Annotated in this window: 52 protein-coding genes (2 of these 52 cut by a window edge); 30 read left to right on the top strand and 22 right to left on the bottom strand. The window is 69.1% G+C overall.

Going from position 1 to position 56,501, the window contains the following annotated elements; translation table 11 throughout:
* The 4 genes from ACSG06_RS11970 to lipA form a co-directional block, all read right to left on the bottom strand.
* On the bottom strand, positions 1-1,302 hold the 5' portion of the coding sequence (locus ACSG06_RS11970; RefSeq protein ID WP_440990514.1) for a dihydrolipoamide acetyltransferase family protein. It extends 249 nt beyond the left edge of the window; 1,302 of the gene's 1,551 nt are visible here — the first part of the coding sequence; the start codon lies at positions 1,300-1,302; its stop codon lies beyond the left edge, outside the window.
* Position 1,303: 1 nt separating this feature from the next.
* A complete protein-coding gene (locus ACSG06_RS11965; protein ID WP_440990513.1) occupies positions 1,304-2,311 on the bottom strand; it encodes an alpha-ketoacid dehydrogenase subunit beta in 1,008 nt (335 codons plus the stop codon).
* Between the two features lie 3 nt (positions 2,312-2,314).
* Positions 2,315-3,424: a pyruvate dehydrogenase (acetyl-transferring) E1 component subunit alpha gene (gene pdhA / locus ACSG06_RS11960; protein ID WP_440990512.1), complete on the bottom strand. Its 1,110-nt coding sequence runs from the start codon at positions 3,422-3,424 to the stop codon at positions 2,315-2,317.
* A gap of 639 nt (positions 3,425-4,063) precedes the next feature.
* Positions 4,064-5,008 carry a lipoyl synthase gene (lipA, locus tag ACSG06_RS11955; protein ID WP_440990511.1) on the bottom strand — a complete coding sequence of 315 codons (945 nt, stop codon included), beginning with the start codon at positions 5,006-5,008 and terminating at the stop codon, positions 4,064-4,066.
* 154 nt (positions 5,009-5,162) lie between these two features.
* Between lipA and ACSG06_RS11950 the strand changes: the two genes are divergently transcribed.
* Positions 5,163-6,587, top strand: a complete 1,425-nt coding sequence (locus ACSG06_RS11950; RefSeq protein WP_440990510.1) for an MATE family efflux transporter — start codon at positions 5,163-5,165, stop codon at positions 6,585-6,587.
* A 24-nt stretch (positions 6,588-6,611) separates the two neighbouring features.
* Here the strand turns inward: ACSG06_RS11950 and ACSG06_RS11945 are convergent, their stop codons facing one another.
* A complete protein-coding gene (locus tag ACSG06_RS11945; RefSeq protein WP_440990509.1) occupies positions 6,612-7,292 on the bottom strand; it encodes an IS6 family transposase in 681 nt (226 codons plus the stop codon).
* Positions 7,293-7,428: 136 nt separating this feature from the next.
* Between ACSG06_RS11945 and ACSG06_RS11940 the strand changes: the two genes are divergently transcribed.
* The 3 genes from ACSG06_RS11940 (at position 7,429) to ACSG06_RS11930 (ending at position 10,675) form a co-directional block, all read left to right on the top strand.
* Positions 7,429-7,683, top strand: coding sequence for a hypothetical protein (locus tag ACSG06_RS11940; RefSeq protein WP_440990508.1), 255 nt, complete (start codon positions 7,429-7,431; stop codon positions 7,681-7,683).
* Positions 7,684-7,766: 83 nt separating this feature from the next.
* A complete protein-coding gene (locus tag ACSG06_RS11935) occupies positions 7,767-10,112 on the top strand; it encodes a DEAD/DEAH box helicase (protein ID WP_440990507.1) in 2,346 nt (781 codons plus the stop codon).
* Positions 10,113-10,180: 68 nt separating this feature from the next.
* The gene (locus tag ACSG06_RS11930; protein ID WP_440990506.1) at positions 10,181-10,675 is read left to right on the top strand and encodes a hypothetical protein; all 495 of its coding nucleotides are present in this window, start codon (positions 10,181-10,183) and stop codon (positions 10,673-10,675) included.
* Here ACSG06_RS11930 and ACSG06_RS11925 read toward each other — a convergent pair.
* Positions 10,672-11,334: an HAD family hydrolase gene (locus ACSG06_RS11925; RefSeq protein ID WP_440990505.1), complete on the bottom strand. Its 663-nt coding sequence runs from the start codon at positions 11,332-11,334 to the stop codon at positions 10,672-10,674. The genes ACSG06_RS11930 and ACSG06_RS11925 overlap by 4 nt on opposite strands.
* 148 nt (positions 11,335-11,482) lie before the next feature.
* Here ACSG06_RS11925 and ACSG06_RS11920 point away from each other — a divergent pair, with 148 nt between their 5' ends.
* The 4 genes from ACSG06_RS11920 (at position 11,483) to endA (ending at position 14,452) form a co-directional block, all read left to right on the top strand.
* Entirely contained in the window at positions 11,483-11,932 is a 450-nt protein-coding gene (locus ACSG06_RS11920) for an RDD family protein (protein ID WP_440990504.1), read from the top strand.
* 104 nt (positions 11,933-12,036) lie between these two features.
* Complete coding sequence (locus ACSG06_RS11915) at positions 12,037-12,486, top strand: RDD family protein (RefSeq protein WP_440990503.1); 450 nt, start codon at positions 12,037-12,039, stop codon at positions 12,484-12,486.
* Positions 12,487-12,539: 53 nt separating this feature from the next.
* Positions 12,540-13,295, top strand: coding sequence for a topoisomerase DNA-binding C4 zinc finger domain-containing protein (locus tag ACSG06_RS11910; protein ID WP_440990502.1), 756 nt, complete (start codon positions 12,540-12,542; stop codon positions 13,293-13,295).
* A 122-nt stretch (positions 13,296-13,417) separates the two neighbouring features.
* Entirely contained in the window at positions 13,418-14,452 is a 1,035-nt protein-coding gene (gene endA / locus ACSG06_RS11905; RefSeq protein WP_440990501.1) for a tRNA-intron lyase, read from the top strand.
* A 1-nt stretch (position 14,453) separates the two neighbouring features.
* Here endA and ACSG06_RS11900 read toward each other — a convergent pair whose 3' ends face one another.
* The 3 genes from ACSG06_RS11900 to ACSG06_RS11890 form a co-directional block, all read right to left on the bottom strand.
* Positions 14,454-15,800, bottom strand: a complete 1,347-nt coding sequence (locus ACSG06_RS11900) for an MFS transporter (RefSeq protein WP_440990500.1) — start codon at positions 15,798-15,800, stop codon at positions 14,454-14,456.
* Between the two features lie 96 nt (positions 15,801-15,896).
* Entirely contained in the window at positions 15,897-16,811 is a 915-nt protein-coding gene (locus ACSG06_RS11895; protein WP_440990499.1) for a DUF7351 domain-containing protein, read from the bottom strand.
* A gap of 64 nt (positions 16,812-16,875) precedes the next feature.
* The gene (locus tag ACSG06_RS11890; protein WP_440990498.1) at positions 16,876-18,099 is read right to left on the bottom strand and encodes a tryptophan--tRNA ligase; all 1,224 of its coding nucleotides are present in this window, start codon (positions 18,097-18,099) and stop codon (positions 16,876-16,878) included.
* 245 nt (positions 18,100-18,344) lie between these two features.
* Between ACSG06_RS11890 and ACSG06_RS11885 the strand changes: the two genes are divergently transcribed.
* Both ACSG06_RS11885 and ACSG06_RS11880 read left to right on the top strand, forming a co-directional pair.
* Positions 18,345-20,741 carry a DUF7282 domain-containing protein gene (locus ACSG06_RS11885; protein WP_440990497.1) on the top strand — a complete coding sequence of 799 codons (2,397 nt, stop codon included), beginning with the start codon at positions 18,345-18,347 and terminating at the stop codon, positions 20,739-20,741.
* Positions 20,742-20,801: 60 nt separating this feature from the next.
* On the top strand, positions 20,802-22,298 hold the full coding sequence (locus tag ACSG06_RS11880; protein WP_440990496.1) for a DUF7282 domain-containing protein: 1,497 nt from the start codon (positions 20,802-20,804) through the stop codon (positions 22,296-22,298).
* Here the strand turns inward: ACSG06_RS11880 and rio1 are convergent, their stop codons facing one another.
* Entirely contained in the window at positions 22,299-23,183 is an 885-nt protein-coding gene (gene rio1 / locus ACSG06_RS11875; protein WP_440990495.1) for a serine/threonine-protein kinase Rio1, read from the bottom strand.
* A gap of 56 nt (positions 23,184-23,239) precedes the next feature.
* Positions 23,240-23,527: a translation initiation factor eIF-1A gene (eif1A, locus tag ACSG06_RS11870; RefSeq protein ID WP_257299479.1), complete on the bottom strand. Its 288-nt coding sequence runs from the start codon at positions 23,525-23,527 to the stop codon at positions 23,240-23,242.
* 99 nt (positions 23,528-23,626) lie between these two features.
* Here eif1A and ACSG06_RS11865 point away from each other — a divergent pair, with 99 nt between their 5' ends.
* Positions 23,627-23,860, top strand: coding sequence for a DUF7470 family protein (locus tag ACSG06_RS11865; RefSeq protein ID WP_440990494.1), 234 nt, complete (start codon positions 23,627-23,629; stop codon positions 23,858-23,860).
* Positions 23,861-24,262: 402 nt separating this feature from the next.
* On the opposite strand, the gene ACSG06_RS11860 is transcribed toward ACSG06_RS11865, so the two are convergent.
* Positions 24,263-26,248 (bottom strand): DUF460 domain-containing protein, encoded by a 1,986-nt coding sequence (locus ACSG06_RS11860; protein WP_440990493.1) that lies wholly within the window; start codon positions 26,246-26,248, stop codon positions 24,263-24,265.
* 100 nt (positions 26,249-26,348) lie between these two features.
* Here ACSG06_RS11860 and ACSG06_RS11855 point away from each other — a divergent pair, with 100 nt between their 5' ends.
* Together ACSG06_RS11855 and ACSG06_RS11850 are read left to right on the top strand one after the other, a co-directional pair.
* A complete protein-coding gene (locus tag ACSG06_RS11855) occupies positions 26,349-26,756 on the top strand; it encodes a DUF2178 domain-containing protein (protein ID WP_440990492.1) in 408 nt (135 codons plus the stop codon).
* Positions 26,753-26,947, top strand: a complete 195-nt coding sequence (locus tag ACSG06_RS11850; RefSeq protein ID WP_440991428.1) for a helix-turn-helix transcriptional regulator — start codon at positions 26,753-26,755, stop codon at positions 26,945-26,947. Before ACSG06_RS11855 ends, ACSG06_RS11850 begins: the two co-directional genes overlap by 4 nt.
* A gap of 22 nt (positions 26,948-26,969) precedes the next feature.
* Here the strand turns inward: ACSG06_RS11850 and ACSG06_RS11845 are convergent, their stop codons facing one another.
* Complete coding sequence (locus ACSG06_RS11845) at positions 26,970-27,842, bottom strand: PhzF family phenazine biosynthesis protein (RefSeq protein WP_440990491.1); 873 nt, start codon at positions 27,840-27,842, stop codon at positions 26,970-26,972.
* A 72-nt stretch (positions 27,843-27,914) separates the two neighbouring features.
* Positions 27,915-28,844 carry a ribonuclease Z gene (gene rnz / locus ACSG06_RS11840; protein WP_440990490.1) on the bottom strand — a complete coding sequence of 310 codons (930 nt, stop codon included), beginning with the start codon at positions 28,842-28,844 and terminating at the stop codon, positions 27,915-27,917.
* 162 nt (positions 28,845-29,006) lie between these two features.
* Here rnz and ACSG06_RS11835 point away from each other — a divergent pair, with 162 nt between their 5' ends.
* The 5 genes from ACSG06_RS11835 to ACSG06_RS11815 all read left to right on the top strand — a co-directional run bounded on the left by ACSG06_RS11835 (position 29,007) and on the right by ACSG06_RS11815 (position 36,422).
* Entirely contained in the window at positions 29,007-30,227 is a 1,221-nt protein-coding gene (locus ACSG06_RS11835) for a DUF4382 domain-containing protein (RefSeq protein ID WP_440990489.1), read from the top strand.
* A gap of 401 nt (positions 30,228-30,628) precedes the next feature.
* Complete coding sequence (locus tag ACSG06_RS11830) at positions 30,629-33,892, top strand: S8 family serine peptidase (RefSeq protein ID WP_440990488.1); 3,264 nt, start codon at positions 30,629-30,631, stop codon at positions 33,890-33,892.
* Between the two features lie 152 nt (positions 33,893-34,044).
* On the top strand, positions 34,045-34,761 hold the full coding sequence (locus tag ACSG06_RS11825; protein WP_440990487.1) for a cohesin domain-containing protein: 717 nt from the start codon (positions 34,045-34,047) through the stop codon (positions 34,759-34,761).
* Positions 34,762-34,803: 42 nt separating this feature from the next.
* Positions 34,804-35,811 (top strand): AAA family ATPase, encoded by a 1,008-nt coding sequence (locus ACSG06_RS11820; RefSeq protein WP_440990486.1) that lies wholly within the window; start codon positions 34,804-34,806, stop codon positions 35,809-35,811.
* 170 nt (positions 35,812-35,981) lie between these two features.
* Positions 35,982-36,422 carry an acyl-CoA thioesterase gene (locus ACSG06_RS11815; protein ID WP_440990485.1) on the top strand — a complete coding sequence of 147 codons (441 nt, stop codon included), beginning with the start codon at positions 35,982-35,984 and terminating at the stop codon, positions 36,420-36,422.
* Here ACSG06_RS11815 and ACSG06_RS11810 read toward each other — a convergent pair.
* On the bottom strand, positions 36,419-37,471 hold the full coding sequence (locus tag ACSG06_RS11810) for a methyltransferase domain-containing protein (protein WP_440990484.1): 1,053 nt from the start codon (positions 37,469-37,471) through the stop codon (positions 36,419-36,421). The two genes, ACSG06_RS11815 and ACSG06_RS11810, sit on opposite strands and share 4 nt — an antisense overlap.
* Positions 37,472-37,699: 228 nt before the next feature.
* On the opposite strand from ACSG06_RS11810, the gene ACSG06_RS11805 reads away from it, so the two are divergent.
* From ACSG06_RS11805 to ACSG06_RS11790, 4 genes are all read left to right on the top strand, one after another.
* Entirely contained in the window at positions 37,700-38,260 is a 561-nt protein-coding gene (locus ACSG06_RS11805) for a TATA-box-binding protein (RefSeq protein ID WP_089731057.1), read from the top strand.
* 81 nt (positions 38,261-38,341) lie between these two features.
* Positions 38,342-40,204 carry a sensor histidine kinase gene (locus ACSG06_RS11800; protein WP_440990483.1) on the top strand — a complete coding sequence of 621 codons (1,863 nt, stop codon included), beginning with the start codon at positions 38,342-38,344 and terminating at the stop codon, positions 40,202-40,204.
* Between the two features lie 70 nt (positions 40,205-40,274).
* Entirely contained in the window at positions 40,275-40,652 is a 378-nt protein-coding gene (locus tag ACSG06_RS11795; RefSeq protein ID WP_440990482.1) for a DUF7473 family protein, read from the top strand.
* Between the two features lie 57 nt (positions 40,653-40,709).
* On the top strand, positions 40,710-41,024 hold the full coding sequence (locus tag ACSG06_RS11790) for a hypothetical protein (RefSeq protein ID WP_440990481.1): 315 nt from the start codon (positions 40,710-40,712) through the stop codon (positions 41,022-41,024).
* A gap of 25 nt (positions 41,025-41,049) precedes the next feature.
* Here ACSG06_RS11790 and hisG read toward each other — a convergent pair whose 3' ends face one another.
* Together hisG and ACSG06_RS11780 are read right to left on the bottom strand one after the other, a co-directional pair.
* Positions 41,050-41,895, bottom strand: coding sequence for an ATP phosphoribosyltransferase (hisG, locus tag ACSG06_RS11785; protein WP_440990480.1), 846 nt, complete (start codon positions 41,893-41,895; stop codon positions 41,050-41,052).
* Between the two features lie 79 nt (positions 41,896-41,974).
* On the bottom strand, positions 41,975-42,745 hold the full coding sequence (locus ACSG06_RS11780) for a stage II sporulation protein M (RefSeq protein WP_440990479.1): 771 nt from the start codon (positions 42,743-42,745) through the stop codon (positions 41,975-41,977).
* 88 nt (positions 42,746-42,833) lie between these two features.
* On the opposite strand from ACSG06_RS11780, the gene ACSG06_RS11775 reads away from it, so the two are divergent.
* Both ACSG06_RS11775 and ACSG06_RS11770 read left to right on the top strand, forming a co-directional pair.
* Positions 42,834-44,120: an amidohydrolase gene (locus tag ACSG06_RS11775; RefSeq protein WP_440990478.1), complete on the top strand. Its 1,287-nt coding sequence runs from the start codon at positions 42,834-42,836 to the stop codon at positions 44,118-44,120.
* A gap of 77 nt (positions 44,121-44,197) precedes the next feature.
* A complete protein-coding gene (locus ACSG06_RS11770; protein ID WP_440990477.1) occupies positions 44,198-44,497 on the top strand; it encodes a DUF7979 domain-containing protein in 300 nt (99 codons plus the stop codon).
* Positions 44,498-44,568: 71 nt separating this feature from the next.
* Here ACSG06_RS11770 and ACSG06_RS11765 read toward each other — a convergent pair whose 3' ends face one another.
* On the bottom strand, positions 44,569-45,552 hold the full coding sequence (locus ACSG06_RS11765) for an archaellin/type IV pilin N-terminal domain-containing protein (RefSeq protein ID WP_440990476.1): 984 nt from the start codon (positions 45,550-45,552) through the stop codon (positions 44,569-44,571).
* Between the two features lie 216 nt (positions 45,553-45,768).
* Between ACSG06_RS11765 and ACSG06_RS11760 the strand changes: the two genes are divergently transcribed.
* Positions 45,769-46,446, top strand: coding sequence for a hypothetical protein (locus ACSG06_RS11760; protein WP_440990475.1), 678 nt, complete (start codon positions 45,769-45,771; stop codon positions 46,444-46,446).
* A 96-nt stretch (positions 46,447-46,542) separates the two neighbouring features.
* Here the strand turns inward: ACSG06_RS11760 and ACSG06_RS11755 are convergent, their stop codons facing one another.
* The 3 genes from ACSG06_RS11755 to ACSG06_RS11745 form a co-directional block, all read right to left on the bottom strand.
* Entirely contained in the window at positions 46,543-47,265 is a 723-nt protein-coding gene (locus ACSG06_RS11755) for an aspartate/glutamate racemase family protein (RefSeq protein ID WP_440990474.1), read from the bottom strand.
* Positions 47,266-47,370: 105 nt separating this feature from the next.
* Positions 47,371-48,084: a helix-turn-helix domain-containing protein gene (locus ACSG06_RS11750; protein ID WP_440990473.1), complete on the bottom strand. Its 714-nt coding sequence runs from the start codon at positions 48,082-48,084 to the stop codon at positions 47,371-47,373.
* Positions 48,085-48,162: 78 nt separating this feature from the next.
* Positions 48,163-50,139, bottom strand: coding sequence for an ATP-binding protein (locus tag ACSG06_RS11745; protein WP_440990472.1), 1,977 nt, complete (start codon positions 50,137-50,139; stop codon positions 48,163-48,165).
* Between the two features lie 163 nt (positions 50,140-50,302).
* Here ACSG06_RS11745 and ACSG06_RS11740 point away from each other — a divergent pair, with 163 nt between their 5' ends.
* The 3 genes from ACSG06_RS11740 (at position 50,303) to hjc (ending at position 54,941) form a co-directional block, all read left to right on the top strand.
* Complete coding sequence (locus tag ACSG06_RS11740) at positions 50,303-51,586, top strand: adenosylhomocysteinase (protein ID WP_440990471.1); 1,284 nt, start codon at positions 50,303-50,305, stop codon at positions 51,584-51,586.
* 158 nt (positions 51,587-51,744) lie between these two features.
* Positions 51,745-54,456 carry a coiled-coil domain-containing protein gene (locus tag ACSG06_RS11735; RefSeq protein ID WP_440990470.1) on the top strand — a complete coding sequence of 904 codons (2,712 nt, stop codon included), beginning with the start codon at positions 51,745-51,747 and terminating at the stop codon, positions 54,454-54,456.
* Between the two features lie 59 nt (positions 54,457-54,515).
* Positions 54,516-54,941, top strand: a complete 426-nt coding sequence (gene hjc, locus ACSG06_RS11730) for a Holliday junction resolvase Hjc (protein WP_440990469.1) — start codon at positions 54,516-54,518, stop codon at positions 54,939-54,941.
* A 123-nt stretch (positions 54,942-55,064) separates the two neighbouring features.
* Here hjc and ACSG06_RS11725 read toward each other — a convergent pair whose 3' ends face one another.
* Positions 55,065-55,682: an SWIM zinc finger family protein gene (locus tag ACSG06_RS11725; RefSeq protein ID WP_440990468.1), complete on the bottom strand. Its 618-nt coding sequence runs from the start codon at positions 55,680-55,682 to the stop codon at positions 55,065-55,067.
* 197 nt (positions 55,683-55,879) lie between these two features.
* Here ACSG06_RS11725 and ACSG06_RS11720 point away from each other — a divergent pair, with 197 nt between their 5' ends.
* Positions 55,880-56,224: a DUF7471 family protein gene (locus ACSG06_RS11720; protein ID WP_440990467.1), complete on the top strand. Its 345-nt coding sequence runs from the start codon at positions 55,880-55,882 to the stop codon at positions 56,222-56,224.
* Positions 56,221-56,501: the 5' portion of a winged helix-turn-helix transcriptional regulator gene (locus ACSG06_RS11715; protein WP_440990466.1), read on the top strand. 232 nt of this gene lie beyond the right edge of the window; the window shows 281 of its 513 coding nt (coding positions 1-281); it begins with the start codon at positions 56,221-56,223; the stop codon falls past the right edge of the window. The genes ACSG06_RS11720 and ACSG06_RS11715 overlap by 4 nt, the downstream gene beginning before the upstream one ends.

The raw sequence follows: 56,501 nt of genomic DNA, 5'->3' as shown, positions 1-56,501 counted from the left end.
GCCGATGTTCGTGATGGTGAACGTGCCGCCGCGCATCTCCTCCAGGGCGATCGAGCGCTCCCGTGCCTTCGAGACGAGCTCGTTCATCTCGGAGGAGAGCTGGAGCAGGCCCTTCCGGTCGACCTGTTTGACGACGGGGACCATCAGGCCCACGTCGGTCGCGGTCGCGACGCCGATGTTGAAGTAGTGCTTCTTGACGATCTCGTCGTTCTCCTCGTCGAGCGAGGAGTTGACGATGGGGAACTCCTTCAGTGCCGCCACACACGCCTTCATCACGAACGGCATGTAGGTGAGCTTGATGTCCTTCTCGGCGGCGTGGGGCTTGAGCTCCTGTCGGGCCTCGACGAGCGCGGTCACGTCGACCTCGTCGTGGTGGGTGACGTGCGGGGCGGTGTACTTCGACTCCGCCATCGCGTCGGCGATGGTCTGGCGGACGCCACGGAACGGCTCGCGCGTCTCGCGCTGCTGGGGTTCGCCCATCGGCTCGCCGGCGGCCATGGCCTGCGCGTCGGCCTCCTGTGCCTGCTTCTGTGCCTGTGCGTACTCGCGGACGGCCTCGGGCGTGACGAACGCCTCGCCGTCTTTCGTCTCGTCGGACGGGACGGCGTTCAGGTCGACACCCTCGTCCTCGGCGAGTTTCCGGGTTGCGGGCGCGGCGAGCGTCTTCTCGCGGTTCGCGGCCTCGACCTGCTGCGGAGCGGCCGTCGTCGTCGCCGAACCGCCGGAAGCACCCGCATCGGCCGGTTCCTCGGTGGACTCGGCCTCGGCGGTCGCCGGCTCGGGCTCCGCTTCCTCGTCGCCCTCGGCGTGGGCGCGCACGTCGGCGTCGGTGACGCGGCCGGAGGGACCGGTGCCCTCGACCGCGCTGATGTCGACCCCGAGCTCGCGGGCGAGCTTGCGGGCGCTCGGCGGCGCGAACACCCGACCCGAGGGTGTCTCGACCTCCTCCGTGTCGCCTGCGTCGGCAGCGGTCGTCTCGGCCTCGGCGGCGTCGGCCTCCGCCTCGGCGGACGCCTCGCTCTCGCCCGCACCGGACGGCGTCGTGTCGTCGAGGTCGTCCTCGCCCTCGACGTTGTACACCATGATGACGTCGCCGACGGGGACCATCTCGCCCTCCTCGGCGAGCAGCTCCTTCACCGTGCCGTTGTACGGCGAGGGGACGTCGACCGCGGCCTTGTCCGTCTCGACCTTCGCGACCGGCTGGTCCTCCGTGACGGTGTCGCCGGGTTCGACGAGCCACTCGAGCAGTTCGCCCTCCGCGACACCCTCGCCGACGTCGGGAAGCTTGAATTCCTTGGGCATATCAGAAGTTCACCGCGTCGCGGATACCCTTCTTGATGCGCGCCGGCTCGGGGAGGTAGTAGTCCTCCAGCGCGTAGAGCGGGAACGGCGTGTCGAAGCCGGTGATGCGCTCGACCGGTGCCTCCTGGTACAGCAGCGCCTCCTCCTGGATGATGGAGGCGATCTCGCCGCCGAGGCCGCCGGACTTCGGGGCCTCGTGGACGACCGCGGCGCGGCCGGTCTTCTTGAACGACTCGACGATGGTCTCCTCGTCGAGCGGCGAGATGGAGCGGATGTCGACGACCTCGACGTCGATGCCGTCCTCCTCGGCGAGCTCCTCGGCGGCCTCCATCGTCGGCCGGGACATCGCGCCCCAGGTGAACACCGAGATGTCGGTGCCCTCGCGCCGCACAGCGGCCTCGCCGAGCGGGACCTCGTAGTCGTCCGTCGGGACCTCGTCGCGGAACGCGCGGTAGATGAGCTTCGGCTCGAGGAAGACGACCGGGTCCGGGTCGCGGATGGCCGAGATGAGCATGCCCTTCGCGTCGTAGGGCGTGCTCGGGATCTGGACCTTGAGGCCGGGCTGGTGGGCGAACATCGCCTCCGTGGACTCGGAGTGGTGCTCCGGCGCGCGGATGCCGCCGCCGTAGGGTGCACGGACGACCATCGGACACGTGAACCGACCGCGCGAGCGCGTCCGGATGCGCGCCGCGTGGCTCACGATCTGGTCGAACGCGGGGTAGATGAAGCCCATGAACTGGATCTCGGGGACGGGCTTCAGGCCGTAGGCGGCCATCCCGATGGCCGTGCCGACGATGCCGGACTCGGCCAGCGGCGTGTCGATGACGCGGTCCTCGCCGAACTCCTCGTAGAGGCCCTCGGTCGCACGGAACACGCCACCGTTCTTCCCGACGTCCTCGCCCATGACGAGGACGTCTTCGTCGTTCTTCATCTCGGTGTACAGCCCGTCGCGGACGGACTGCACGAGCGTCAGGTTCTCCGTCTCGGATGCAGTGTCTTGCGTTGCCATGTGTTAGTCCTCCAGGAGTGCGTCGTCGCCGAACTCTTCGCGGACGCTGTTGAACCACTCCAGCTGTTCGTCCAGCTTCTTCGGCATGCCCGCATAAACGTGTTTGAATATCTCTTCGGGGTCGGGGCGCTCGACCGCCTCGGCCGCGGCGATTGCGTCGGCGACCTCGTCCTCGACCTCGGCCTCGATGGCGTCGACCCGCTCGTCGTCGAGCAGCCCGTGCTGGCGCAGGAACGTCTCCATGCGCGGGATGGGGTCCTTCTGCTTCCAGCGCTCGACCTCCTCGTCGTCGCGGTAGACGGAGGGGTCGTCGGCCGTGGTGTGCGCGCCGAAGCGGTACTGCACCGCCTCGATGAGCGTCGGGCGCAGCTCGTCGTCGTCGGGGTGCTTCGCCTTCTCGACGGCCTCGCGCGTGACCTTGTACACCGCCAGCGGGTCCATCCCGTCGACCTGCACGCCCTCGAAGCCGTAGGCGGCGGCCTTCTGGGCGATGGTCTCGCTCGCGGTCTGCTTCTCCCGTGGCACCGAGATGGCCCACTGGTTGTTGTTGCAGAAGAACACGCTCGGCGTGTCGAACACGCCGGCGAAGTTCAGGCCCTCGTGGAAGTCACCCTCCGAGGTGGCGCCGTCGCCGAAGTAGCAGAGGAACGCCCGGTTCTCGCCCTTGAGCTTCGACGCCCAGGCCGCGCCGGTGGCGTGGGGGACCTGCGTCGCGATGGGCACCGCGGTGGTGAACATGTTCACGTCCTCCGGGATGTTGTTGCCGGACTCGTGGCCCATCCAGGTCAGGAGCGTCTTCTCCAGCGAGACGCCACGGACGAGCGCCGCACCGTGCTCGCGGTAGGACGGGAACAGCCAGTCCCCCTCGTCCAGCGCGTGGGCGCTACCGATCTGGGCGCCCTCCTGTCCGGAGAGCGGGGGGTAGGTCCCCATGCGGCCCTGTCGCTGGAGCGAGACGGCCCGCTGGTCGAAGTGGCGGGCCACCCGCATCTGTTTGTACATCTCGACGAGCTCGTCGTCGTCGACGTCCGGCACCTCCGCGTCGTCGAGCACCCGACCTGCGTCGTCGAGCACCTGTACGCGCTCGCGGGGGTCGTGCTGAATCGTGCTCACGGTAGAACCCACCTTGACATGTATCGAATGTCTCTCGCTCGCGTTATATGGTTTTCGTAAAAACGTTACTATCAACCCGATTCTTGCCATACAGTCGCACAGATTTGCGATTTTCGCCTCGAAGCTGAACGATTTTCCAGTTATGTTCTGCAATAGCCCGGTGACCTAGGTTCCTCACGGTCTTCTATCCTCAATTCTGGACGAATGGGCGGGAGTTTATTCCGCCGTGTGCGTGTGGTTCTGTATCGATGGTGTGCCGTGTTCACGTGGGTCGTTTTTCGTCTGTGCGAGAGCGTCCGAGAGTCTGCGCTGCTGTGTTGGAAGTCATGTCGCGCTGGGACGGCGGAACGGACGAGAACACGACCAGCTGGAACAGACGAAAACACGACCACTCGCGCCGACGCTACACGACCGCGACCGCGCAGCACCGCACCTCACGCCTCCCCAGCCGACTGCGCTTCTCAGTCGCTATCGCTCCCTCCGATGCTCGTCCCTCGCACGAGCGTCTGCTCGCGGCCTGGCGAGACTCCTCCGTCGTCTCGCTGCCCTCCGCTCGCAAGCTCGCGGAGACCTCGCTAGCGCTCGGCACGCTCGCCAGCCGCGCGCCAGTGGTGAAATTCGGAGAATCGTCGCTGGCGGTCAGTCCGAGGCGACACTTCGTGCCGCCTCCCGTGCCTCCTCCACGCTCTTGCCGTCCCGGAGCACGGCGTCGACGAACAGCTCGCCGGCCTTGTACGACGACCGGACCATCGGGCCGGAGGCACAGTAGAGGAACGCGAACTCCTCCTCGGCGACGTCGCGCCAGGTGTCGAACTCGTCGGGGTGGACGTAGCGTTCCACGTCGAGGTGGGTCAGCGACGGCTGGAGGTACTGCCCGAGCGTGACGATGTCGAGGTCGATCTCGGCGAGGTCCGAGAGGGTCTGCCAGATCTCGTGGTGGTACTCGCCGACGCCGAGCATCAGGCTCGTCTTCGTGTAGATGTCGGACTCGCGGGCGACCTGCTCCAGCACCGACAGCGACTGCTCGTAGCCCGCACGGCGGTCACGCACCGGCCACTGGAGGCGCTCGACCGTCTCGACGTTGTGCGCGATGACGTCGGGCTCGGCGTCGATGATCTTCCGGACGAGGTCGGGCTCGCCCTGGAAGTCCGGGATGAGGACCTCGACGAGGATGCCAGGATGGCGCTCTTTGATCTCGCGGATGGTCTCGGCGAAGTGGCCCGCGCCCTGGTCGGGCAGGTCGTCGCGGTCGACCGACGTGAGGACGACGTAGTCCAGCCCGATCTCGGCGATGGCCTCGGCGACGTTCGCGGGCTCGTCGGGGTCCAGCGGCTCCATCCCGCCCGTCTCGACGTCGCAGAAGTTACAGCCGCGCGAGCAGCGGTGGCCCATCAGCATGAACGTCGCCGTGCCACCGTCGCTGCTCCCGTTGCGGCCGCTCCAGCACTCCCCGAGGTTCGGGCAGTTCGCCTCCTCGCAGACGGTGTTGAGGTCGTGCTCGCGCAGCGTCTGCTTGATGTCGGTGAACTCCCGGCCCGCCGGCGGTCGCATCTTCAGCCAGTCGGGCTTCCGCGAACGGCTCATACCGAGAACTGCGGTCCCAGGGCAGAAAAAGCGTCGGGGTTCCGGCGACGGTCGGCCGACCTGACAGCCCGAATGCATGACATGCCAACACTTGTCCATCGGTGATGGTCGACAGAGTTTTGTGCCAGTCGCGTTCCAGTGGACTAACGAGCAGATGTTCGACGTGTCACCGGACGACATACGAACGGGGTCCATACCAAGGGTACTCGTGGCACTCGCGGCGCCGCTCGTGGTCCAGAACCTCGTTCAGGTCGTCCAGCAGGTCGTCGACGCCTTCTGGCTCGGCCGTATCGGCGAGGCCGAACTCGGAGCCGTCGGTCTCGTGACGCCGCTGACCTCCGTCCTCGTCGGGCTCGCCGTCGTCGGTCCGATGGTCGGCTCGCACGTCGTCGTCTCCCAGCGCGTCGGTGCCGACGAGGAAGGGGCGGCCCGACGCGCCGCGTTCAACGGCGTCGTCCTCACCTTCCTGTTCGGCTCCGCTGCCGCCCTCCTCGCGTTCTTCTTCGCCGACCCGCTCGTCCGCGCCATCGCCACCGTCAACCCCGACGCACGTGCCGTCGAACCCGCCATCACGTACTTCGCCGCCTACGCGCCGGTCTTCCTGTTCATGGGCCTCTCGGACTCGCTCGAGGCCGGCTTCCTCGGCTGGGGCGACACCCGGGCGACGCTGTACGTCAACGTCACCGCCGTCGCGGTCAACGTCGTCCTCGACCCCGTTCTCATCTTCGGCTACGGCGTCCCCAGCTTCGACGGGCTGGCGGTCACGGGTGCGGCGCTCGCGACCGCAGCCGGCTACGCCGCCAGCTTCCTCCTGGTGCTCGCGTTCGCGCTCGGCCTGCGCAGCTCGTTCCAGCTCACCCGCAAGGACGCCCGCGTCTCGCTGGCCGACTGCCGCGAGCTCCTAGACGTCGGCTGGCCCACCGCCGGCCAGCGCGTGGCCCAGGACGCCGTCCGCATCGTCGTCGTCGTCCTCGTCTTCGTCGCCGGGGGGACCGCCGGACTCGCCGCGTACGTCATCGGCGCACGGGTCGCCAGCGTGGCGTTCATCCCCGCCAGCGGGCTCCAGCAGGCCGCCCAGTCCATGATCGGCCAGAACCTCGGCGCGGGCCACACCGAACGCGCCCGGTCGACCACCTGGACCGGCGTCGGCATCGCCGTCACCATGCTCACCCTCGCCGGCGTCGTCCAGTGGCTCGTCCCCGGCGCCCTCGCCACCGTCTTCGTCCCCGACATCGCACCGCAGGCGCTCGCGTACACCGTGGACTACCTCCAGATCCTCGCGCTCGGCTACTGGGCCATCGGCGCGGGCTACCTGCTCCGCGGCGGCTTCAACGCCGCCCGGCGCACGAAGACCAGCATGGTCGCCTCCCTCATGCAGTACTGGGGCGTCCGCCTGCCCATCGCCGCCGCCGGGGTCTACCTGCTCGACGGCGGCGTCCAGTCCGTCTTCTGGGCCGTCACGCTGTCGAACGTCGCCGTCGCGCTCGGCCTCGCCGCCTACTACTGGTACGAGACCAGCGACGGGATGCTGGAGCGCGCCGCCGCGAAGGCGTCGGACGCTGCTGCAGATTCAGTCTGACCGAACACTGGATAGTGGCACTGTCTAGTTTAGCACCTCCTCGACTGGTGTTCGTCCGCCGAGCGATTGGTGCGGTCTAAGATAGTTGTAGTAGTGCGCGAACATCGCAAACCATTGGCGGACGCTCTGCCGACTGCCCACCCACGAATTATGGAAGCGGTCGACCCGCATCTTAAGCGTGTGAAACCACTTTTCGATAAGGTTTCGGTCGGTGTAGTTGACCTGACCGCTCAACCCGAGTCGAGTAAGGGCAGTCCGATAGCCGAACTGGTCGACGAGAAACACGGTGTCTGAGAGATCGTGTTTCTCGTCGAGGCCAGAGAGAAATGCAGCTGCCGGATCGGTGCCGTGCTGACCAAACAACGCGAGGTCGAGAATCAATTTTGTGTCGATGTCTATTGCAGCGTACAACCAAGACCATTCGCCATTGATTTTGACAGCGGTCTCGTCGACCGCGACCCGCGACGGCTGCGCCGTCGGCGGGTCGGGAACGCTGTCAGCAATCCGATGTACCCAGTTCCAGACTGCCCCATGAGACCGTTCAGCGCCTAAGTCAGTAAGAATTGAAGTTATTTCTCTGAGTGAACAACCGGTCGCGTGGAGCTGGACGGCGAACGCCCTAACGGGCGTCGCCGTCCGCTCACGCTCCCAAGATTCTTCGAAATCCGCCCCAAAGCTTTCGTTGAGCAGGTCTGCGAGCATCATTCCAAACTAACTCAACGATCTGCTCGTTCCTCAAACTGGCTTAACTAGACAGTGCCGAGAGAAAATGAATCTAACTAAAGAGTTGAACATAAATTTCTGACAAAATCTATAACTTACCACCTACCCACTATATCCCATGGACAAGCATCGGAATCAGGTTACGGTCGGTTCATTCGTTTTCAACGTAGTCATACCGCTCGTGCTGGTTTTCGTGTCTATCACACTCGGGGCCGGGGCATCCAGTACACTGCAGTCAGTTACCGGAATCGGCCATCAACTCAAATTTATCGCCTGGATTGGCTTCTCTCTGCTGTTCTACGGACTTTCGGTCCTGTTCTACGCGGGATTACAGTCGGGAGTCCAGTACGTGAAACGAGGAGTTCACAACTGAAGGCATCGCACACTGCAACCAGGACCACTTTCGGTCCGGTACGGAAACGCCTTTGAACACACGGCTCTCGGACACACACGAGAATGGAGGTCGCCGAGGTCGTCCCCGATTTTGCAGACGCCTTCGCCTTCGACGAGTTCAACCGGATGCAGCGGGAGGCGTTACCCGCGCTGCTGGACTCGGAGGCGAACGTCGTGGCCAGCGCGCCGACCGCGAGCGGGAAGACGGCGCTCGCCGAACTCGCCATCTGCAAGACGCTGGACACGGGCGGGACCGCCCTGTTCATCGCGCCGTTGCGGGCGCTGACGAACGAGAAGGAGGCGGACTGGGACCGGTTCGAGGAGCTCGGGTATTCGGTCTACGTCGTCACGGGCGAGCGGGACCTCAATCCCAGACGGGCGCGCCACGCGGACATCCTCGTGATGACGCCGGAGAAGCTGGACTCGGCGACGCGCAAGCACGACACGGCGCGGTACGACTTCATCACGGACGTCGACGTCTGCGTCATCGACGAGGTGCACCTGCTGGATTCGGATCGCCGGGGTGCGACGCTGGAGGTGACGGTGTCGCGGCTGCGTCGGCTCTGTGACCCCCGAGTCGTCGCGCTGTCGGCGACGATGCCGAACGTCGACGACGTGGCGGCGTGGCTGGACGCACCGCCGGATGCCACGTTCGAGTTCGACGACGAGTACCGGCCGGTGGACCTGAACGCGGGCGTGAAGACGTACACCCACGGCGAGAACTCGTTCGCGGACAAGTACCGCCGTCTCTACCGCGCACTCGACCTCGCCGAGCCCCACCTGAACGAGGACGGGCAGGCGCTCGTGTTCGTCGCGTCGCGCCAGGACACCGTGCAGGCGGCGAAGAAGGCCAGAGACGAGGTGGCCGAGCGCGACGTCGATATGGGCGCACGCGGCGACTACGACTTCCACACGGAGACCCAGCAGCTGGACAACGACACGCTGCGGAACTCCTGCATCGACGGGGTGGCGTTCCACCACGCGGGCCTCTCGAAGAACGACAAGGACCTCGTCGAGGAGTGGTTCAAGCAGGGGAAGCTCCAGCTCCTCTTTTCGACCTCGACGCTGGCGTGGGGCGTGAACATGCCGGCGCGCTGTGTCGTCATCCGGGACACGAAGCTGCACGACCCCCTCGAGGGCGAGGTGGACATGAGCCCGCTCGACGTGCTCCAGATGCTGGGACGTGCGGGGCGGCCGGGCTACGACGACGTGGGCTACGGCTGGGTGGTCTGTGACGCGTCGGACGCGGGGAAGTACCGCCGACTGCTGCGTGAGGGCAAGGAGATCGAGAGCCGGCTGGCGGAGAACCTCGACGCCCACCTCAACGCCGAGATCGCGATGGGGACGGTCCAGGACCTGGACGACGTGATGAGCTGGCTGGAGACCACGTTCTACTACCAGCGCGCCCGGTCGAACCCGGAGGCGTACGGCTTCGAGGACCGCCGCGAACGCGTGCGGACCGTGCTCGAATCGCTCGTGGAGCGCGGCTTCGTCGAGACCGGCGACGACCTCGCCATCGAGTCCACCGGGCTGGGCGTGCTCGCCTCGAAGTTCTACCTCAGACTCGACACCGCAGAGCGGTTCTACGACCTCGCGACGAGCGAGGGCATCGGCGAGAAGGCAGTGCTCGGTGCGGTCGCCACGGCGGCCGAGTTCGACAGCGTGAGCGCGCGCCAGTCCGAGAAGGAGGCCGTCGACGACATGCTCGCGGGGCAGGACACCGGCGACATGGACGCCGGCGCCCGGAAGGTGCTGGCCATCCTCGTCGGCTCGATGAACGGGACGACGCCGGCGGACCTCCGGAGCGACGCCTGGGTCATCAAGCAGAACGCGCTGCGGCTGCTCGCCGCGCTGCAGGCGTTCCTCGACCGGTTCGCCGACCCGCACGCCGCCAACTGCGCCCGTCGCGCCGAGGCCCGCGTCGAGAACGGTGTCGCACCCGACGCGGTCGGCCTGACGGCCATCGACGGCGTCGGCGCGGGCCGGGCCTCGAAGCTGGCGAAGGAGGGCTTCCGCACACCCGGCGACGTGGCCGACGGAGGCCCCGACGCACTCGAAGACGCCGGGCTCTCTGCGGGCGTCGCCGAGCAGGTCCACGAGGGCGCGACGGGACTCCCGAACGTCGCCGTCGAGTGGGGCGAGTTCCCGGACACCGTCGCCCGTGGCGAGAACGAGATGTGCGAGGTGACGGTGCGGAACACCGGCGACGGCGCGAACGCGGGCGTCGAGGTCACCGTCAACGGCGTCGAGATGACCGCCACCGGGACGTATCTCGACGGCGAGGCGACGGTCCCGGTGGGCGTCTTCGGCGCGACCGACGACGTGCTCTCCTACGAGGTGTCCGTCGCGTTCCCGGACCTCCCGCTCGTGCCGGTGACGGCGACGCGGACCGTGCAGGTCACGGACTGACACGACCACGACGGCGCCCTGAACTGTCCACCCGAACCGTTAGTAATCGCCACCGAGAACCCGCCCGTGTGCACCCCGACGACCGCGTGGACGTGCTCCGCTACCCGCCGGAGAGCGACTACGACCCCGTGCAGGCGGTCCCGGCGGGCGAGGGGGCGGAGATCGTCCGGAGCAGACGCGACGACCGCAGGGAACGCCGGGAGCGACGCATCGTCTTCTGGGTCGCGCTCCCGCTCGTCAGCGTGTTCATGACGCTCGGGCCGTCGTCGCTGATCGGGCTGCCGTGGTGGACGCCGCTGGCCGCCGGCGCGGCGTCGCTGTCGCTGTGCTGGTGGCTGTTCACCGTGGTCGACGCGCGACGCGACACCGGCGTCCCCGAACTCGTCGCCACCAACTGTGCCGTCTCGACGGCCCGCAAACGGTGGAACGCCACCGTCCTCGACGCCCGCCCGGTGCCGGAGGGAGACGCCCTCGGTGACGTGGAGCGGTCGGCGGACGACGTCGCCCCCACGACGTGGACGGCGCGCGTTCGCCGGGACGACGAGGTCGAGACCGAGCGTTAGGGCCGGTCGTCCCGTCCGAGCAGCTCGTCGACGGTCGCGAGCAGCGTCTCTGGCGAGTCGACGACGTGGTCGGCCGCGGAGTGGTCGAGACTGTCGTCCGCCCCGGAGACGTACCCGACGCACGTGCAGTCCGCGGCGACGGCCGACGCGATGCCGTGCTCGGAGTCCTCGACGGCGACGCAGCGGTCCGGCTCGACGCCGACGACGTCGGCCGCGTGCTCGTAGATGTCGGGCGCGGGCTTGCCCGGAGCGTCGATGTCCTCGGCGCTGATCCGGGCGTCGAACGCGAGGTCGAAGCGGTCGCGGACCAGGTCGATCCAGTGCTGCGGCGAGGAGGAGACGACCGCCACGGGCACGTCCTGGCGGGCGGCCGGCAACCAGTCCGCGAAGCCGGGCAACAGGGCCGCGTGCTCGGTGTAGATCGCTGCGGCCGTCTCGTCGAAGCGCTCGACCCACGCCGCCTTGCTGACGGCCACGTCGTAGTGCGCGACGAGGTAGTCGTGTATCTCGCGGTAGTTCATCCCGGTTATCTCGCTGGGTTCGACGGTCGCGTCGGGGACCGCCCACGGGAGGATGTCGCGCTCCTCGCGCTCGACCCAGTAGTGCTCGGAGTCGACGAGCACGCCGTCCATGTCCAACAGGACCGCCTCGTGGTGCATACGCTCGCTCGTGCCGCGAGCCGTATCGGTCCGTCGGTCCCCACCGACGCCGCCGTCCGGCTCCGACGGCTGGCACCGTTCGCGCCTGTTTTGTTGCCGATGTCTTCGAGCCGATAATTTTTATACCCGGTAGGGAGGATGGGTGCGTATGGCAACCCAACACGGTCACGCGCGGAGAGCCGGGAACACGGACACGCTGGGGGCGCGAATCGTCGCGTACTTCATCGACAGCATCATCGCCAGCGTCATCGGTGGTGGACTGGCCCTCGTCGGTTTCATCTTCGGCGGTCTTCTCGGGTCGGTGTCCGAGGGACTCGGCGCGCTCGTCATGCTCTTCACCTTCGCCCTCGCGTTCGCCGGCGCGTTCGGCTACAAGGTCTACTTCGAGGCCAACGGCGGCCAGCCCTTCGGCAAGCAGATGATGGACATCAGGGTCGTGATGGACGACGGCGGCGAGTGCACGTGGGGCGCAGCCATCATCCGGAACCTGCTGCTCGGCTTCGAGGGCGGCCTCATCGCCGTCATCGTCATCCTCGTCACCGACGACAACCAGCGCGTCGGTGACCTCCTCGGCAGCACCGTCGTCGTCAAGGCGTAGCCACCCTCCGTCTCTTCGTCGGCGGCCGTCCTGCAGCAGAGCGACGTGACGCGACCACGGTGCCGGCCGAAACCCTTTTCGTCTCACCTGACTCGGTCGAAATCATGGATCACGCACGGTCGGACGCGGTCGCGGCCCGAGACACGGACGTTCTCGGGAGACGGGCGGTCGCGTTCCTCGTCGACAGCGTCGTCATCAGCGTCCTCTTCGTCGCCATCTTGTTTCTTGGGACCGTCATCAGCGGCATCGTCATCGACCTCACCACTGGTGGCCTGGGAGGGATCGTCTTCCTGCTGTTCGTCCTCCTCGCGGTCGTCGTCAGCGTCGGATACAAGATATACCTCGATGCGGAGGGTGGCCAGACCTACGGGAAGCGGCTGATGAACATCGAGGTCATCATGGAGGACGGCAGCGAGTGCACCTGGGGTGCGTCCTACGGCCGGAACTTCGTGCTGGGTATCGAGGGGCTGCTCGGTGGCCTCGTCATCCTCGTCACCGAGAAGGACCAGCGCCTCGGCGACCTGGCCGTCGACACGCTGGTCGTCGCGACCTGACACCGGTCCGCCGCTCCCCACGGTTCAAGTACCGGAACGCGACCAGAGGGGGTATGTCGGACACCCTCCGTCTCTTCGTCGGCGACTGCACGGCAACGTTCGAGAACGGCGACCGCACCGAGCACCGCGGCCAGGTCGCCGTCGTCGTCAAACCCGACGACACCGTCCTCGTCCACGACGCCGACGGCTACCAGCCGGTCGCGTGGCTCACCCGGGCCGACACGGTGGCACTCACCACCAGCGACGGACTGGAGCTGACCGCCCACGACGGCGACCGGACGCTCCGTGTGCGCTCGCACCACCTCCACCTCGCCGGCTCGTACCCCGTCTCCGCCGCCGGCGAGCCCGTCGGTCACTGCCCCGACTGCGACGGCGTCCTCGTCCGGACGACGCGGGCCGTCACCTGCGTCGACTGCGACCGTCGCCACGGCGTCCCTGCCGACGCGACCTGTCACGGCGGCCGCTGTGACTGCGGCCTCCCCCGGATCCGCGTCGAGCGCGGTACGCCCATCGACTGCTGCGTCGACTACACCTGCGAGTCGCTGTTCGACGCCGTCATCGACCGTTTCGACCGTGACTGGGACTGCCCGGACTGCGGCGACGACCTCCGGGTGTTCCGCAAGGGCGGCCTGCTCGTCGGCTGCGACGACTACCCCGACTGCGACACCACCTACAGCTTCCCGTCGGGGAGCGTCGTCGGCGACTGCGGCTGCGGTCTGCCCGTGTTCGAGACGGGCGGTGGCCGGCGGTGCCTCGACTCGGGCTGTGGGCAGTCCGTCGAGCAGACCCAGGTGACGCCAGAGGCCTGAGGTGGGTCGCCGTCGGTGGGTCCATGGGGTCGTTCGAGCCCGGAGGCTCGTCGGGCAGCGCACCGGCGAAGCTGCCGGCCCGGACCGTCACCGCTTTGCGGCGCGGGAGCACAGAATCCCCCATGAACGGACATATCGACGGCGACGTCGTCCGCGTGGGGGGCGACGCCCGTCAGCGGTTCCACGACTCGCGGGGGTACGGCTACCCCACCGGTGGCAACGGGATCGCCCTCGCGCCGGTCGAGGCCGCACACCTGCTCTACCGGGGTGACCTCGACACGGTCGACGGGATGGGCTTCCGGGCGTTCGTCCGCGACGCGACGGGGGACGGCTTCGTCCCGCGGTTCCTCGTGTACGCCGACCTGCGGGAGCGCGGGTTCTACCTCTCACCCGCCCGCGAGGAGTGGCTCCAGTCCGTGCGGGCACCGGACGCGGACCTGGTCGTCTACCCGCGAGGGAAGGCCCCGGGCGACGGCGAGGTCGCCTACAGGGTCCGCGTCGTCGGCGAGCGGCAGTCCATCCGGGCGGCCGACCTCGGGGACTGCGTGCTCGCCGTCGTCGACGAGGAGAGCGAGATCACGTACTTCGAGACGACCACACCCGACCCGTCCGGCACGGCCGACATCGACCTCCAGGCCGGCGTGGACGCCGACCTGCTCGCCGACCGCGTCGTCTGCTGGGGGCCACCGTCGGAGCTGTACGAGTCGGGGTTCTACGGGACGCCGCTCGCGGGGCGTGACGCCGACCACGATGCGCTCCAGCTCTCGCTCGTCGAGGCGGCGTACCTGGCCGAGCGGGGTGTCATCGAGCTCGACGCGGCGACGGTCCGCGAGCGCGGCCGCACCGTCGAGGGCGACCGGTTCGGCCGCCGGCTCCGGACGTACAGCGACCTCCGCGAGCGGCACGTCGTCCCCAAGACCGGGTTCAAGTTCGGCGCGGACTTCCGCACCTACGCCGAGTTCGAGGACATCGACGAGTTCGGCCACTCCGAGCTGCTCGTCCGCGTGCTGCCGTCGGGCCACGTGTTCTCGCCACGCGACCTCTCGCTGGACGTGCGCCTCGCGAACGGCGTCCGCAAGCAGATGGTGTTCGCCGTGGTCGACGAGGGCAACGGCGACCCGCCGGCGTGGCTGCGGGTCGGGCGGTTGACGCCCTGACTCAGGCCGAGAGCGTCTCGATGTCACCGACCGCAGCGAGCCCGCGGAGCCGTGCGTTCGAGAGCCAGTAGGCGCCCAGCCCGAGGATGGAGACGCCGGCACAGCCGAACAGCACCAGCGGGCCGACGACCTCGGTGAGCGTGCCGCCGACGAGCGCACCGACCGGCATCGCCGCCGACGCGGCGCTCCCGAGGACGCTCGACACCCGTCCGACGAGGCGCTCGGGGACGATGGACTGGACGACCGCCGACAGCAGGACGTTCGAGACGCCGATGGGGACGAACGCGACGGTGAACAGCGCCGCGGTCGCAGCCAGCGAGCCGGTGGTCGAGGCGGCGAGCCCCGCGAACCAGAGCACGCCGCTCAGGACGAACGCGAGCGCCGACAGCAGCCCGAACGGACGGTCCTCGAGGCGGGACGCGGCGAGCGCGCCGACCAGCGCACCGACCGAGATGGCCGCCATCAGGGCGCCGTACGCGCCGGAGCCGCCCATGGTGTCGGCGAAGGCGGGCATCGCGGCCATCACGGAGCCACCGGCGGCGAAGTTGACGACCGTCGCCCCGGCGATGATGGGGACGAGGACGGTGCCGCGGACGTAGCCGATGCCCTCTCGGAGGTCGGCGAGGTAGCCGGGGTCGGCCTCGTCGGGGGCGGCCTCGTCGGGGGCGGCCGTGTCGTCGGCGCCGCCGTCGGTCGCAACGGGCGTCGCGTCGTCGGCCGCCGGGGTGCCGCCGCCCTCGACGGGGACGGTGTCATCGTCGTCGTCGTCCGCGCCAGCCGGCGGGACGGTGACGAACGCGAACAGGGTCGCCGCGACGGCGAAGGTGACCGCGTCGACGGTGAACAGCGCGACGGCGCCGACGAGCGCGACGAGGACGCCGCCGAGCGCGTTCGCAACGGTGTCCGTCGCCTGGTAGGCGAGCGAGAACAGCGAGTTCGCACTCACCAGCTCGTCGGCGGCGACGATACGGGGGAGTGCGGCGGCCTGGGCCGGGTAGACCAGCTGGTTCAACAGGGCAAGCAGCGGCATCACGGTCAGGACGAGCCACACCGAGAGGTAGCCGAAGTGTGCGGCGACCGGGAGCGCGGCGATGACGACGCACTGGACGAGCTGTGTGCCGACGAGCAGCCGTCTGATGTTCCAGCGGTCGACGAGCGGCCCGGCGAACGCCTGGAGCGCGCTCGGGCCGAGCACGAGGAAGCCGGCGATGCCGGAGTAGGTCGCGTTCCCCGTGAGGTCGTACACCAGCCACATCGCGGCGACGAAGTAGAGGCTGTCGCCGACGTTCGTGACGACGCGCCCCGCGAACAGCCGGGCGAAGTCGCGGTTCTGGAAGAGTCCTCGCATGGAACGAGAGACGAGGAACTCCCGGATAAACGTAATCAGAATTACATTTCTGTAAGGCCCGGAACAGATGGTTTCTTCGGTAGATCTCCTGACAGTTCAGTCGGTCGCGGGTGCGTCGGTGACCGTGGCATCGCCGTCCACGGCGACCACGTCGAGCGCCTCGTCGACGACGAGCGAGAGCGCGTCGTCCCCCACCGTGACTGTCACCGAGACTCGCATGGGATCCTCGGAGACGACCGCGGGCGTGGCCGTCAGCCAGGGGAGCCGCCACGAGGGCGTCGCACCGATGTCGAGTCCGTGCTCGTGGTAGAAGGCGACGACGGCGGGCTCGTGCACCAGCGCCTCCGGCACGGTCGTCAGCACGATCTCCCCACAGCGCCCGCACTCGTACTGGACGTGGACGTCGGCGGCCTCCGCGAACTTCGCGGCCCGCGAACCGTCGGCAGCAGCGGGCGACAGACTGGCCGCCGTCGGCCCCTGACAGGCCATGCAGAAGCCGCCCGCGACGCCGGCGACCCGCGTTCGGAGCCAGCGGTCGAACAGCACCGGCGCGTCGGCGTGGTCGCGGTCCTCGAACACGCCCGGCGGCACACCCGCCGATGCGACCGCGTAGTCGCAGTCCTGGCAGCCGATGGTCGCCCGCTCGTCCGCGTAGGTGAGCACGACGTCGCCCCCGCAGTCGGGGCACGGGTCGCCCGTCGAGACGGGCTCGTCGAAGCCGCCGGCCTCGTACTGGCCCGCGAGGACGGCCGCGACGACCATCCCGCCGGCCGCCCGGAGCGTGTACCCCTCGTCGGTCTTGCGGACGAAGCGGTCGCAGAGCTTCGTCAGGTGGTAGTTGAACTGCCCCGAGTCGCGGGTGCCGACCCGCTCGCGGAGCTCCGAGAACGGCACCGGACCCTCCCGTGCCGCCACCCACAGCTCGCGGAGAATCGCCACCCGTGTCTCGTTGCCGAGCGTCGCGAAGGCCTCGCCCGGCCCCGCCCAGTCCGCATCGTCCCGTGCGTTCATGTCGAAGGTGACGCGCCGCGTGAATATCGCGTTATCGGCGTCCAGCGGCGCTCCGCCGCCAGCCCTACCCCCGCAACCCCACCGCTCGACGGGCCCGTTCGCGCTCCGCGTCGGTCAGCCGGTACGGTTCGAGCGCCGATTCGAGGTCCCCGAGCGCCGCCCGTCGGCGCTGGTGTTCGGCCAGGAACTCCCCGATGCGGTCCGCCGCGAGCTCCTTCAGCTCGCCGCTGAGCAGTTCGCCCTCACGGTACGCGGCCTCGATTCGCGCGAGCTCGTCGTCGTCGCGCTCGAAGAAGTACCGGAGGTACTGGAACGGCACGTCGACGCTCGGGTCGCCGCCGTGTTCGCGGTGCTCGGCGACGCTCGCACGACCCCCGGTGAACGCGTGTTCGCGGATGACCGCCCGCACGTCGTCCGGGTCGTCGGTCAGCGCGATGGCCGGCGCGTCGTCGCTCGAGGACATCTTCCCCGGCCCGTCGAGCGTCGGGAGGAAGCGCCCGAGCAGCGCGCCCGGCTTCGAGACGGGGAAGCGCTCCTTCGCGGCCACGTCCCGGCACACCCGGACGTGCGGGTCCTGGTCGACCGCGACCGGCACCAGCGTCGGGTGTTCGCCGCGGATCAGCTGGGGCAGGACAAGGTGGGTCGCCTGCACCGCTGGGTAGAACGAGAGCCCGACGTTGTCGGGGTCACCGTACGTCGCGTCGACCGTCGACTGCGTGAGGTGCCGGGCGAGCGCGCTCGCGACCGGGTAGACCACGTCCGCGTCTTCGGTGTCGACGACGATGGTCGTCTTCTCCGGGTCGAAGCCGACCGCGAGCAGGTCCCGGAGGTTCTCGTCGCGGTACGCCGCGATCTCCCCGTAGGTGAGGTCCTTCGCGTAGTACTTCTCGTCGTCCGAGAGCGGGATGAGCACCTCCGCACCGGTGGCGTCCTGCAGCTCCTTCGCGAGGTAGAACACGAGCGCGTGGCCGAGGTGCATCGGACCGGACGGCCCGACGCCGGTGACGATGGAGTGCGTCTCGCCCGCCTCGGCGGCGTCGAGGTACCGGTCGACGCTCCGGCCGGCGTAGTAGATGCGTCGCCGGAGCATCGGGTGGTCGGGGAACCGGGCCACCTGCTCGTCGGTGAGCCGGTCCGCGCCGAAGCGGTCGAGCAGCCGGTCGTAGTCGACCGTGCCCGAGACGTCGTAGGGCGTGACCGTGAACTCGTCGCCGTCGCTGACGTCGTCGGTTGCGTTCGTGTCGTCGTTCGTGTGCTGTGCCGCTGTCGTGGTGTCGTCTGTCGTCATCTGTCGATGGGTGAACCGCTGGCTGGCGAGCGATGCGCGAGAGAACGAGTGAGCACCGCGCCGCCGGCGACCCGGTTACGCCGCGTCGGCGACGAGCGCGATACTGTCCGCTCCCGAGAACTCGTGCCAGCGCCAGGCGGGAGCGGACTGCATACCAGTCCATAGTCGGGCATCGGGTTTCACCGTTTCGGAGTTCTCGGAGCGCTGCACGAGACTTATGCCCACCGAGCGAGCAGACGCGTGATATGTCACGCCCTCCGCAGTTCGTGGCGGCCATCACCGTCCTGGTCGTCACCGCAGTCCTCCTCCCGGCCGTCGGTGTCGGTGCACCGGCCGTCGGTCCCGGCGATTCGGACGAGGTGACGGCGCCGGCGACGGTTGTCGATTCCACCGCCACGCCGACAGCCGAGAACGACACCGCGGTCAGCCTCTGGGCCGGGCCACCGGCACTCGCCGACCGGGTCGACGACGCCGACGACCTGCCGGGCCACGTCGGGGACCTGTCCCGCCGGTCGAACGTCGTCCCGACCAACGCGTCGCTCGTCGTCCGCGTCCGGCTTCCGGGGCTCGACGGGCAGGTCCGGAACGCCACCGGCGCGAACGTCACCGAACGGTTCCTCTCCGTCGCGAACGACCCCGGACTGGAGCTCAGACTCGCGGCCTGGCAGGACGGGCCGATGGCGACGCGGTTCGCTGCACTCTCCCCGGCGAACGCGACGGTCCTCCGCGGTGAGTCCCCCGACTCGTACTACATCGTCGTGCAGCCACGCGACCTCCCCGCGGTTCCAGCCACCGGCGACACCGAGCTGGCGTACGTCGGCAACGGGACCGGCGGGCCGCTCTCGTTCGCCCCCTCACCAGCCGAACTGGACCACGAGCCCCAGGAGTTCGGCTCCGGCCGGCTCTACTTCACGGTGGACTTCGCACACCACGACGGCCCACCCGAGCACAGCCGCCTCGCCCGGGCACCGCCAACGCTGACCGTCGCCCCACGAGCGCCCGGCATCGCGCTCGTGGACAGCGAGACCGCGACGGTCCACGGGACGACCTCGCTTCCGCCCGGAAGCAGCGTCGACGTGCGCGTCGAGACCGCAGACGGGGAGACCGTCGCCACGACGACCGCGACGGTCCACGCGAACAGCTCGGGACCGGAGGTCTGGCCGGGCAGACCGAACGGCTGGTCCGCCAGCATCGACGCCACCGCACTCCCGGAGGACGCCGACCTCTCCGTCGTCGCGACCGTGGACTGGGGCGAGAGCACGGTCACCGAACGGGTCGACACCGCGGTCGTGGCGAACGAGTCCCTCGTCGAGCCGCGACTCCGGATACAGCGCATCTCGAACGACACCGACCCGACGGACCTTCCCGAGTACGTCGGTCTCGACGGTCCGAGCACGCCGACGGTGCTGCTGGGTGACGACCTCGTCGTGACCGTCCAGTCGGCCGTCATCGCCGCCGAGGTCGAGGATGCACCGGGCGACAACCTGACCGGGCGATTCGCGGCGGCCTGGACCGGTGACACGCGGCTCCTGGTGGGCCACGACGCCCGACCTGACCACGGGCCACCGCGGGTGTTCGACCTCGCAGATGCGGGGAACGTCACCGTCGTCGCGGGCGATGCACCGGCGACGTACCACGTGGTTCCGGACCGCTCGACGGCCGACATCTTCCGGGGGGAACCCAGCCCCGAAACGAGGGAGCCACGCCTGGAGTACGTCTACGAGGGGTCGACGTACCTCGTCGGGTTCAACCTGTTCGACGAGTTCGCCCCGGAGCCGGTCGATCTCCCGCCGAACAGGACGACGGCGGTCGACGCGCCGGCGGCCACCATCGGGAACGACATCGGCGGGACGGTCCTGGCCCGGCCGTCCGGGAACGTCACCGTCACCGGTCTCACGTCGCTCCCGTCCTCGGCCCGACTGACCGTCGAACTGGTCGAGACGAACTCCTCGACGGTGGTCGAGCGCGTCCGGACGAATCCGGCCCCCGTCTCGGACTCGGGGGGCGAGTTCGCCGCCCGGTTCGCCGCGACCCTCGCCCACGACACCGAGCCAGGCACCGAGTACGTGGTCCGGGTCACGTGGAACGGACGGACCCTCACCGGGGCGGTCCCGCTCGAGGTCGTCCCCCGCGAGGCGAGCCTGACGTTCGAGAACCAGACCACCCGGTGGGGCGCGTACGTGAACGAGTCGAACCTCACCTATGGCGGGCTCGTCGTCTTCCGGACGGGGAGCGCGGACGGGCCGATCCTCGGGGAGGAGTACGTCCTCCCCGGCGACACCCGCACCGGCATCCAGTTCGAGGACGCCATCGACGAGCCCACGACCGTCGTCGCCGTCGCCTACCGCGACGTGAACGGCAACCGGGAGTTCGATACCGCCGACGAACCGTACCGCCAGAACGGCACACCTGTGACCGATACGGCGGTCCTCCGGCCGCCCGAGGGGACCACGACACCCACAGCCACGCCGACAGCGGTCATCGACACACCCGAGACGACGAACCCCGAACCGACGCCGACCCTCGGGATGGCCGACCCCGGAAACACGGAGGACGGGGGCTCCGTCCCCGGCTTCGGAATCGCCGGGACGCTCGCGGCGCTCGCCGCACTCTGCTCGCTCGTCGTGCGCAGGCGACGGTGAGACGGCCGACCCGTCGGTCTCAGGATAAGAGATTTACCACAGGCAACGGGATGTGAGCCCATGCCACAGTCCCCGCGGACCGCGACAGTGGTGACGCTGCTAGTCGTCACGGCGACGCTCCTCCCCGTCGTCGGCGTCGCCACGGTCGCTCCAGACGCACCGGGCGAGGTGGACAGCCAGACAGAGATCCTCCCGCGCAACGACACCACCATCCGCCTCCACCGGGTTCCGAACGGAACAGACCTGACGGACATTCCCGACCACGTGGGTCTCGACGAGCCGAGCGGTTCCGTCTTGTTCCACGGGGAACGGCTGGTCATCACGGTGCAGTCGCAGGCGCTGGCCGCGAACGTCTCGAACGCGTCTGGGGCGACCCTCACCGAACGGTTCGCGGCCACGCAGCGGAACGGATCGCGGCTCTGGGTGACCCAGACCAACCCGACCCCTGAGCGGGAGCCGAAGGTCGTCGACCTCGCCGACGCCGCGAACATCACCGTCGTCGCGAGCGACCGGCCGGCGACGTACCACGTCGTCGTAGACACCGTGGCCGTCCGAACGGTCCGCGGCGACCCGTCGGATGCCGACCCGCGCCAGACGGACATCGAGCTGGCGGACATTTTCTACGCGGGCTTCGACGGCTTTCCGGACGGTTCCCCGGACGGCGAGATGCCGGCGAACCGGACGATCGGGGTCCCCGCGCCCGTCGTCGGCGTACAAACCGCCCACGGCGACATCGACCGGTGGCTCCAGCCAACCCCCACCGCGACCGTCACCGGGGTGGCAATCCTCCCGGAGTCGCGGCCGGTGACCGTCGAGCTGGTGAACGCCTCGACGGGCGCGCTCGTCGCCAGGGACGGCGCGACCGTCGAACGGGTGGCCGGGGGGCACTCCGGGGAGTACCGCTTCACCGCCAGCCTGAACCTCACCGGCGAGTACGGCGACGGCTACGAGCTCCGCGTCCGGTCGAACGACACCGAACTCGGCGACACGGTCCCTGCAATCGTCCATCCGCGCGAGGCGTCGCTCTCCGTCCGCAACGACACCGCACGGGTGGGAACGACCGTGGAGAACGCGACGCTCTCCTGGGGCGGCTTCGTCGTGCTCCGCGAAGCCGGTGACACCGCCGACGTCCTCGGGACCTCGTCGTACGTCACTCCGGGGACCGAGTCCGAGCAGATCACCGTGGACTTCGACGACGCCATCGACGAGCCCACGACGGTCGTCGCCGTCGCCTACCGCGACGTGGACCGCGACGGCGAGTTCGACGAGGCGGACGAACCCTACCTCGAGAACGGCGAGCCCGTGACCGCGACGGCGGTCATCGAGCCGCCCGAGGGAACGGTCGTGGACACACCGGCAACGACGGCCACGCCGACCAGCACGGCCACGCCGACCACGCCCCCGACGGTCGTCACCCACACGCCCACCACCCGCACCCTCGGGATAGCAGGCACCAGCGACACCGACGACGACGGCCCCGTCCCCGGCTTCGGCGCACTCGGGACGCTGGCAGCGCTCGCGGCGCTCTGTTCGCTCGTCGCGCTCCGGCGGCGCTAGTCAGAACCGCTCGTCGTCCGCGACCACGAACTCGTAGAGCTCGTCGCCGGTGACGTCGATGCCCTGCCGGGAGAAGAACGCCGCGACGTTCCGGCAGTCCCGTTCGAGGAACTCCTGGGCGTTCGGGTGGTGCACGGTGACGGCCTGCCCGAGGTCGATGATCACCAGCTCGCCGTCGTGGATGACCATGTTGTACTCGGAGAGGTCGCCGTGGACCAGCCCGGCGGTGTGGAGCCGGCGCATGTACTCCCGGACGACCTCGTAGGCGGTCTGTGGGTTCTCGACGTTGACCTCGGCGAGGCGCTTCGCGCGGCCCTCCTCCGCGCCGATGTACTCCATGACGAGCACGTTCCGCTCGACGGCGAGGGGGTGCGGGACGCGGACGCCGGCGCGGCGGGCGCGCTGGAGGTTCGCGTACTCCTTGCGCACCCAGGCGATGACGACCTGCGACTTCTTGCCGCCGATGCCCTCGAAGCGGGGGTCGCCGACGAGGTAGTCCCGCATGTCGCGGAAGTCCGAGGCGTTGATGCGGTACACCTTGATGGCGACCTCCGGCGTCTCGGCGCCCAGCTCGTCGGCCGCGTCCGCACCGCCGAGGGCGCTGTAGACGTTGGCCTCCTTGCCCGTCGAGATGGGGCCGCCGAGTGCGTCCACCCAGCCGTCCTGGACGAGCTTGTAGAGGGCGGCGTAGGTGGCGTCGTCGAACACCGACGCCTCGACCTTCAGCGACTCGTTGTCCTTGATGCGCTTTCTGAACTGGTCGAACTTCCGGTCCCGTCGCCGTGCGATGCGGTCGGCCTCGGTGTCGGTGACGTCGATGGCCTCCCACTCGTCGCCCGGCTCGTCGACGGCCTCCGGTTCCACCAGTCCGTACTCGTCGCTCATCTACGGCAGGATAACGTGACGGACGGGTAAAAGGGTGGGTATCCCGGGACGGGCGCTCAGATGTGCCCCTCTTCGCGGAGCTGGTCGGCGTCCTGCTTGTCGTAGCGCCACGTGATGTCGGCCTTCTCGTCCTGCCAGTCCCACGGCTCCACCAGCACCACGTCGTCCTCCCGGATCCAGACGCGCTTCTGCATCTTGCCCGGAATCCGGGCCGTGCGCTCTGTCCCGTCGGCACAACGGACACGGACCCGGTTCGCACCGAGCATGTTCGTCACGGTCGCGAACACCTCGTCGTCCTCCGGCATACGCAGGTTGCGTCGGCCGCCGCCGTCGTTGTCGCTCATGTGTCCCCGTATGGATGCCGACACTTTTAAACGGTCTGGAAACTCTGCCTGTCACTCCGAACCACGGTGTTTAATCGGCTCGGGGCTGGACTGACGGGTATGGCCGCCGACATGGGCTCCGGCTCGTCCGGACCGACGAAGTACGCGAAGATGCTCGGGATCTCCGGCGCTATCGGATTCCTGTTCGTCCTCGCAGGTATCGGGATGATCGGCTTCTTCGGCTCGCTCGAACTCGCCGCCGGCTTCGCGCTCGTCATCGCGGGTCTCGGGCTGCTGCTGAAGGCGCTCGTGAGCAACGCGCTCGGGATGCTCGGGATGGGCGGGATGTTCTGAATTCGGTGTCTTCGCGGCGAGATTCCGAAGAAAACGGTTGTGACGGCAAGAGGGTGGGAAACAGCTCGAAAGCCCCTGCTGTTTGTCGGTACTCGTAACGCTCCAAACAGCCAGAAAGCCCCTGCTCGCTCGACTCCCGCGGCTCGTTGCGCACCTCGTACCTGCGGTGCTCACGTCGCCGAGGTTCGTCGAGCGAGCAGCCCCTTTCAGTCCCACCGACCGCGACCGCAACGCACCTCATACCTCCCCAGCCTCCTGCGATGCTCACTCCGTTGCGCTTCTCGTCCCTCGCACGAGCGTCTGCTCACGGCCTCACTTCGTTCGGCACGCTCGCGGGTCGCGCGCCACCCGGCTGGTGGGGTTTCGTCGTGGCTGAAAACAGCAATCCGACGACAGGGGACGTTAAAACGCGTTGCTGCCGGCCTCGTCCGCCCGGTGCTCGCTGATGAGGCGGTCGACCATCTCCGATTTCTGGTCCTTCTTGCGCTCCTCGGCGCGTGCCTCCCAGTCGTCGATGACGGCCTCGACGTCCTCCTCGCGGGCGACGGCGAGCTCGTCGACCTCCTGCATCGCCACGTCGTCCGCGGGGCCGACCGGGATCTCGTGCTCGAACAGCACCTCGTCGGCGACGTCCGAGAGCCCGCCCTCCTTGAGGACGACGCGGGGGTCGTGTGCGGCGAGCTTCTCCGCCGTGGAGCGGCCGGCGCCGGAGGCGTCGCGGAGGTAGACCACGTCGTCGCGAGCGAGCCCGTAGCTGTCGTGGGCGTCGTCGATGGCGTCCCTGGTGAACTTGGCGACGGGTTTGACCGGGACGAGCCCGCGTTTCTTCTCCTCGACGTCGGCGAAGTTGGAGTGGTCGAGCTTCCAGAGCTCCTTCAGCCGGGCGAGCTTGCCCTCCAGCTCCTCGATGGTCTCCTCGCGGTCCGCGACGTCGCGTTCGAGCGCGTTGTTCCGACGCTCCAGCCGGGTGACGGTCCGGCGTTCCCGGGCCTCTCGGCGCTCCTTACGGCGGGCCTCGGAAAGCTCGGCTTCGAGCTCGTCGATGCGGGACTCCTTCTCCGCAACGGTCTCCTGGAGCTCGTCGACGTGGGACTGGAGGCGCTCGACCTGTCGTTCGAGGTCCCGGATGCGCTTCTCCTCGGCGGACAGCTCGCGCGGTTCGTGCTCGTGGTCGTCCTCCGCCGGCGCCTCGTCCTCCTCGACGAGGTCGGAGACGACGGCCTCGACGCTCCCGTCGCCGGCGAGCACGCGCTCGATGACGACCCCGCGGTCGAGCGTCGGCGGCGTCTTCCGGGCGATGCGGGCGAACTGGTCCTCGTGGTCGTCGAAGGCGAAGAGCGCGGCCGCGAGGGCGTCGCGCTCGTGGTCGTTGTCGTAGCCAGTCTCGCGGGTCCGGTGCTGCTTCTCGTCGACCGGCAGGTCGGAGTGCGGAATCCACGGCGCGGCGTCGAAGCTCCGGCGGACCTTCTCGACGGTCTCTGGCATCGGCTCCACGTCGGCGGCGACGACGACCGGCCGGCCGCGCTCGATGATCCACTCGATGACGGCGGCGGTGTCCGCCGTTCTGGTCGAGAGCACGTCGTGGACCTCCCCGTCGAGCGAGACGACGGCGACCGCCGTCGTCGTGCCGGGGTCCATCCCGACGATGACGTGGTCGCGGCGTTTCGCGAGGGGTTCGAACTCGATGCCGTCGCGTCGCTCCCGCTCGATCTCGACCCGCGTGTCGCCCGACCGCCCGCGCGAGACGGGGATGTCGGCGGGGTGGGCGTCGACGGTGAAGACGGCGTTGGCGTAGCCGCCGTACTTCTCGGTGACGTCGCGCTCGTAGTCCAGTCCGGCGTCGTCCAGCTTCGAGGCGACATCCCGCGAGCGCGTCTTGACGTTGCCGTGGATGCGCCGGGTGTAGCGGTCCTGACTCCAGCCGCCACTGCCGGTCGAGCGGCCGCGGGAGACCTTCACCGTCGTCGTGTCGGTGAAGGCGCTGACCTCGTAGCCGACGTTCGCGGCGGCGAGTCTGGCGGCGGCCTCGGCCTCCTTCATCGGGTCCTTGCCGTAGGGGACGCCGTGACGGGAGGCGACGCGAGAGAGTGGTTCGGGCTGTTCGTCGCCTGTCACCTGCACGAGCCGTGTCTCGTCGGGCAGACTGCCGAGGAAGTGCACGAGGGCGTCCTTGTCCTCGGCGAGTTCGTACATGTTGTCGGTGGCGACGATGGTCGGCTCCTCGTCGTCGATGCGGCGGCGGAGCTTCCGGTACGTGACGACGTCGCGCTCCACGGACTCGCCGTCGAACACGACGAGCGCGTAGGACGGGGCGTCCCCCCGGACGTCCCCGCTCTGGATGTCCACGCCGAACACAACCGCGTCGAGGGCCGTGGTACGAGCGCTCACAGGCGGGCGTTGGGGCGGTGCGGCTATAAAATCCGCGGGGGACCCGAAGATTGAAGTATTGGTGTAAAGTGCGCTTTACTGTAAAGGAGGCTTTACACAAATGCCCCAGACCGACACCATCGACCCCGCTACCGAGACCACGTACCGACGCCTGCACGCCGCCCTCTGGCTCTGCTCGGGGATCTCGCTGGGTGGGCTCATCGTCGCCGGCTACCCCCTCCTGGGCGTCGGCGCGTTCGCGGCGTGCGCCGTCGGCGCGGTCGCCGTGCTCCGGCGCTACAGCGGGCCGCTGTTCGACGAGCGCGACCAGCGGATCCACGAGGCCGCCAGCGAGCGGACCATCACCATCCTCGGACTGACCTCCGCGGCCGTCTTCCCGACGGTGACCGCGCTCTGGGCGCTCGACGTCGTCGCGTGGCCGCTGTGGCTCACGCCCATCGCCTTCTTCGTCGCCGCCCTCTCGCTCGTCCACGGGGGCAGCCTCGCCTACGAGCGACGATGGGCATAACGAACCGCGTCCGCGAGCGCCGCGAGGCCCGCGGGATGACACAGGGCGAACTCGCCGCCGCGGTCGACGTGACCAGACAGAGCATCAACGCCATCGAACGCGGCCGCTACGACCCGAGCCTCGAACTCGCGCTCAAGCTCGCCGAGGAGTTCGACTGTTCGGTCGAGCAGCTGTTCGAGCTGGAGGAGTAGCCCGCGTCGCCCTCCCCCCGACTCAGTACAGGTCGCCGCGCGCGACCGGCACGACCCGGCCGCCGACCTGTACCTCGATGTCCTCTTCTCCAGCACGTTCCTCGGCGCGGAGGTGGAGCAGCGACGGCCGCCCCATCTCGTAGCCCTGCTCGACGACCGCGTCCAGCGGCCCGTCGCGGTGCCGGACCAGATAGCCGGCCAGACAGCCGTTCGACGAGCCCGTCGCCGGGTCCTCCGGCACGCCGTAGAACGGCGAGAACACGCGGTCGGCGTAGTCGTGGACCGGGGCACGGGGGTCCGGACAGAACGCCAGCACGTTCTTGCCGTCGTGGTCGCCAGTCAGTGCTTCGTAGCCGTCGCGGTCGACGTCGATACGTTCGAGCGCATCGCGGTCCCGAAGCGGGACGACGACCGTCGGGAGCCCTGTCGACACCCACTGGACGGGGAGGTCCTCGCGCACGTCCTCGGGTTGGAGGCCGAGCGCCGTGGCGGCCGTCTCCCGGGCGAACGTCTCCCCGAACTCGGGGGGCTGCTGGGTCATCCAGTACAGGGGATCGTCGCCGTCTCCCTCGACGCGGACCGGCACGTCGCCCACTTCGAGGTGGAGAGTGACCGGGTCGGGGGCGTCGGCGGCGAGGTGCTCGCGGACGACCGCGGCCGTCCCGAGCGTCGGGTGGCCCGCGAACGGGATCTCGCTGTTCGGCGTGAAGATGCGTACGTCCCAGCCGTCGTCGTCTCGGCCGGTGACGAACGTCGTCTCCGAGTAGTTCATCTCGTTCGCGATGGCCTGCATCTCGTCGGTCGAGAGGTCGCCCGCGTCGGCGACGACGGCGAGCTGGTTCCCGGCGTACCGCTCCGTGGCGAACACGTCGCAGAGGTGGAAGACGTGGGACACGGCACTGTGTGCGGACGGCATCGTGAAAAGCGGATGTGTTCCGTGTGAGTCGCCCCCACAGTCGCGTGTCGCTCACTCCCCGTCGGGATACGGGATCTCGACGGTGTCGCCGTCGTCCGGGATCAGCAGTTCGCCATCGAACGACTCCCGGGCCTCCGTCCGGTGCAGTTCGACGTCGTTGGCGTACCGGGAGGAGATGTGCGTCAGCGCCAGCCGCTTCGCGCCGGCGCGCTGGGCGATGCGGCCGGCCTGCTTCGCCGTCGAGTGGCCGGTCTGACCGGCGCGGTCGCGGCGGTCCTCCGCGAACGTCGCGTCGTGGACCAGCAGGTCGGCGTCCGCGGCGGCCTCGACGGTGGCGTCGACGGGCGTGGTGTCTCCCGTGTAGACGACCCGCCGGCCGGGGCGAGGATCGCCGACGACCTGGTCCGGTGTGACGACCGTACCGTCGTCGAGTTCGACCGCGTTTCCGTCGTGGAGTGCCGAGAACTTCGGCCCGACCGGGACGCCGAGCTCCTCGGCGTGCTCGCGGTCGAACCGGCCCTTCCGGTCGTCCTCGACGAGCGCGTAGCCGACGGCCGTGGTCCGGTGCTCGACGTCGAACGCGCGAATCTCGTACTCGTCGCGGCTGAGAGCCACGTCGCCGGCACTCACCTCGTGGACGCGGACCGGGAACGACGGGCGCGCACCGGTCGCGCTGACCAGGTTCTCGACGAGCGACCGCTCGCCGGGTGGGCAGTGGATGGCGAGTGCGGCGTCGCGCTCGTTGAAGTCCATCGTCTGGACCAGACCCGGGATGCCCAGCACGTGGTCGCCGTGGGTGTGCGTGACGAAGATGTGGTCCACCGAGAAGCCGGTCCCGAAGCGCATCATCTGGCGCTGGGTCCCTTCGCCGCAGTCGAAGAGGAAGCCGTCACCCTCGCGCTGGCAGTAGATGGCGGTGGGGTTGCGCTGGGTGGTCGGCACGGCCCCGCTGGTCCCGAGGAAGGTCACGCGCATCGACATGGTACACCGTCCGCCGGGGACCGGTAAACCGGTGTCGAAACGGTCGACCCACAGTTGAAACCGTTCACGACCGTTCAGAACCGCCAATCCGGTTGAATCCGACCAAATTCTTCGCAACCGAGTTCCCGGTTTATGCCCCCGGAGCCGTCAGGGACATTCACGATGTCACGACCCAATGCACTGCTCGCAATCGCACTGGCCGCCCTCCTCGTGACCGCCGGCTGCATCGGCGGGATCACCGGCAGCGGGGACGGCGCGAACACGAACGACGGCGACGAGGCAAGCGTGTCGTTCTACGTGAGCGACCGCCCGGGCGCGATCGACCAGTTCGAACACCTCAACGTCACCATCACGTCGGTCGGCTTCCACCAGGCCGACGCCGACGGTGACGACTCCGAGGAGAGCGATGGCGACGACTCCGACGACAGCGACGTCGAGAACGAGACCACCGACACCGAGTCCCTCGAGGACGCGAACGAGACGGCCACCACGAACGCGACCACCGAGGCTCCGGAGACGGAGACCGACGACGCGGACAACAGCACCGACACCGAGAGCGACGACGGCGACGACGCAGACGACACCGACGAGGACGACTCCGAGACCGAGGACGACTCCGAGACCGAGGACGACAGCGAACCCGGCAGCGAGTCCGAGGGCTGGGTCACGCACGAGGTCGACAACCGCACCGTCGACCTGACCGAGTTGCAGGGCGCGAACGCCTCCCGCCTCGCCGACTTCAACGTCAGCGCAGGCGAGTACGACCGGGTGTTCGTCCACGTCAGCGACGTGCAGGGGACCCTGGAGAACGGCGAGCAGGTCGACGTCCAGCTCCCGAGCGACAAGCTCCAGATCAACAAGCAGTTCACCGCCGAATCCGGCTCGAACCTGAGCTTCGTGTTCGACATCATGGTCCACGAAGCCGGCAACTCCGGGCAGTACATCCTCCGCCCGGTCGTCAGCGAGTCCGGTACCGGTGACCAGGTCGAGATCGACGACGTCGACGCGGACGACGATGAGCGTGGCCCGCCGGAGGATGCGGGTCCCGAGAACGACGATGACGATAGCGACTCCGACGACTCCGAGGACGGCGACGACAGCGACGACAGCGACCTCGAACTCGCCGTCGACGGCCAGGTCCGCGCCGGCGAGACGGTGACGCTGACCGTCACCGGGAACGACGACCAGGCGGTCGCCAACGCCTCCGTCAGCGTCGACGGGGAGACGGTCGGCACCACCGACGCGGACGGCACCATCCAGCTCACCGTGCCCGACGACGCCGAGGAGCTCGAGGTGACCGTCACGACGGACGACGCCGAGGGCGAGACCTCGTGGCCGGTCCGCGGCACCGGTGGACAGGGCAGCCTGACGCTCCCGTTCTGACCACCGCGCGACCGACCACCACTTATTTACACGCCGAGGAAGCGCGATTGATTCAGCGGACCCCCGTTTTCGTCACGGTTAACGAGCGCGTTAACTGGATCCAGGGACGGTTCTCTCGACCGCGAGACCGTTTCCCAACTAATGGAAATGTCCATTAGAAGCCCCAGGAGAGGAGATTTCGTTCGTTCCATGTGACCGTGCAACGAGGAATGACGAGCGAGTGGCCAGACCCGGCCACCGATGTACTGACCTGTCCCTCATCCAGACACGTTTCGATTGCACCAGCGTTATCTGGAAATTAACTTTGGTAGCGTAGAAAGGAGTGCGACGTGCTGCGGGAACGACTCTCGCAGGGGGAAAGGATGAATCGGAAACTCCTAGCACTACTGCTCGCCAGTCTGATGGTATTCGGATTCACGACTCCGTACGTTGCAGCCGGAGCGCCATCCGCCCAGCAGACAGGCACTTCGACAGATATCGTACAGGCAGGCGTCGGCGACGACGTCGCCTCCAGTACCGTCTCGCCCGACGAGAGCGGCTCGTCGGTCGCACCGATCGACCCGGCACTCCAGAACGCAGACGGCTGGGTCGACGTCGTCGTCCGACTCGAGGAGGCCGAAACCAGCGCCTCGATGAGTCAGGACGCCGTCGTCAGCACGCTCCAGCAACAGGCCCAGCAGACTCAGGAACCGGTCATCAACCGGGCCCACGAGATGGAGGGCGTCCGTTACGTCAACTCCTTCTGGATCACCAACGCCGTCCTGCTCCGGGTCAACACGAACGAGGTCGACCTCGACAGCTTCGCACGGATGGACCGCGTCACGCAGGTCCACGCGAACTTCGACCTGACCCTCCCGGAGACCGAGCGCAGCAGCGCCGCCGGTGAGGGCGCCTCCTCGAACGACTACGACACGACCTACGGACTCGACCAGATCAACGCGACCGAGGTCTGGGACCAGTACGGCACCATGGGCGAGGGCGTCAGCGTCGCCGTCCTCGACACGGGTGTCGACCCGGACCACCCGGACATCCAGATCACCCAGGAGCACTGGGCCGAGTTCGACTCCAACGGTGACGAGATCCCGAACAGCACCATCCGCGACACCGACACGCACGGCACCCATACCTCGGGTACCGTGACCGGTGGCAACGCCAGCGGCGAGTACATCGGCGTCGCACCCGAGGCGACGCTGTACCACGGTCTCGTCATCCCCGGCGGCGGCGGCAGCTTCGCCCAGGTCGCCGGCGGGATGCAGTGGGCCGTCAACGAGAGCGTCGACGTCATCTCGATGAGCCTCGGCGCCGGCGGCTACTACACCGAGATGATCGAACCGTCCGAGAACGCCCGCGACGCGGGCGTCATCCTCGTCGCCTCCTCCGGCAACAGCGGCGAGGGCACCAGCGGCTCGCCCGGGAACGTCTACCCGAACATCGCCGTCGGTGCCTCGGACGAGAACTACGACATCGCCAGCTTCTCCAGCGGTGAGGAGATCGACACCAGCTCCGCCTGGGGCAGCGCCGCACCCAGCTACTGGCCCGACAACTACACCGCACCGAACGTCGCCGCGCCCGGCGTGGCGGTCAAGAGCTCCGTCCCCGGCGGCGGCTACGCCGAGTACGACGGCACCTCCATGGCCGCCCCGCACACCGCCGGTGCCTTCGCACTGATGCTCTCGGCCGCGGGCGACATCCCGCGCGAGACCGCCATCGACGCGATGGAGGAGAACGCGTGGAAGCCCGACGGCTGGAGCGAGCCCGGCGACGAGTACGACACCCGCTACGGGCTCGGCATCATCGACGTCGCGGCCGCGACGGACCAGGTCGCCCTCGAACAGGGCATCAACGGGACCGTCACGGACGCCGACGGGAACGCGCTGCAGGGCATCACCGTCTCGACCGACCAGGACTTCTCGGACACGACCGACGCAGCCGGTGCGTACTCCGTGCTCTCCGAGACCGGCACGGTCGACGTGACCGCCGACGGCTTCGGCTACGAGGCGGCCACCGCGACGGTGACCGTCCAGAACGGCACCTACGCCACGCAGAACTTCTCGCTGACCCCGACGCTCGACGTGCAGCTGGTCAGCCCGCAGCCCTCGGCCATCGAGGGCGGCGAGAGCCTCAGCGCGACCGCACAGGCCGCGAACCTCGAGTCCTACACCGCCGAGCTCGGCGATGGCTACGACGAGGCCAACGCGACCCTGTACGTCAACGGCGACGAGGTCGCGTGGGGCGAGCCGGTCACCTTCGACGAACCGACCGACGTCACCGCCACGGTGACCGTCGAGACGACCGCGGACACCAGCGGGACGGTCTCGGTCGTCCACACCTTCGAGGGGCTCAACGAGTCCATCGAGGTCACGACCGGCCCGACCCAGGTGTTCGAGGAGTTCACCCAGGTCGGCGTCGTCGACGACGGCGGTGACTACGGACAGGCGGTCAAGGGCTCCCTCCAGGAGTACCTGCCCGCCAACTACCAGGTGTCGGTCATGACCTCCGACGAGGCCATGAACGAGGTCGACACGTACGACAGCTTCGTCGTGCAGAACATCGACGAATCCAACGGCGAGGCCTTCGCCTCCGCAACGAGCGGCGTCACGACCGGCGTCGTCTGGCTGGACAACTGGGGCAGCGACAGTAACGGTGTCCCGGTCCGCTCGTCCGCCATCGGCGACCCGGCCAACACCGGCGACGCGTTCGGCGACGGCGCCGTCTCCTACGCGGCGACCACCGACCACCCGATCCTCGAGGGTGTCGTCGCACCCGGTGAGAGCGTCCAGCTCCACACCGCGACGACGTTCAACGACCACTCGTGGTTCAGCGGCTCCGACGCGACCACGCTCGCCGACCTCAGCACCGCTGACGCCGGCGTGAAGGGTGCCGGCCTCGCGGTCGACGAGGAGCGCCACGCCGTGCTCGCGTCCACGCTCGGTCGCGAGACGTTCGTCGAGGACCCCGCGTTCACCGACGAGGCCGACCAGATCCTCGCCAACTCGGTCGTCTGGGCGTCCGACACGCCCGAACCCGTCGGGACGGTCGACGTGACCGAGACGACGGTCCAGCCCGGCGAGACCGCGACGGTCACCGTCCACTCCGACGACCTCGAGAACATCTCCGGCTACCAGGCGACGCTCTCGTTCAACGCGAGCAAGCTCGAGGTCACCGGCGTGAACGGCATCGACTTCGCCGACCCGGTGACGAACATCGACAACCAGAACGGCACCATCTCCATGGCCCAGGCCGGTGCGGCCGGTGTGGACACCCCCGAGATGGTCGAGATCGAGTTCGACGTGCTGATGGACGACTTCGACCAGTCGGCCGAGGTCTCCTGGAACGTCGGCGACTCGATGGTCACGTACCCGAACGGCACCGCGCCGCTCGTGGACTGGTCCAGTGGCATGGTCGAGACCGCCGCGTGTACGGCTGGTGACGTCAACTCCGACGGGTCGATCACCGTCCAGGACGCGACGCTCGTCCAGCAGTACATCGTCGGGCAGGAGCCGGCCGGCTTCAACCCGAGCTGTGCCGACATGAACGGTGACGGCCAGATCACCTCCGCCGACGTCACCCTCATCCTGGAGGAGATCGTCGGCAGCAGCGTCTCGGCACCGCAGCCGGTCACGACCGCCGACCTCGTCGGCGCCCAGCTGCAGGCCGACGCCTGACCGGGCCAGCACACCCAGTCGCACCGCTCGCCGACCACCTCGCCTCCGGGCGGGGCCGTTTCGAAGACGACACGCGCGGCTTTGCGTACTGCCCGTTCGACGGGCACCCAGGGCGGCCGGGGAGACCCGGTCGCCGGTTTCACCAACGACCCATGACCACGACCCGCCTCCCCGACGGAACGACGCTGCTGCTGGTAGTCCTCTGTCTCGCACTCGTGGCCGTCCCCATCGCGGCCACGCAGGAGTCCGCGACCCTGTCGCTGTCCTCTGCCGAGGCCGAGTCGACCAGCGACACCGTGACCGTCACACTCACGGCGGACGGCTCGGACGTCGCCGGCTACCAGGCCAACGTCACGTTCGACCCGTCTGTCGTCCAGGTGCAACGCGTCTCCGGCGCGGACTACTCCGCCCCGGTGCAGAACGTGAACAACGATGCGGGCTGGGTGTTCCTCACCCAGTCCCAGGCCGACGGGATGGACGACCCGCAGCTCGCGACCATCACCTTCGAGGTGGTCGGGAGCGACGGACAGCGCTCGACGCTCTCGTTCGTCGAGTCCGACACCCGCGTCAACGACGCCGACGGCGAGCACGTCGATGCGAGCCTCGACAGCGGCACCATCTCGGTCGGCAGTAGCGACGTGTCCGCGAACGAGAACGGCTCGATGGCGAGCGACAGCGCCGGCGACGACCCCGCGAACCGGGCCGACCAGCAGTCGGAGCCCGGCACGGCCGCGAACGGCGGCGGCGACGGCGCTGGCGGTGGCGGTGGCGCGACCGGCAACGGGACCGGCGTCTCGACGACGGTCCTCGTCGGCGCCGGTGCCGCCCTCCTCGCCGGTGGCGTGTTGCTCGGCCGCCGCGCGTCCTGAGAACCGACCGATTCTTACCGGGCGCTCGCCTACCGGCGCGTGATGGACGCGCCGCTGTGGACCGACGCCCACGCCCCGTCGCTCGAGGAGCTCCCACAGCCGGACGCACGGGAGTACCTGCAGAAGGCGGTGGACGAACCGCTGAACCTGCTGCTGCACGGGCCGCCCGGCGTCGGCAAGACGGCGGGGGTCCGGGCGCTCGGCCGCGAGGCGCACGACGACCCCGACAACGACCTCGTGGAGATCAACGTCGCCGACTTCTTCGGGCGGACGAAGACAGAGATCAAGAACGACCCCCGCTTCGCGTCGTTCCTCGACGGGAAGTCGCGGCTCTCGAAGCGCGACATGATCAACCACGTGCTGAAGGAGTCCGCGAGCTACGCGCCGGTGTCGGGCAGCTACAAGACGGTCGTACTCGACAACGCGGAGGACGTGCGTGTGGACTTCCAGCAGGCACTCCGCCGGGTGATGGAGCGCTACCACCGGACGACGCAGTTCGTCATCTGCACGCGGCAGCCGACGAAGCTCATCCCGCCGATCCGCTCGCGCTGCTTCCAGGTTCCGATGCGGGCGGCGACGAACGACGAGCTGGTGACGGTGCTCCGGCGCATCGTCGAGGCCGAGGACGTCGCCTTCGACGACGACGGGCTGGAGTACGTCGCGGGCTACGCCGACGGCGACGTACGGGAGGCGATCCTCGCCGCACAGACCACGGTCTCGCGGGCCGACGAGCTGACGATGCAGACCGCCTACGAGACGCTGGGCGAGGTTGGCACGCTCGACACGGTCGGAGAGATGCTGGACGACGCCGAGGCCGGCGAGTTCACCGACGCCCGGTCGACGCTGGACGACCTGCTCGTCGACGAGGGCTACAGCGGCACCGAGGTGCTTTCGGAGATCCTCACCGTCGGTCGCAAGCGCTACGACGGGGAGCGACTGGCCCGGCTCCACCGGCTCGCCGGCGAGGTGGACCACGACATGAGCGAGGGGACGAGCGACCGAGTCCACCTCGGGCACCTGCTGGCGGAGCTCGGGCGGTCGACGGCGTAGCGACTGGTTCTTCCGTTTCTGGCGAGCAGGCGACGCGTGAGCTGTCGGTCCGGGGCGCGTCGCACTCCCGCCTCGACCGCCGGACCGCGTGGGTCAGACCACGCCCCGTTTGCGGCGGTCTCCCTCAAGAACCCTCGCCCTCTATTGGGGGAGGGCGCGACGGTTCTCGTATGCAGGCAGTCTCCGAGACGCGGATCACGAACCGCCAGCGGGTCCAGCCGAACCACGCGAACAACTACGAGGCGGTCCACGGCGGCAACCTGATGAAGTGGATGGACGAGGTCGGCGCGATGGCGGCGATGCGGTTCGCGGGCGAGACCTGCGTCACGGCCGCGGTCGACGAGTTCTCCTTCGAGCGACCCATCCCGGTCGGCGAGACGGCACTGATCGACGCGTACGTCTTCGACGCCGGACGGACGAGCGTCCGGGTGTTCCTCCGGGCGTACCGCGAGGAGCCGCGGTCGGGCGAGACGCAGCAGACGACGGCGGCGTGTTTCACCTTCGTCGCGGTCGACGACCACGGGGAGCCGGTGCCGGTGCCGTCGCTGCGGGTCGAGACGAGGGAGGACGAGCGACTGCAGGCGACGGCGCGGGACGCGGTCGACAGCTAGTCGAGCACGAGCACGGACCGCGTCAGCGAGCGGTGGACGCGGCGCTCGAACGAGTCCGCGACCGTCCAGCCGGCGCGTCGGGCGGTCCCGGTCCAGTCGCGGTCGGCGACGACGACCGCGCGATCGGCGACCCGTCGCGATTCGGCGAGCGCGCCGGCGACGAGGTCGTCGAGTTCGTGGGTCTCGATCTTCGACTGGCGACCGTAGGGGGCGTCGAAGACGACGGCGTCGACCGCGTCGTCGACGAGCGGGAGCCGGGTGGCGTCGCCGCGGCAGACGTGCCAGTCGCCGGCGTCGGCGACGGCGTTCAGGTGGTCGCCGTCGAGGAAGTGCGCGAGGTTCTGGCGGGCACCGCCGGCCATCTTCGCCTGCGCGTCGACGCCGACGACGTCCGCGCCGACGAGCCCCGCCTCGACGAGCACGCCACCGGTGCCACACATCGGGTCCAGCAGGCGGCGTCCGGGGGCCGCACCGGCGACGTTGACGACGGCGCGGGCGAGCAGGGGGTCCATGCTGCCGGGCTGGAAGAACGGCTTGTCGGTCGGCATGCGGTCGCCGAAGTCCCGCACCGACTCGGCGGCGAGCCAGCCGAGTGCACAGACGCCGGCCTCGCCGGCTGCGCCGTCGGGTGCTTCGGCTGCGTCGCCCGCGTCGTCGATGGCGGGCGCGAACAGCACCCGGAGCTCGTGGTCCGGGTCGTCGAGGTCCACCTCGAAACCGCGGTCGACGAGGACCTGCCCGAGTGCGCGTTCGGCGTCGCTGGTGGAAACGCCGGTCTCGCCGCGGACGTCGCGGGCACGGACGGCGACGGTGCCCTCGCGGGTGAGGGGTGCGGCCGAGAGCAGGGCGACGGCGCTGTCGACGCTCGCGTCGGTCCGGCCGACGAGCTCGCTCGCACGGCGGGTGTAGGCGAGCCCGCGGACGCGTGCGAGGGCGACGCTGCCCGCCACGGCGAGCCCGGCCCCGATGCGCTCGACGCCGGTGGCCGCGCTCGCGGCCTCGCAGGCGGCGAAGGCGTCGTCCTCGCCGCCGAGTTCCAGCAGGTACACGTTCGGTCGTGTGCGAGCGCGGGCAATCAGCGTGTCGACTGGCGGCCGCGGCGCGCCTCAGCACGGAACCCTGTAACCGCCGGGGCGAGATCCGTTCAAGTCACGCTTTTATCGGCAGAATTGACCGATTCCGTCGCACCGAATCGGCCGTCCCGTCGCTCGGTCTGGCGGCGTGCGGGCACGTGGCACCAACCTTTATAAACCTTAAATACGACTTTTAAGTCGAGTATGACCGACCCCAAGGAGACTATTAATATCGAGAACGTCGTCGCCTCGACCGGTATCGGCCAGGAGCTCGACCTGCAGAGCGTCGCCATGGACCTCGAAGGTGCGGACTACGACCCCGAGCAGTTCCCCGGCCTCGTCTACCGCACGCAGGAGCCGAAGTCCGCCGCGCTCATCTTCCGCTCCGGGAAGATCGTCTGCACCGGTGCCAAGAGCACCGACGACGTCCACGAGAGCCTCCGCATCGTCTTCGACAAGCTCCGCGACCTCAACATCCAGGTGAACGAGGACCCGGAGATCGTCGTCCAGAACATCGTCACATCTGCCGACCTCGGCCGCAATCTCAACCTCAACGCCATCGCCATCGGTCTCGGGCTGGAGAACATCGAGTACGAGCCCGAGCAGTTCCCCGGCCTCGTCTACCGCCTCGACGAGCCGGAGGTCGTCGCGCTCCTGTTCGGCTCCGGGAAGCTCGTCATCACCGGCGGGAAGAAGCCCGAGGACGCCGAACACGCCGTCGACAAGATCGTCTCGCGCCTCGAAGACCTCGGCCTGCTGGAGTAGCTCGGCGGTTCCTGCGGCTCCTGTTTCCCGGCGGCACACCTCCCCAGAAGAGACATTGCCGTCCGACCCAAGAGAACGGGTATGTCAGCGGCGCCGGCAGCGATGACGGTCCTCCACGTCGACGACGAGGAGGAGTTCACCGCCCTCACAGCGGAGTTACTCGAACGCCAGAGCGACCGCATCGGCGTCGTCTCCGCGACGACCGCGGACGAGGCACTGGACCTCCTCGAACGCGAGACCATCGACTGCGTCGTCTCCGACTACGAGATGTCCGGGACCGACGGGCTGGAGCTGCTCGCCGCCGTCCGCGAACGCCACGAGGGGCTCCCCTTCATCCTCTTCACCGGCCGAGGGAGCGAGGAGATCGCCAGCGAGGCCATCTCCGCAGGCGTCACCGACTACCTCCGGAAGGGGGGCGGCAGCGACCAGTTCGCCCTGCTCGCGAACCGCATCGAGAACGCCGTCGAGCAGGCTCGCTCCCGATTGAGCTACCGGGCGGTGTTCGAGAACACCGACGTGGGTCTCACCGTCCGCGACGTCGAGACCGGGACGGTCGTCGACGTGAACCAGCAGTACTGCGACCTGCTCGGCTACGACCGCGAGCAGCTCGGCGAGCTCGGCCTGGAGGATATCACCGCCGACGTGCCGGGCTACGACGCCGAGCGCGGCGTCGAACTCCTCGAGCGAGCGCTCGCGGAGCCCGAGTTCACCTTCGAGTGGCCCGACAGGCGCAGCGACGGCTCGACGCACTGGGTCGAGGTGGACGCCACGCTCGTCGAGATCGAGGGACGGGAGCGCTCGCTCGTCACCATCCACGATGTCCACGAGCGCCACGAACGCGAGGCGGTGCTGGCGACGCTCCACCAGGTCGCGACCGAGATCCAGGAGTGCGAGACCATCGAGGCCGCCTGCGAACGGACCGTCGCCGCCGCCGAGTCCATCCTCGAGTTCGAGATGTGCAGCCTCATGGTCGCCGAGGGGGGCTGGCTGGTTCCGAAGGCCGTCTCCACGGGCGCACCGACCGATGGGGCCCGGCGGATGCGGCAGGACCAGGGCCTCGCCGGGAAGACCTACCAGACGGGCGAGTCCACACTCGTCGAGGACGTGCTGGACGACGACGTCTCCGAGCCCGCCAAGACGAGCTACCGATCCGGCATCAGCGTTCCCATCGGCGAGTCGGGCGTGTTCCAGGCCGTCGCGACCGAGCCGAACGCCTTCTCGCAGGCGGACGTGGAGCTCGCCGAGCTGCTCGTCTCGCACACCGCGCGGGTCCTCGACCGACTCCGGTTCGAGGGGGAGCTCCGGCGGCAGAACGAGCGGCTGGAGGAGTTCGCGAGCGTCGTCAGCCACGACCTCCGGAACCCCCTCACCGTGGCACTGGGCAAGCTCGAGCTCGTCCGCGAGGAGTCCGATAGCGAGCACCTCGCCCACCTGGGCGACGCCCTCGAACGGATGTCGAGCATCACCGAGGACACGCTCCAGCTGGCCAGACACGGCGGGAGCGTCGACGACACACACCGCATCGACCTCGCGACGTTCGCCGACCGCTGCTGGACCGTCGTCCAGACCGACGAGGCGACCCTGACCGTCGCTGACGCCACCATCCGTGCCGACCGCAACCGACTCCGGCACATCTTCGAGAACCTGTTCCGGAACGCCGTCGAGCACGCCACACCGGACGACGGCTCCGCCGTCTCCATCACCGTCGGCGTGCTCCCCGGCGGCTTCTACGTCGCAGACGACGGCGTCGGCATCCCCGAGTCCGAGCGCGACCGGGTGTTCGACCCCGGGCACACGACCACCGAGGAGGGCACGGGCTTCGGCCTGGCGATCGTCGAGGAGTTCGCCGCCGCTCACGGCTGGACGGTCCAGGTCACCGAGGGGGACGACGGGGGTGCGCGGTTCGAGTTCACCGGTGTCGAGGTGCTCGACCGAGACCCATGAGGAGCCACCGACCATGGCGGCGAGCCGGGAAAGCGGCAGGCACATGGCAGCCGGGCCGCTAGCCACGGCCATGGTCGGTCTCACGCCGCTCCAGCTCGACCCGTCGGCCGGGACGCCCGTCGCCTACGTCGGCACGTTCCTCGTCGCCACGCTCTTCTACTCGGTGACGCTGCACATCGCGGCACGGAACGTCCTCGGCGACGTACCGGTCAAGCTCGCGTTCGTCGTCGGCCCGATGCTCGCACTGGTGTCGCTGCTGCTCCAGCAGTACGGCCCCGCCGTCGTCCTGCCCGTGACGCTGGTCGCCGACGCGGTCGCCATCAGTCTCGTCTACCGGCTCGACGCCAAACTCACGGCGTTCGTCTCCGTCATCCACTACACGGTGGCGGTCATCCTCGGGTTCACGCTGTTCAACCTCGTCGCGCTGCTGTCGACCGCGCCGGCCTGACTCCGACGGCCGGGCGCGCATGACCGCCTTTTTGTCGTCGCTCCGCCGAGGAGTCGTATGGACGCATCGAGCCGTACCCGGGTCGCCCGGGGCGGACTGTCGCTGTTGCTCGCCGGCGCGCTCGTCGGTATCGTCGCCGCGAGCGGCCTCCAGAACACGACCGGGCTCGCCGTGACGTTCGTCGTGGTCGGGGTGGCCGCGCTCGTCGTCGGGACGGTCGCCGAACAGCAGTTGCTGCTCGGTATCTGGCTCGCGCCGGTCGTCGCCGGCGTCATCGTCTACGCGTTCGAGCCGGACGCACTGCTGACGCAGTCGTTCCTGCTCGGCGTCATCGGTGTCGCGCAGCTGCTGTTCTCGCAGGCGGGGAAGTAACGGGGGAACAGACCGCGGCGACCGACTACTCGACGAGCCGTTCGATCTCGGTGACGAGGATGTCGCTCGCGCCCTCGCCCTTGACCTCGTTGATGGTCTCGAACACGTCGCGCTCGTCGACGACCGCGTGGACCGCCAGCTTGTCCGAGCCCGCGATGTCCATCACGGTCGGACCGCCCATGCCGGGGATGACCTCGCGGACGGCGTCGAGGTTCGACTCGGGGACGTTCATCATCAGGTAGCGCTTGCCCTCGGCGGCGATGACGGAGTCGAACGCCATCCGTATCTGCTCGGTCTTCTCGTCGTCGGCCACGTCCGGACGGGCGACGAGCCGGACCGAGGATTTGAGCACCTCGTCGATGACGGCGAGGCGGTTCACCTTCAGCGTCGTCCCCGTCGAGGTGATGTCGACGATGGCGTCGGCCATGTCGACGTGCGGCGTGAGCTCGGTCGCGCCGGTCACCTCGACGATGTCGGCGTCGATGTTGCGCTCGTCGAAGTAGTTCCGCGTGATGGTCGGGAACTCCGTCGCGACGATGCGGTCGTCGAGGTCGAACGGCGTCTCGATGTCACCGTCCTCCGGCGCGGCCAGCACGAGCCGGCAGGAGCCGTAGCCGAGGTCGAGCAGGTCCTCGACGTCGACGCCGGCCTCGCAGACCTGGTCGTAGCCCGTCACACCGAGGTCGGCCGCGCCGTCGGCGACGTACTCGGGGATGTCGGCGGCGCGGGCGAACAGCAGGGTCACGTCGGGGTCGACGGTGTCCGCGTACAGCTTCCGGTCCGCGCCGTCGACGACGTGGAGTCCGGCCCGTTCCAGCAGGTCGATGGTCGGGTCGTGCAGTCGGCCCTTGTTCGGTACCGCGATGCGCATTTGACGGTCCTTCGCGTCCGGGCGGGAACTGCCTTTCCATCCAGCCGGAGCTTGCCGGTTCGGGGCGCGACGGGAGTCCTCAGGGCGCGGGCGTCCCGTACACCTGGTCCAGCAGCCACGTCGTCACGTGCATCTCGACGACGGCAGCGACGGCGAGCGCAGCCACCGAGACGACGACGAGGAGCCCCGTCCGCTTCACCTCGCCGCGGGTGTAGAAGTGGTCCCGGCGGTCGAAGACGAGCAGCACGATGTTCGCCAGGAAGCGGTACGCGATGGCCGCACCGACGAAGAGCGCCGGCAGCTCGAGGACGCCGTGGGGGAGCAGCGCCAGCAGCACGAAGCCGTAGCCCTCCTGTGCCGCCGCGGGCGTGACGACGTAGCCGACGAGCACGCCGTTGAACACCAGCCCGATGGTCGTCAGGATACCCCCCGTCAGCGCCCCGAGGATGAACACGAAGAAGGCGCGGGTGTTGTTCAGGAAGATGAACAGCGCGGTGATGTCGTCGGGGAACATCTCGCTCGGCGAGTCGAACCCCATCGCGCCGAACAGGTCGAAGCCGACCTCCCAGAGCGCGATCCCGAGCGGGATGCTCAGCAGGAACAGCATCGCCGAGAACGCCGTGTATCGGCGGTGCTCCCGCCAGGCGAGGGCGAAGCCGTCCCACGAGAGCGTCGGCGGGTCGTCGTGGCCGGGCGGTGGCGTCTCGGACGGCTCCGTCTCGGGCGGCTCGCCGGGGGTGGCAGTCTCGGCCGAGGAGTCGGCGGACTCGTCGCCGTCGAACGACCAGCCGACGCCGTCGTCGGTGTCGGCCGGCTCCCCCTCCGGAGGGTCGTCGGGGCGGTCGGTCATGGCCGACGATACGACCGCCAGCCGATAAAACCGTCCGTCGACCGGTCCCGATGGAGTCTTGACCCGCCCGTCGAAACCCACCGGCAACATGGAACTCGCAGTCACCGGTGGACGGGTGCTGCTGCCGGACCTCACAGTCGAGCGCGCCGACGTACTCGTGGACGCCGACGAGGGCGTGGTCCGCGAGGTGGGCCAGAATCTCACCGGCGACGAGGAACTGGACGCCAGCGGCGGGCTCGTGATGCCCGGGCTGGTGAACGCCCACACGCACGTCGCGATGACATTGCTGCGGGGCTACGCGGACGACAAACCGCTCGATGCCTGGCTGCAGGAGGACATCTGGCCGGCGGAGGGCGCGCTGACCCCCGCGGACGTGCGCGTCGGTGCCGAACTCGGGATGCTGGAGATGATCAAGTCGGGGACGACCGCGTTCGCGGACATGTACTTCCACGTCCCGGAGATCGTCGACGCGGTCGAAGATGCGGGGCTGCGGGCCCGGCTGGGCCACGGCGTGGTCACCATCGCGAAGGAGGCGGAGACGGCCCACGACGACGCCGAAGAGAGCATCGAGGTGGCGCGGGAGTTCGACGGCGCGGCCGACGGCCGGGTCCGCACCGCGTTCATGCCGCACTCGCTGACGACCGTCGGGAGCGACTTCCTCGACGAGTACGTGCCCCAGGCCCGCGAGGCGGGCGTCCCGGTGCACATCCACGCGAACGAGACCGTCGACGAGGTCGACCCCATCGTCGCAGAGCACGGGATGCGGCCGCTGGAGTACGCCCGGGAGCACGGCCTGCTCGAACCGGAGGACTTCGTCGCCCACGGCGTCCACACCACCGCCGAGGAGCACGAGCTGCTCGCGGAGACCGGCGCGGGCGTCGTCCACTGCCCGGCGTCGAACATGAAGCTCGCGAGCGGGATGGCGCCGGTGCAGGCGATGCTGGACGCCGGCGTCTCCGTGGGGCTGGGCACGGACGGCGCGGCGTCGAACAACGACCTCTCGCTGTTCGACGAGATGCGCGACGCGGCGATGCTCGGGAAGCTCGCGGCCGACGACGCGAGCGCGGTGCCCGCCGAGGCCGTCGTCGAGATGGCGACGCAGGGTGGCGCGGACGTGGCGGGCCTCCCCGGCGGTCGCATCGAAGCCGGCGCGGCGGCGGACCTCGTCGTCGTGGACCTCGACGCGCCGCACCTGACGCCGGGCCACGACCTCGTGAGCCACCTCGCCTACGCGGTCACCGGCAGCGACGTCCGCCACACGATGTGCGACGGCGCGGTGCTCATGCGCGACCGCGAGGTGCTGACGATGGACGAGGACGCGGTGCTGGAGCGGGCGGAGACGGCGGCGGCGGCGCTGGTGGAGCGCGTGAATTGATCCGGCGCTCAACCAGAAACGATTTGCCCGATAGCCGGAGACCATCTCCTATGGTTCGGGCCAGGGTGGTTCTGGTGATGACCGTGATCATGCTTGGTGGATGTCTTGGTTTACAGCCCGGGCCGAACCCATCCGAGACGACGGGTGGTGACCCAGCGTGCCGCTCCGATCTATCCGTGGTCCTGGTCGAGGAGCCCGAGTTCGAGCGGTCGAACGCAAGCGTGTTCAACTACAGTGGACTATCCAGCGACCGGCGAGAGACGTTCGAATCTGCACTGAACGGGTCTGCCGAGATATCGAAGGATGCGTTCTGGCTCGATGCCGAGCTCGTCTGGTACGATGGCGGGTATTACCGCCCGAGAATACAGTACTGCTGACTTGCGTATCCTGCCAGTGTAGCCGCATATTCGGACCGTTCTTGGGGAATCGAGCCCGGTACCACACTCAGTTACGCCACCGGGACCGGCGCGAGCGACGGTGCGCTGTCGTTCTCGTAGATGCGGACGTTGCGGAACCGCGAGTTCGGCGGGTTCGCGCGGTCCGGGTCACAGCCCGAGTTCGTGTCGCAGTCGGTGATGAACACGAGGTAGTCGACCGGGCCGAGGTCGCCGTTGCCCTCGTACAGCTCGCCGATAGGCACCTCGTAGCGGACCCAGCCGTCGCCCGCCGAGTACGTGTCGAGTCCGGCGAACTGGCCGACGGGCTCGCCCCAGTTCTGCGTGCCGTACAGTCGCACGATGCGGTCGCTGGTCTGGTCCTGATCGTCCTCCAGCCCGATACCGTGGATCTCGCCCTCGCTGGTGCTGTTGAACTCGAAGACGAGCGTCGTGTTCTCGGTCACGGTGTAGCTCCGGTCGACGAACTTCCACTGGTTGCCCGACTGCCGGACCGTCGCACCGCTGTCCTCGACCGTCGTGTCGCCGGTCCCGTCCTGGTTGCTCTCGAACGACTGCGTCGGCTCGCTGGTCTCGAAGTCCACGACCGACGGCGAGTCGCCGGACGGGAGCGTGACGCGCTGCTCGTCGACGATTGCGTCGGTCGGCCGGTGGACGAGCTGGACCGTCGCCGGGCCGGAGAGGAGCTGCGTCGTCCGGAGGCTGTCGCCGGCGTCGGCGATGCCGCCGCTGATGCCGCTCCGGTTCTCGAACGTCGACAGGGACAGCCGCGACACCGAGTCCCCGTCGCGGACGACCACGTCGAACGCGTCGACCCGCAGGTCGTCGCCCCCCTGATGGCGGATGACGAGCGTCTGTGCGTCCGGGCCGTTCGACTCGACGCCCACGTCGATGCTCGCCGACGGCGCGTTGCCGAGCAGGTCCGGGGACAGGTCGAAGATGACGACCCCGGCCGCCCCCGCCGCGACGAGCACCAGCGCGACCATCAGCAGCGTCCCGATCGGTGCAGACTGGCCCCGGTTCCCTCCCCTTCGCATGCACCCCAGTCCGCGGGCGACGACCATCAAATCATCGGCCTGTTGACAGAGCCACCCACCATTGGTGCCGACACATATATCCGAGAATTGAACGCCGAGATTCGTTTGTAAACGGTGAAACGGTTTCTGAGCCCGTCTCCGCGATAGAGCAAACGGATTGAACCAGATGAACGTGCTCACGGGTTTATCCCCCTCTCCGGCACAGGATGGGGTGTGATGAGCGCAAAGACGACGTTCGCACTGTTCGGTGCGCTGCTGCTCGTGGTCGGTGCCGCCGCTCCGGCGGCCGCCGCCGCGGGTGCGACGCCTGCACAGCCCGCAGACAGCACAGCCACGGACCTGACTCCGGACGACAACGAGACGGACGACAACGAGACCGACCTGCCCGACAACGAGACCGACGACGCCGACGAGAACGAGACCGACATCGACGGCGACGACGAGACGGACCTCGACGGGAACGAGACCGACGTCGACGACGGCAACGAGACGGACGACGAGCAGAGCTCCGAGGACGCGTACAACGAGTTCTCCCGGATGCTCAACGAGTACGTCCAGAACGTGACGAACGACTCGAACGTCTCGGCGCCCGGCCTCCACATCGCCGAGTGGGTCATCGAGCACAACCCCGGCAACGCGCCGGAGCACGCCGGCCCGCCGGCAGACGCAGGCCCGGGTGCGGACGAGACGGCCACCAACGAGACCGACGGCGGGCAGGGTCCCCCGGACCACGCCGGTAACGGCGACGACACCGACAACGAGACGGACGGCGGCCAGGGCCCCCCCGAGAACGCCGGTAACGACGACGGCGACGACGACGAGGAAGAGGACGACGGGAGCGGGGCTGGCAACGGCCAGCACGCCAGCATCCTCGCGTTCCTCCCCTTCTTCTGACTGACGAGGCCCACACCTCGAGCTGATTCCCCCACCGCGTCGGCGCGCCCGACCACGGCCCCCCATCCGGTCGGGGACGCCGACCCCCACTTCCCCTTACTGCGACGCCGCGACGCCCAGACAGCGGTCCACGGCGTCTGCGACGTGCAACGCGGTCGTGTCGAACAGCGGCGTCCCGGGCACGTCCGCCTGGGCGACGAGCATCTCGATCTCGGTGCAGCCCAGGACGACGCCTTCGGCACCCGCGTCGACGAGCTCCTCGATGGCCGCGACGTAGGCCTCGCGGGACTCCTCGGTGACGACGCCCTTCGTCAGCTCGTCGAAGATGATGTCGTGGACCTGCTGGCGGCGGTCGGCGTCCGGCACGACCACGTCGATGCCGTGGTCGGCGAAGCGACCCTCGTAGAACTCGCCCTCCATCACCGGCCGGGTGCCGAGGACGCCCACCGTGTCGAGTCCGTCGGCGGCGATGGCCGCGGCCGTCGGGTCGACGATGTGGACGAACGGCACCGACAGTGCCTCCTCGATGGCGGGCGCGACCCGGTGCATCGTGTTCGTCGCCATGACGACGAAGTCCGCCCCGCCCGAATCGAGGTCGCTGGCGGCGTCGGCGAGGTAGTCGCCGGCGTCTCCCCACCGCTCGTCGGCGATGAAGCCCTCGATGTCCGCGAAGTTCACGCTCCTGATGAGCACCTGTCCGGCGGCGTGACCGCCCCGCTCCGCGTTGATGCCCGCGTCGATGCCGCGGTAGTACTGGACCGTCGACTCGCTGCTCATCCCACCGAGGATACCGACCGTCTGGAGGTCTGCATCGGTCATACAGCACATTCTCGCGAGCGGGCCATGAACGTCTCCCTCCCATGGGAGGGCAGTGGCGACGCCGGTCGGCGATGCGGCCACCAGAACGTGTCGCGGGCAGCGCCCTCAGCGACCGCCACCGAGCAGCTTCGACTCCGCGGTACGGAGATGCTCCAGCAGCGTCGTCTTCGACACGTCGAGCTCCTCCGCCAGTTCGCGGGCGGACACCTCCCGGGGCCACTCGTAGTAGCCGCGGCGGCGGGCGAGCGTGAACACCTCTCGCTGCCGGTCGGTCAGCGTCCGGTCCCGTCCCCCGGTCGGTCCCGGTCTGGTCGCGTTCGACGCCGGCGAGAGGCGTTCGAGCGTGATGTCCGCGTCGCGTTCGCGCCTGATCTCGTCCAGCGACCGCTCGAACGACTCGCGGCTCGCGTGGACGAGCAGGTCCCACGTCTCGGTGCCGTCCTCGACGCGGTACTGGCCGTCGAGGACGTAGCCCCGCGAGACGAAGGCGGCGCCGATGCCGTCGGCGGCGGGGTACTCGATGAACACGTCACGGGCGCGCTGGCCGATGGCCGACGGGAGCGCGGCCGCCGTCGGCCCGTCGTCGAGCGGATGGATGCTCCTGATGAACGGCGAGTCGTGGGCCACCGCGACAGCCTGGTCGAGATGCTCGGCCGAGTCGCCGTAGATGGTGCACCGCTCGTAGGCGGCGTCGCCGGAGACCGCCGCGCCGTGGCCGACGAGACTGCTCCCCGTCTCGGCTGTCGAGCAGATCCCCCAGCAGTCCGGGTGCCAGATGTCGAGGGTCGCCCGGAGCAACTCCCTGTCCGTCCGGGTCATGCGACGAGCAACCCACCGTCGCGTGATAAAACGTACTGACAGACCCGCGTCGGCGGGTCCATCGCCCGGAGCGAGTGGTCAGTCGTCGTCCTCCAGCGACCGCGGGAGGCAGACGGTGAACTTCGCCCCACCCTCGTCGCGGTTGGTCGCCTCGACGCGCCCGCCGTACGAGTCGACTATCTCGTGGACGAGGTAGAGCCCGAACCCGGTCCCGGGGCTCTCGAACCCCTTCTGGCCCTTCTCGAAGACGTGCGACATCACCTCCTCGTCGATGCCCGGGCCGTCGTCGAGCACCCGGACCTCCACCTCGTCCTCGGTCACGTCGACCTCGATGCAGACCCGTGCAGCCGTGCCCTCGTTGTGCTGGACCGCGTTCGTCAGCAGGTTCTCGAACACCTCCGGAAGCAGGTCGTCCGCGAGCACCGAGACGGACGGGAGTTCGTCGTGCTGGAACGTCGCGTCGTCGTAGGCCCGGTCGGCCTTCGCCAGCTCGTCCGCCAACACGTCGCCGATGTTGGTCGGTGCGGGCTCGTGCTCCTCGCCCTCGACGATGGCCATCATGAACGTCCGCATCGTCTCGATGAGCTCGGTCATGTCCTCGACGCGCTCCTGGATGGTCGCGAGGTGCGGCGCGACCTCGTCGTCGACGTGCCCCTCGAGGATGTTCGCCCGCGCCTCGACCACGTTCATCCCGTTGAGCAGGTTGTGCCGGATGATGCGGTTGACGAACTCCAGGCGCTCTCGCTCGTGCTCCAGCTGTTTCTCGCGGGCCCGCCGCTCGGTCATGTCGCGGGTCACCTTCAGGAACCCCTGGAGCTCGCCGTCGTCGTTCTGCAGCGCCGTGATGACGGCGCTCACCCAGATGCGCGAGCCGTCGGCCCGGACCCGCCAGCCCGTGTCGACCGCCCGGCCACGCTCCCGGGCACGGTCGAGCAGCTCGTCGGCGTAGCCGATCTCGCGGTCGGCCTCGGTGTGGAACTTCCGGACGTGCTCGCCGACGATCTCGTGCTCCTCGTATCCCTTGATCTCCTCGGCCCCGCGGTTCCAGCTCTCGACGTGGCCGTCGACGTCGAGCCGGAAGATGGCGTAGTCCTCGACGTCCTGCACCAGCGACTCGAACTCGCGTCGTGCCTGCTGGAGCTCCTCCTCGGTCTGGTCCTCCCAGATGCTGTTGCCGAGCTCGTGGCCGAGGGAGTTCGCGGTGATGTCGAGCAGCGTGCGCTTCCAGTCGAGCCCCGCCTGCTTCTGCGTGGTCCCGGCGAACGACAGCACGCCGTACTGCTCGCCCTCGACGGCGACCGGAACGCCGACGAAGTAGTCGAGCCCCGCGTCGTCGGCGACACCGACCGGGCGACGGTCCGGCCACCGTTCGGTCGCGTCCTCGGTGTGGACGAGGTCGTCTCGGCCGGCGACGACGCCGGCGATCGTCTCCGACGTGTCGATGGCGTGGCCGGGGCCCACGGCCGCGTCCAGGCTCGACGTGACGTTCTCGACGAGGACCCGTCCGTCCCCGATTCGCGCGAAGGCGGCGTGCTCCGCACCGAGCATCCGGCCGGCCACCTCGAGCAGTTCGTCGAGACGGTCGTCGAGGTCGCGCGACCGGTCGAGCAGGATGTCGTGGACGGCCCGAAGCGTCCGTTCGCGACGGTCGAGTCGGTCGAGTGCGTGCTTCTGGTCGCTGACGTCGACGTAGCACTCCACCCGTCCCCCCGCGTACTCTCCGTCCTCGATCGGGTGCGTTCGGCGTTCGAGCCACCGGTCCGATTCTCCCTCGACGACGTGGAGTTCGCGGTTGGGGCCGTCGACGCCCCCCTCCGTCACCGTCTCCACGAACCCCTCGCCGTCGGCGAGTCGAGCGGCGACGCGCTCGGCGAACGCCTCCGCGGACAGGCCGTCGACCGCCTCGGCGTCCACGGCGAGGTACCGCGTCGCCGCCTCGTTCAGCCAGACGACCCGGCCGTTCGCGTCGAGCACGACGACCCCGGTGTCCGCGGGGGCCAGCAGCGCCGCACCCGCCGGGGCGTCCCCGCTGGCGGATACGTCCCCCTCGCTCACGCGGGCGACACCCCACTCGTTCCGTCTCGTCGGCTCATGGACGCTGCTAACGCACCCGGACCTAAAATCGTGGGCCCTACACACGTCGTCGGCGGCGGCACGGACGACAGCAGCGCTATCCGACTCCGGTAGGGTTTTCCACCCGCTACCCATCCCAGAAGGTATGAGTCAGTACCCGCCTATCAGCGAGCAACTCGACGATATCGAGGCGGCTCGCGACGAGGGACGACGCAAGATGGACTGGGCACGCCAGCACATGCCCATCCTGAACGCACTGCGCGAGGAGTTCGAACGCGACCAGCCCTTCGCCGACCAGCGCATCGGGATGGCGATGCACGTCGAGGCGAAGACGGCGAACCTCGTCGAGCTGCTCGCCGACGGCGGCGCGGAGGTGGCCATCACCGGCTGCAACCCGCTGTCGACACACGACGACGTGAGCGCGGCGCTCGACACCCACGAGAACATCACGAGCTACGCGAAACGCGGCGTCGACGACGACGAGTACTACGAGGCCATCGAGGCCGTCATCGACATCGAGCCGACCATCACGGTCGACGACGGGATGGACATGGTCGCCGCCATCCACGAGGACCACCCGGAGCTCATCGACTCCATCGTCGGCGGTGCCGAGGAGACGACGACCGGCGTCCACCGCCTCCGCGCGATGGACGAGGACGGCGCGCTCGACTACCCCGTCTTCGCCGTCAACGACACGCCGATGAAGCGCCTGTTCGACAACGTCCACGGCACCGGCGAGTCCTCGCTGGCGACCATCGCGATGACGACGAACCTCTCCTACGCGGGCAAGAACGTCGTCGTCGCCGGCTACGGTGACTGCGGCCGCGGCGTTGCAAAGAAGGCCAGCGGCCAGAACGCCGACGTCATCGTCACCGAGGTCGAACCCCGCCGCGCCCTCGAAGCCCACATGGAGGGCTACGACGTGATGCCGATGAGCGAGGCCGCCGAAATCGGCGACGTGTTCCTCACCGTCACGGGCAACCGCGACGTCGTCACCGCCGAGCACTTCGAGAAGATGAAAGACGGCGCGCTGCTGGCCAACGCCGGCCACTTCGACATCGAGGTCGACCTCGACGCGCTCTCGGACATGGCCGCGGACCGCTACGAGGCCCGCGACGGCGTCGAGGCCTACGAGCTGGACGACGGCCGCCGCCTGAACGTGCTCGCCGAGGGCCGCCTCGTCAACCTCGCCTCGCCCATCGCGCTCGGCCACCCGGTCGAGGTCATGGACCAGTCCTTCGGCGTGCAGGCAGTCTGTGTCCGCGAACTCGTCGAGAACGGTGACGCCTACGACGCCGGCGTCCACGAGGTGCCCGACGAGCTCGACAGGGAGGTCGCAGAGATCAAGCTCGACGCGGAGGGCGTCGACTACGATTCGCTGACAGACGCCCAGACCGAGTACATGGGCTCCTGGCAGCACGGGACGTAGTCGGTGCCACCGACCGTCGCTCGGCCCCGCCGATTCTGAATCTGTCGGCGATTTCCGCCGGCGGCATCACCGATTCCATCAGTATAGCCCGTTGAACTCTTAATTTCCATGAAACATTCCGATAGGATGAAATGGGTCGGGGATGTTGATGCACCAACGTGAGCGAGGAACACGAACTATCGACGGACGAGGAATCGGTCGACTGGCCACCAGCGGACGGTGATGCCGTGGTGGTCGCCGAGGGGGGCGTCCGGGTTCGGAAATGGGTGACTGACCGAGGGGCGGCCGTCCCGGTCGTGACGTACGACATCGCGTCGATGCGGGACGAGCCGGTGACACTGGAGCTGCGCGACTCGACACCGGAGTCGCTGGAGCCGGACGAGTTCGGCTTCCACGACGACTACGAGGCGGAGAACTGGCGTCGGACCGGGCCACACGACATCGCGTACCGTCGCCGGCTCGAACCGGACGAATCGGTGACGACGGTGTACGGCGTCCGTCGGTCGTCGCTGGACGACCCAGCGCCATTCCTGAACGAACCGGTCATCGGCGTCACGGTCGACGCGGACGAGGCCGCCGAGGCCGCCGGCGAGGCCGTCTCCACACTGGACGTCGACGGCGAGGAGATGAGCGTCACCGAACCCGACGGGGACGACGCCGAAGCGGCGGAGTCGGTCGAGACGTTCTCGCTGGACGACCCGAACGAGACGGCCGAGGCGATCGGCGACGATGCGGCGACGACGGAGGCGCCGTCGGCCTTCGAAGCCGACGCTGCCGACGAGACCGACGCTACGGACGACGCCGAAGCTGTCGAGAGCGCCGAAGCTGCCGACGCAGACCCCGGCGACGATGCCGAGGAACCCGAGACGGCAGCCGACCCGACGCCGGCACCACGCGAGGGCGAGCCGGTCGGCTCCCAGCTCGCCGCCGAACTGCGCGAGGGGCGGCTTCCCGAGGGCGACCGCGACGCCATCGCGTCGGCGCTGAACCTCGAACTGTCCGAATCGACCGCGGCCTTCCTGGACCGGCTCCGCGACCGCGTCCAGCAGCGCCGCGACCAGCTCGAGGGCGAGATCGAGGAGCTCGACGAGAGCATCGCCGAACTGTACGGGCTCAAGGCCGACGCGGCCGACGTCCAGCAGACCCGGGCCGACCTGGCCGACCTCGACGAGCGGGCCGCCGCCGAGAGCGACCTCGAGACCGTGCGGGACGCCGTCGAGACGCTCGATCAGGCGAAGGCCGAGGTCGACAGGCTCGCGGCACTGGAGTCCCGGCTCGACGACCTCTCGCAGGAGGCCGCCCGTGCCGAGACGGTCGCACAGCTCGACGAGCGTGTGGTGGAGCTCGACGACGCGGCCGCTCGAGCCGACGACCTCGACGCGCTCGCGGAGACGGTCGACGACGTGCAGGACCGGATGGCGACCGCGGAGTCGCTGGCCGAGACCGACGACCGGCTCGCGGAGCTTGACGACGCCGCGGCCCGCGCCGACGACCTCGACGAACTCTCCGACCGCGTCGCCGAGCACGAGACCGCGACCGCCGACGAGTTCGAGCTACTGCGGAGCGAGCTCGACAGCGCCGTCGAGTCCGCCCGGTCGGACCTCGGTGCCGACCTCGAAGCGGCGCGGTCCGAGCTCGACGCCGACATCGAGTCGCTCCGGACGGATCTCGTGGCCGACCACGAGGCGCTCCGCGCGGAGCGCGAGGCGGCGACAGCGACGGTCCGCGACGACCTGACCGGACGCGTGAGCGACCTCCGCGCCGATACCGAGGCCGACGTCGCGGCCATCGAAGGAACGCTCCAGGACGAGTACGTCACGCAGGCCGACGTGGACGCGGTCATCGAGGAGCGCATCGACCGCAGCCTCCGGGCCACGATGCTCCTCGCGCTCGGCTCCGGCGGCGTGCTCCTCTCGCTGGTGCTCGCCGCGACCGGTGCGGCCTCCATCGCACTCAGCGCCTTCCTCGTGGGGGGGCTGCTGCTCGGTGGCTGGTGGTACCTCCAGCCCGGCGACATCCTGCCGGGCAGTGACTCGGCGGCCGACGCCGGCGTTCCGGGTGCCGACGCCGTCGCCTCCGGTGGTTCCAATCCGGAAGACGACGACAGCGACGCCGCCGAGGACGTCGCGGTGACGGCATCGACGACCGACGAGCCGGACGCCCCGGAGCCGACCGCTGCCGACGAGGAGACCGACGACGACGAATCAGACGCCACCGACGTCGAGGCCGACGACGACGAATCAGACGCCACCGACGTCGAGGCCGACGACGACACCGTCTCCGAGGCGGTCACCGACGAGGCCGAGGAAGACGCTGCCGAAGACGAACCCGACGCGGATGCCGACGCCGACGTCGAGGCCGACGACGACACCGTCTCCGAGGCGGTCACCGGCGACGAGTCAGACGACGACGAGTTCGGCGCCGGCGCGGACATCGAGGTCGGCGACATCGACCTCGGAGACGACGCAGCATCCGAGGACGACGCCTTCGCCGAGATGGCCGACGCCGCCAGCTCGGAGCCGACGCTCGTCGACGATGTCGAAGCTGCCGACGAGGACGGCGACGCCGAGCCCGAACCGTCAGCGGCCGAGGACGAAGCGCTGCCGGCGGACGAGCCCGACCCCGACGGTGACGTTTCCGCCGCGGAGGCAGTCGACAATTCGGAAGAGGACAGGGAGGACGCCGACGGCGAGACAGCTGCCGACGACGGCGAGGCGGCCGATGGCACGGCCGACGACGACAGCGCGGAGACCGACGACGTAGCCGCCGCTGCCGCCGCAGCCATCGAGGCCGTGGAGGAACCCGACGACGATGCAGAGGAGCCGCGGATGGACGCCGACGGCGGCACCGAGCTGCCCGACGACGAGTAGGCCGCCGACCGCGCGACGACGACGGGTCTTTTTTATCCGCCGCTCGCCGAGGAACTGCCATGAGTTCCAGCCGCAAGGGCGACAGGCGGGAGCGCGAGCTCGTCAACCGCCTCGACGAGGCCGGCTTCGCGGTGATGCGGGCGCCGGCGAGCGGGAGCGCGACGGAGCGGGAGCTGCCGGACGTCCTCGCGGGCGACGGCGAGCGGTTCTACGCCATCGAGGCGAAGTCGTCCTCGGGGCGGCCAATCTACCTCGACGGGGAGGAGATCGAGGCGCTGCTGTACTTCTCGCAGAACTTCGGCGCGAAGGCCAGGGTCGGGGTGCGCTTCGACCGCGAGGACTGGTACTTCTTCCACCCGGCGGACCTGCACACGACCGATGGGGGGAACTACCGGGTGAAGAAGGAGACGGCGCTGTCCGACGGCACCGACTTCGAGGAGTTCGTCGGCGGCTCGCGGAAGCGCGACCTCGGGGAGTACGAGTAGGCGAGCAGGCGGTGCTGGGGGACGTCCGGCGACGCACCGCGCGACCGCTCCGCGCCGGACGGCGACAGGTCAGGGCACGCCCGGGCTGGCCGCTTGCTGGTACTTGAACCTCCGTCTCGTCACTCAGTTCTGGTCGGGGTCGATGCGCCGGAGCCGCGACGCCGGGAAGGAGTACACCCGGAGCGAGTCCGGTGTGGTCCCGTCGTCGAACGCCGCGCCAGCGGGGAAGACGGCGGTCACGACCGGGTCACTGGCCGGGTACGCGCGGTTGGTCTCGTACTCGGCCACGGTGCAGTCGTGGCTCTCGATGCGGACCTCGTCGGCCCGACGGGGCGAGACGCCGACGACCAGGACGGTGGCGCCCGTCTCACGGTCCGTGGCGAGGTCGCCGCGGGCGAGGGCGTGCTCGTCGCAGAGGTGTGGTCCGGGTGCGTCCCGATGGACGAACGTCGTGGTGCCACAGACGGCACAGCCGACTGCGACGTGACTCGGCGGGGGGACCGCGCCCTCGGTGATCTCGATGGCGACGCGACGGAGGTGCTTGCAGCGTTCGCCACGGAACGTGTGGTCCGGACAGGTGCAGCTGTGCTCGCGTGCGTCGACGAGGTACGAGCCGTGCTCGGTCGCGACGGCGTAGCGGCCGCTCCCGAGAGGGGCGACCGCCATCGGTTCGGTCCGTGCCCGCCGCGACCGGGGGTCGAGGTGGGCGTCAGCGGGGACGGGACGGGTGTACCGTGCCATGGTGTCGGTCGTCGGCGAGGCCGACCCTTCCGACCGCCCTGACGCGGGTGTGCTTCTGGTGTGCGCCATGTGTATCCTCCATCGAACCTCTCTCTGCGTCGCAGTTCGGTTTCGAGTAGAAATAGGGGTTGCGAGGACGTAAGTCTTGCACCCCGGAATCGAACGGTTAAGGTGTCGTCAGCCCGTACGACGGGAAAATGGGCTTCCTGCTGGGGGCCACACCGCTCCACGCACAGACGACGGTCGTCGACCCGGTGCTGCTCGCGGTCATCGGGCTGGCCGCCCTCGGGTCCGCGGTGCTGCTCGGGCTCGGGCTCGCCGCCTACGTCCGCCGACGCTCGCGGCCGTTTCTGCTCGTCGTGCTCGCGCTGGCGGCTATCGCCGCGCGGTCGGCCGTCGCGTGGGTCACGATGCTGGGGATGCTCCCGGACGCGACCCACCACCTCGTCGAGCACGGCCTCGACGTGGTGATGACGGCGCTCGTCGTCGGTGCGGTGTGGTACGCGCGGTCCCTCCGGCAGGGGACTGGGGTCAACCAATGACGGACACGAGAGCACTCATCGAGACCGAGATCGAGGGGACACCGGGAATCCACTTCAACGAACTCGTCAGGGAGCTGCCGGTCGCACCGGGACAGGTCCAGTACCACGTGCGCGACCTCGTCGGTGCTGGCACGGTGGTCCGCGAGGAGCTGTTCGGCCGGACACACTACTACCCGCCGGGGTACGACGAGTTCGACCGGGCTGCCGTGGCGCTCATCCGTCGCGAGACGACACGAGAGGTGCTCGTGACGCTCATCGAGGGGGGTCCACAGGGACC

Source organism: Haloarchaeobius baliensis (assembly GCF_052060055.1).
GTDB classification, from domain to species: domain Archaea; phylum Halobacteriota; class Halobacteria; order Halobacteriales; family Natrialbaceae; genus Haloarchaeobius; species Haloarchaeobius baliensis.
The sequence above is the reverse complement of the archived record's forward strand: the minus strand, read 5'-3'. Positions and strand labels throughout refer to the sequence as shown.

Excerpts from the sequence above, each read along its gene's own strand:
- ACSG06_RS11940 (WP_440990508.1), top strand. The coding sequence starts at position 7,429 with ATGGACAAGCATCGGAATCAGGTTACGGTCGGTTCATTCGTTTTCAAC.
- ACSG06_RS11820 (WP_440990486.1), top strand. The coding sequence starts at position 34,804 with ATGGACGCGCCGCTGTGGACCGACGCCCACGCCCCGTCGCTCGAGGAG.
- ACSG06_RS11945 (WP_440990509.1), bottom strand. The coding sequence starts at position 7,292 with ATGATGCTCGCAGACCTGCTCAACGAAAGCTTTGGGGCGGATTTCGAA.
- ACSG06_RS11880 (WP_440990496.1), top strand. The coding sequence starts at position 20,802 with ATGCCACAGTCCCCGCGGACCGCGACAGTGGTGACGCTGCTAGTCGTC.
- ACSG06_RS11950 (WP_440990510.1), top strand. The coding sequence starts at position 5,163 with ATGTTCGACGTGTCACCGGACGACATACGAACGGGGTCCATACCAAGG.
- ACSG06_RS11910 (WP_440990502.1), top strand. The coding sequence starts at position 12,540 with ATGTCGGACACCCTCCGTCTCTTCGTCGGCGACTGCACGGCAACGTTC.
- ACSG06_RS11795 (WP_440990482.1), top strand. The coding sequence starts at position 40,275 with ATGGTCGGTCTCACGCCGCTCCAGCTCGACCCGTCGGCCGGGACGCCC.
- ACSG06_RS11775 (WP_440990478.1), top strand. The coding sequence starts at position 42,834 with ATGGAACTCGCAGTCACCGGTGGACGGGTGCTGCTGCCGGACCTCACA.
- ACSG06_RS11780 (WP_440990479.1), bottom strand. The coding sequence starts at position 42,745 with ATGACCGACCGCCCCGACGACCCTCCGGAGGGGGAGCCGGCCGACACC.
- ACSG06_RS11805 (WP_089731057.1), top strand. The coding sequence starts at position 37,700 with ATGACCGACCCCAAGGAGACTATTAATATCGAGAACGTCGTCGCCTCG.
- eif1A (WP_257299479.1), bottom strand. The coding sequence starts at position 23,527 with ATGAGCGACAACGACGGCGGCGGCCGACGCAACCTGCGTATGCCGGAG.
- ACSG06_RS11800 (WP_440990483.1), top strand. The coding sequence starts at position 38,342 with ATGTCAGCGGCGCCGGCAGCGATGACGGTCCTCCACGTCGACGACGAG.
- ACSG06_RS11900 (WP_440990500.1), bottom strand. The coding sequence starts at position 15,800 with ATGCGAGGACTCTTCCAGAACCGCGACTTCGCCCGGCTGTTCGCGGGG.
- hisG (WP_440990480.1), bottom strand. The coding sequence starts at position 41,895 with ATGCGCATCGCGGTACCGAACAAGGGCCGACTGCACGACCCGACCATC.
- ACSG06_RS11885 (WP_440990497.1), top strand. The coding sequence starts at position 18,345 with ATGTCACGCCCTCCGCAGTTCGTGGCGGCCATCACCGTCCTGGTCGTC.
- ACSG06_RS11855 (WP_440990492.1), top strand. The coding sequence starts at position 26,349 with ATGCCCCAGACCGACACCATCGACCCCGCTACCGAGACCACGTACCGA.
- ACSG06_RS11760 (WP_440990475.1), top strand. The coding sequence starts at position 45,769 with ATGAGCGCAAAGACGACGTTCGCACTGTTCGGTGCGCTGCTGCTCGTG.
- ACSG06_RS11925 (WP_440990505.1), bottom strand. The coding sequence starts at position 11,334 with ATGCACCACGAGGCGGTCCTGTTGGACATGGACGGCGTGCTCGTCGAC.
- ACSG06_RS11725 (WP_440990468.1), bottom strand. The coding sequence starts at position 55,682 with ATGGCACGGTACACCCGTCCCGTCCCCGCTGACGCCCACCTCGACCCC.
- ACSG06_RS11965 (WP_440990513.1), bottom strand. The coding sequence starts at position 2,311 with ATGGCAACGCAAGACACTGCATCCGAGACGGAGAACCTGACGCTCGTG.
- lipA (WP_440990511.1), bottom strand. The coding sequence starts at position 5,008 with ATGAGCCGTTCGCGGAAGCCCGACTGGCTGAAGATGCGACCGCCGGCG.
- ACSG06_RS11750 (WP_440990473.1), bottom strand. The coding sequence starts at position 48,084 with ATGACCCGGACGGACAGGGAGTTGCTCCGGGCGACCCTCGACATCTGG.
- ACSG06_RS11890 (WP_440990498.1), bottom strand. The coding sequence starts at position 18,099 with ATGACGACAGACGACACCACGACAGCGGCACAGCACACGAACGACGAC.
- ACSG06_RS11835 (WP_440990489.1), top strand. The coding sequence starts at position 29,007 with ATGTCACGACCCAATGCACTGCTCGCAATCGCACTGGCCGCCCTCCTC.
- ACSG06_RS11935 (WP_440990507.1), top strand. The coding sequence starts at position 7,767 with ATGGAGGTCGCCGAGGTCGTCCCCGATTTTGCAGACGCCTTCGCCTTC.
- rnz (WP_440990490.1), bottom strand. The coding sequence starts at position 28,844 with ATGTCGATGCGCGTGACCTTCCTCGGGACCAGCGGGGCCGTGCCGACC.
- hjc (WP_440990469.1), top strand. The coding sequence starts at position 54,516 with ATGAGTTCCAGCCGCAAGGGCGACAGGCGGGAGCGCGAGCTCGTCAAC.
- ACSG06_RS11830 (WP_440990488.1), top strand. The coding sequence starts at position 30,629 with ATGGTATTCGGATTCACGACTCCGTACGTTGCAGCCGGAGCGCCATCC.
- ACSG06_RS11915 (WP_440990503.1), top strand. The coding sequence starts at position 12,037 with ATGGATCACGCACGGTCGGACGCGGTCGCGGCCCGAGACACGGACGTT.
- ACSG06_RS11865 (WP_440990494.1), top strand. The coding sequence starts at position 23,627 with ATGGCCGCCGACATGGGCTCCGGCTCGTCCGGACCGACGAAGTACGCG.
- ACSG06_RS11740 (WP_440990471.1), top strand. The coding sequence starts at position 50,303 with ATGAGTCAGTACCCGCCTATCAGCGAGCAACTCGACGATATCGAGGCG.
- ACSG06_RS11770 (WP_440990477.1), top strand. The coding sequence starts at position 44,198 with ATGACCGTGATCATGCTTGGTGGATGTCTTGGTTTACAGCCCGGGCCG.
- ACSG06_RS11815 (WP_440990485.1), top strand. The coding sequence starts at position 35,982 with ATGCAGGCAGTCTCCGAGACGCGGATCACGAACCGCCAGCGGGTCCAG.
- ACSG06_RS11720 (WP_440990467.1), top strand. The coding sequence starts at position 55,880 with ATGGGCTTCCTGCTGGGGGCCACACCGCTCCACGCACAGACGACGGTC.
- ACSG06_RS11755 (WP_440990474.1), bottom strand. The coding sequence starts at position 47,265 with ATGACCGATGCAGACCTCCAGACGGTCGGTATCCTCGGTGGGATGAGC.
- ACSG06_RS11895 (WP_440990499.1), bottom strand. The coding sequence starts at position 16,811 with ATGAACGCACGGGACGATGCGGACTGGGCGGGGCCGGGCGAGGCCTTC.
- ACSG06_RS11920 (WP_440990504.1), top strand. The coding sequence starts at position 11,483 with ATGGCAACCCAACACGGTCACGCGCGGAGAGCCGGGAACACGGACACG.
- ACSG06_RS11790 (WP_440990481.1), top strand. The coding sequence starts at position 40,710 with ATGGACGCATCGAGCCGTACCCGGGTCGCCCGGGGCGGACTGTCGCTG.
- endA (WP_440990501.1), top strand. The coding sequence starts at position 13,418 with ATGAACGGACATATCGACGGCGACGTCGTCCGCGTGGGGGGCGACGCC.
- ACSG06_RS11765 (WP_440990476.1), bottom strand. The coding sequence starts at position 45,552 with ATGCGAAGGGGAGGGAACCGGGGCCAGTCTGCACCGATCGGGACGCTG.
- ACSG06_RS11825 (WP_440990487.1), top strand. The coding sequence starts at position 34,045 with ATGACCACGACCCGCCTCCCCGACGGAACGACGCTGCTGCTGGTAGTC.
- rio1 (WP_440990495.1), bottom strand. The coding sequence starts at position 23,183 with ATGAGCGACGAGTACGGACTGGTGGAACCGGAGGCCGTCGACGAGCCG.